This window comes from Vibrio sp. A1-1 (assembly GCF_021728175.1).
Taxonomy (GTDB): Bacteria; Pseudomonadota; Gammaproteobacteria; order Enterobacterales; family Vibrionaceae; genus Vibrio; species Vibrio diabolicus.
On record NZ_JAKKCL010000006.1, the window covers coordinates 115,343 to 173,013 of the forward strand.

54 protein-coding genes are annotated in these 57,671 nt (G+C 45.2%); 27 read left to right on the top strand and 27 right to left on the bottom strand.

Going from position 1 to position 57,671, the window contains the following annotated elements; all coding sequences use genetic code 11:
* The first annotated feature begins 24 nt into the window (after nt 1-24).
* Nucleotides 25-1,080 carry a porin gene (locus L3V30_RS11105; RefSeq protein ID WP_237308925.1) on the top strand — a complete coding sequence of 352 codons (1,056 nt, stop codon included), beginning with the start codon at nt 25-27 and terminating at the stop codon, nt 1,078-1,080.
* Between the two features lie 89 nt (nt 1,081-1,169).
* Here L3V30_RS11105 and L3V30_RS11110 read toward each other — a convergent pair whose 3' ends face one another.
* Complete coding sequence (locus L3V30_RS11110) at nt 1,170-1,835, bottom strand: peptidase E (RefSeq protein WP_021484205.1); 666 nt, start codon at nt 1,833-1,835, stop codon at nt 1,170-1,172.
* 37 nt (nt 1,836-1,872) lie between these two features.
* Nucleotides 1,873-2,784: a LysR family transcriptional regulator gene (locus tag L3V30_RS11115; RefSeq protein ID WP_015313728.1), complete on the bottom strand. Its 912-nt coding sequence runs from the start codon at nt 2,782-2,784 to the stop codon at nt 1,873-1,875.
* A gap of 88 nt (nt 2,785-2,872) precedes the next feature.
* On the opposite strand from L3V30_RS11115, the gene catC reads away from it, so the two are divergent.
* Complete coding sequence (catC, locus tag L3V30_RS11120) at nt 2,873-3,532, top strand: type C chloramphenicol O-acetyltransferase (protein WP_047009711.1); 660 nt, start codon at nt 2,873-2,875, stop codon at nt 3,530-3,532.
* Between the two features lie 56 nt (nt 3,533-3,588).
* Here the strand turns inward: catC and L3V30_RS11125 are convergent, their stop codons facing one another.
* The 4 genes from L3V30_RS11125 to L3V30_RS11140 all read right to left on the bottom strand — a co-directional run bounded on the left by L3V30_RS11125 (nt 3,589) and on the right by L3V30_RS11140 (nt 9,851).
* Nucleotides 3,589-5,268: a FapA family protein gene (locus L3V30_RS11125; RefSeq protein WP_237308926.1), complete on the bottom strand. Its 1,680-nt coding sequence runs from the start codon at nt 5,266-5,268 to the stop codon at nt 3,589-3,591.
* A 251-nt stretch (nt 5,269-5,519) separates the two neighbouring features.
* Nucleotides 5,520-7,547: a GNAT family N-acetyltransferase gene (locus L3V30_RS11130; RefSeq protein ID WP_237308927.1), complete on the bottom strand. Its 2,028-nt coding sequence runs from the start codon at nt 7,545-7,547 to the stop codon at nt 5,520-5,522.
* Nucleotides 7,548-7,651: 104 nt separating this feature from the next.
* The gene (locus tag L3V30_RS11135) at nt 7,652-8,626 is read right to left on the bottom strand and encodes a ParB/RepB/Spo0J family partition protein (RefSeq protein WP_104973210.1); all 975 of its coding nucleotides are present in this window, start codon (nt 8,624-8,626) and stop codon (nt 7,652-7,654) included.
* A gap of 7 nt (nt 8,627-8,633) precedes the next feature.
* Nucleotides 8,634-9,851, bottom strand: a complete 1,218-nt coding sequence (locus tag L3V30_RS11140; protein ID WP_005374503.1) for an AAA family ATPase — start codon at nt 9,849-9,851, stop codon at nt 8,634-8,636.
* Between the two features lie 1,239 nt (nt 9,852-11,090).
* On the opposite strand from L3V30_RS11140, the gene L3V30_RS11145 reads away from it, so the two are divergent.
* A complete protein-coding gene (locus L3V30_RS11145) occupies nt 11,091-13,061 on the top strand; it encodes a replication initiator protein RctB domain-containing protein (protein WP_005392102.1) in 1,971 nt (656 codons plus the stop codon).
* A gap of 288 nt (nt 13,062-13,349) precedes the next feature.
* Here the strand turns inward: L3V30_RS11145 and L3V30_RS11150 are convergent, their stop codons facing one another.
* From L3V30_RS11150 to L3V30_RS11160, 3 genes are read right to left on the bottom strand one after another with little or no spacing between them, the layout of a single operon-like run.
* On the bottom strand, nt 13,350-13,817 hold the full coding sequence (locus tag L3V30_RS11150; RefSeq protein ID WP_006740904.1) for a hypothetical protein: 468 nt from the start codon (nt 13,815-13,817) through the stop codon (nt 13,350-13,352).
* Entirely contained in the window at nt 13,817-14,749 is a 933-nt protein-coding gene (locus L3V30_RS11155; protein WP_006740905.1) for an ATP-binding cassette domain-containing protein, read from the bottom strand. The genes L3V30_RS11150 and L3V30_RS11155 overlap by 1 nt, the downstream gene beginning before the upstream one ends.
* Nucleotides 14,750-14,751: 2 nt before the next feature.
* The gene (locus L3V30_RS11160; RefSeq protein WP_006740906.1) at nt 14,752-15,618 is read right to left on the bottom strand and encodes an ABC transporter ATP-binding protein; all 867 of its coding nucleotides are present in this window, start codon (nt 15,616-15,618) and stop codon (nt 14,752-14,754) included.
* A 361-nt stretch (nt 15,619-15,979) separates the two neighbouring features.
* Between L3V30_RS11160 and L3V30_RS11165 the strand changes: the two genes are divergently transcribed.
* Together L3V30_RS11165 and ribA are read left to right on the top strand one after the other, a co-directional pair.
* Complete coding sequence (locus L3V30_RS11165; RefSeq protein WP_005392088.1) at nt 15,980-16,177, top strand: hypothetical protein; 198 nt, start codon at nt 15,980-15,982, stop codon at nt 16,175-16,177.
* 281 nt (nt 16,178-16,458) lie between these two features.
* Nucleotides 16,459-17,520: a GTP cyclohydrolase II gene (gene ribA, locus L3V30_RS11170; protein WP_006740907.1), complete on the top strand. Its 1,062-nt coding sequence runs from the start codon at nt 16,459-16,461 to the stop codon at nt 17,518-17,520.
* A gap of 71 nt (nt 17,521-17,591) precedes the next feature.
* On the opposite strand, the gene L3V30_RS11175 is transcribed toward ribA, so the two are convergent.
* On the bottom strand, nt 17,592-18,347 hold the full coding sequence (locus tag L3V30_RS11175; protein ID WP_006740908.1) for an ABC transporter substrate-binding protein: 756 nt from the start codon (nt 18,345-18,347) through the stop codon (nt 17,592-17,594).
* Between the two features lie 68 nt (nt 18,348-18,415).
* Here L3V30_RS11175 and L3V30_RS11180 point away from each other — a divergent pair, with 68 nt between their 5' ends.
* The 3 genes from L3V30_RS11180 to L3V30_RS11190 all read left to right on the top strand — a co-directional run bounded on the left by L3V30_RS11180 (nt 18,416) and on the right by L3V30_RS11190 (nt 21,473).
* Nucleotides 18,416-20,311: an ATP-binding protein gene (locus L3V30_RS11180; RefSeq protein WP_237308928.1), complete on the top strand. Its 1,896-nt coding sequence runs from the start codon at nt 18,416-18,418 to the stop codon at nt 20,309-20,311.
* 100 nt (nt 20,312-20,411) lie between these two features.
* Nucleotides 20,412-20,621, top strand: coding sequence for a DUF3283 family protein (locus L3V30_RS11185; protein WP_176292162.1), 210 nt, complete (start codon nt 20,412-20,414; stop codon nt 20,619-20,621).
* Between the two features lie 135 nt (nt 20,622-20,756).
* On the top strand, nt 20,757-21,473 hold the full coding sequence (locus L3V30_RS11190; protein ID WP_005392082.1) for a YebC/PmpR family DNA-binding transcriptional regulator: 717 nt from the start codon (nt 20,757-20,759) through the stop codon (nt 21,471-21,473).
* A 73-nt stretch (nt 21,474-21,546) separates the two neighbouring features.
* Here the strand turns inward: L3V30_RS11190 and rodA are convergent, their stop codons facing one another.
* A complete protein-coding gene (rodA, locus tag L3V30_RS11195) occupies nt 21,547-22,629 on the bottom strand; it encodes a rod shape-determining protein RodA (protein WP_237308929.1) in 1,083 nt (360 codons plus the stop codon).
* A 407-nt stretch (nt 22,630-23,036) separates the two neighbouring features.
* Between rodA and L3V30_RS11200 the strand changes: the two genes are divergently transcribed.
* From L3V30_RS11200 to L3V30_RS11235, 8 genes are all read left to right on the top strand, one after another.
* Nucleotides 23,037-23,705, top strand: a complete 669-nt coding sequence (locus L3V30_RS11200) for a hypothetical protein (protein WP_237308930.1) — start codon at nt 23,037-23,039, stop codon at nt 23,703-23,705.
* A gap of 9 nt (nt 23,706-23,714) precedes the next feature.
* On the top strand, nt 23,715-24,413 hold the full coding sequence (locus tag L3V30_RS11205; protein ID WP_237308931.1) for an ABC transporter ATP-binding protein: 699 nt from the start codon (nt 23,715-23,717) through the stop codon (nt 24,411-24,413).
* Nucleotides 24,401-25,669 (top strand): ABC transporter permease, encoded by a 1,269-nt coding sequence (locus L3V30_RS11210; protein WP_237308932.1) that lies wholly within the window; start codon nt 24,401-24,403, stop codon nt 25,667-25,669. Before L3V30_RS11205 ends, L3V30_RS11210 begins: the two co-directional genes overlap by 13 nt.
* The gene (locus L3V30_RS11215; protein WP_237308933.1) at nt 25,662-26,447 is read left to right on the top strand and encodes an outer membrane lipoprotein-sorting protein; all 786 of its coding nucleotides are present in this window, start codon (nt 25,662-25,664) and stop codon (nt 26,445-26,447) included. Before L3V30_RS11210 ends, L3V30_RS11215 begins: the two co-directional genes overlap by 8 nt.
* A gap of 45 nt (nt 26,448-26,492) precedes the next feature.
* Nucleotides 26,493-27,839, top strand: a complete 1,347-nt coding sequence (locus L3V30_RS11220; RefSeq protein WP_237308934.1) for a hypothetical protein — start codon at nt 26,493-26,495, stop codon at nt 27,837-27,839.
* A complete protein-coding gene (locus L3V30_RS11225; RefSeq protein WP_237308935.1) occupies nt 27,840-28,862 on the top strand; it encodes a sensor histidine kinase in 1,023 nt (340 codons plus the stop codon).
* A 15-nt stretch (nt 28,863-28,877) separates the two neighbouring features.
* Complete coding sequence (locus tag L3V30_RS11230; RefSeq protein WP_237308936.1) at nt 28,878-29,669, top strand: LytTR family DNA-binding domain-containing protein; 792 nt, start codon at nt 28,878-28,880, stop codon at nt 29,667-29,669.
* Between the two features lie 68 nt (nt 29,670-29,737).
* On the top strand, nt 29,738-30,388 hold the full coding sequence (locus L3V30_RS11235; RefSeq protein WP_237308937.1) for a DUF2268 domain-containing putative Zn-dependent protease: 651 nt from the start codon (nt 29,738-29,740) through the stop codon (nt 30,386-30,388).
* Nucleotides 30,389-30,504: 116 nt separating this feature from the next.
* On the opposite strand, the gene L3V30_RS11240 is transcribed toward L3V30_RS11235, so the two are convergent.
* The 4 genes from L3V30_RS11240 to L3V30_RS11255 form a co-directional block, all read right to left on the bottom strand.
* Nucleotides 30,505-30,999 carry a peptidylprolyl isomerase gene (locus tag L3V30_RS11240; protein WP_237308938.1) on the bottom strand — a complete coding sequence of 165 codons (495 nt, stop codon included), beginning with the start codon at nt 30,997-30,999 and terminating at the stop codon, nt 30,505-30,507.
* A gap of 122 nt (nt 31,000-31,121) precedes the next feature.
* Entirely contained in the window at nt 31,122-32,783 is a 1,662-nt protein-coding gene (locus tag L3V30_RS11245) for a methyl-accepting chemotaxis protein (RefSeq protein ID WP_005392065.1), read from the bottom strand.
* Between the two features lie 180 nt (nt 32,784-32,963).
* Nucleotides 32,964-33,350: a DUF393 domain-containing protein gene (locus L3V30_RS11250; RefSeq protein WP_047009728.1), complete on the bottom strand. Its 387-nt coding sequence runs from the start codon at nt 33,348-33,350 to the stop codon at nt 32,964-32,966.
* Between the two features lie 27 nt (nt 33,351-33,377).
* Nucleotides 33,378-34,172, bottom strand: coding sequence for a DUF4344 domain-containing metallopeptidase (locus L3V30_RS11255; RefSeq protein WP_237308939.1), 795 nt, complete (start codon nt 34,170-34,172; stop codon nt 33,378-33,380).
* A gap of 865 nt (nt 34,173-35,037) precedes the next feature.
* Between L3V30_RS11255 and gltS (L3V30_RS11260) the strand changes: the two genes are divergently transcribed.
* Nucleotides 35,038-36,273: a sodium/glutamate symporter gene (gltS, locus tag L3V30_RS11260; protein WP_006740921.1), complete on the top strand. Its 1,236-nt coding sequence runs from the start codon at nt 35,038-35,040 to the stop codon at nt 36,271-36,273.
* A 101-nt stretch (nt 36,274-36,374) separates the two neighbouring features.
* Here gltS (L3V30_RS11260) and L3V30_RS11265 read toward each other — a convergent pair whose 3' ends face one another.
* From L3V30_RS11265 to L3V30_RS11275, 3 genes are read right to left on the bottom strand one after another with little or no spacing between them, the layout of a single operon-like run.
* Nucleotides 36,375-37,205: a hypothetical protein gene (locus tag L3V30_RS11265; protein WP_145472476.1), complete on the bottom strand. Its 831-nt coding sequence runs from the start codon at nt 37,203-37,205 to the stop codon at nt 36,375-36,377.
* Complete coding sequence (locus tag L3V30_RS11270) at nt 37,205-38,062, bottom strand: ABC transporter ATP-binding protein (RefSeq protein ID WP_237308940.1); 858 nt, start codon at nt 38,060-38,062, stop codon at nt 37,205-37,207. The genes L3V30_RS11265 and L3V30_RS11270 overlap by 1 nt, the downstream gene beginning before the upstream one ends.
* Entirely contained in the window at nt 38,059-38,430 is a 372-nt protein-coding gene (locus tag L3V30_RS11275) for a GntR family transcriptional regulator (protein WP_085344466.1), read from the bottom strand. The genes L3V30_RS11270 and L3V30_RS11275 overlap by 4 nt, the downstream gene beginning before the upstream one ends.
* Before the next feature lie 415 nt (nt 38,431-38,845).
* On the opposite strand from L3V30_RS11275, the gene gltS (L3V30_RS11280) reads away from it, so the two are divergent.
* Complete coding sequence (gene gltS, locus L3V30_RS11280) at nt 38,846-40,072, top strand: sodium/glutamate symporter (RefSeq protein ID WP_237308941.1); 1,227 nt, start codon at nt 38,846-38,848, stop codon at nt 40,070-40,072.
* Nucleotides 40,073-40,229: 157 nt separating this feature from the next.
* A complete protein-coding gene (locus L3V30_RS11285; RefSeq protein ID WP_139059720.1) occupies nt 40,230-41,096 on the top strand; it encodes a glycerol kinase in 867 nt (288 codons plus the stop codon).
* A 91-nt stretch (nt 41,097-41,187) separates the two neighbouring features.
* Here the strand turns inward: L3V30_RS11285 and nagB are convergent, their stop codons facing one another.
* Complete coding sequence (gene nagB, locus L3V30_RS11290; RefSeq protein ID WP_006740926.1) at nt 41,188-41,988, bottom strand: glucosamine-6-phosphate deaminase; 801 nt, start codon at nt 41,986-41,988, stop codon at nt 41,188-41,190.
* A 374-nt stretch (nt 41,989-42,362) separates the two neighbouring features.
* On the opposite strand from nagB, the gene L3V30_RS11295 reads away from it, so the two are divergent.
* Complete coding sequence (locus tag L3V30_RS11295) at nt 42,363-42,614, top strand: DUF3081 domain-containing protein (protein WP_005392042.1); 252 nt, start codon at nt 42,363-42,365, stop codon at nt 42,612-42,614.
* A gap of 154 nt (nt 42,615-42,768) precedes the next feature.
* Here L3V30_RS11295 and L3V30_RS11300 read toward each other — a convergent pair whose 3' ends face one another.
* Nucleotides 42,769-43,122 (bottom strand): DUF413 domain-containing protein, encoded by a 354-nt coding sequence (locus tag L3V30_RS11300; protein ID WP_005392041.1) that lies wholly within the window; start codon nt 43,120-43,122, stop codon nt 42,769-42,771.
* A 148-nt stretch (nt 43,123-43,270) separates the two neighbouring features.
* Here L3V30_RS11300 and L3V30_RS11305 point away from each other — a divergent pair, with 148 nt between their 5' ends.
* Nucleotides 43,271-44,164: a LysR family transcriptional regulator gene (locus tag L3V30_RS11305; protein WP_046875618.1), complete on the top strand. Its 894-nt coding sequence runs from the start codon at nt 43,271-43,273 to the stop codon at nt 44,162-44,164.
* Between the two features lie 81 nt (nt 44,165-44,245).
* On the opposite strand, the gene L3V30_RS11310 is transcribed toward L3V30_RS11305, so the two are convergent.
* The 3 genes from L3V30_RS11310 to L3V30_RS11320 form a co-directional block, all read right to left on the bottom strand.
* A complete protein-coding gene (locus L3V30_RS11310) occupies nt 44,246-44,941 on the bottom strand; it encodes a pirin family protein (RefSeq protein ID WP_237308942.1) in 696 nt (231 codons plus the stop codon).
* A gap of 9 nt (nt 44,942-44,950) precedes the next feature.
* A complete protein-coding gene (locus L3V30_RS11315) occupies nt 44,951-45,394 on the bottom strand; it encodes a DoxX family protein (RefSeq protein WP_005374434.1) in 444 nt (147 codons plus the stop codon).
* Between the two features lie 326 nt (nt 45,395-45,720).
* Nucleotides 45,721-45,924, bottom strand: a complete 204-nt coding sequence (locus L3V30_RS11320) for a hypothetical protein (protein WP_017633816.1) — start codon at nt 45,922-45,924, stop codon at nt 45,721-45,723.
* 194 nt (nt 45,925-46,118) lie between these two features.
* On the opposite strand from L3V30_RS11320, the gene L3V30_RS11325 reads away from it, so the two are divergent.
* The 3 genes from L3V30_RS11325 (at nt 46,119) to L3V30_RS11335 (ending at nt 48,884) form a co-directional block, all read left to right on the top strand.
* Nucleotides 46,119-47,486: an AlkA N-terminal domain-containing protein gene (locus L3V30_RS11325; protein WP_237308943.1), complete on the top strand. Its 1,368-nt coding sequence runs from the start codon at nt 46,119-46,121 to the stop codon at nt 47,484-47,486.
* Nucleotides 47,483-47,965 (top strand): methylated-DNA--[protein]-cysteine S-methyltransferase, encoded by a 483-nt coding sequence (locus tag L3V30_RS11330; RefSeq protein ID WP_237308944.1) that lies wholly within the window; start codon nt 47,483-47,485, stop codon nt 47,963-47,965. Before L3V30_RS11325 ends, L3V30_RS11330 begins: the two co-directional genes overlap by 4 nt.
* 100 nt (nt 47,966-48,065) lie before the next feature.
* Complete coding sequence (locus tag L3V30_RS11335) at nt 48,066-48,884, top strand: hypothetical protein (protein WP_237308945.1); 819 nt, start codon at nt 48,066-48,068, stop codon at nt 48,882-48,884.
* Between the two features lie 79 nt (nt 48,885-48,963).
* On the opposite strand, the gene L3V30_RS11340 is transcribed toward L3V30_RS11335, so the two are convergent.
* Complete coding sequence (locus L3V30_RS11340) at nt 48,964-49,572, bottom strand: YitT family protein (RefSeq protein ID WP_006740933.1); 609 nt, start codon at nt 49,570-49,572, stop codon at nt 48,964-48,966.
* Nucleotides 49,573-49,773: 201 nt separating this feature from the next.
* Between L3V30_RS11340 and L3V30_RS11345 the strand changes: the two genes are divergently transcribed.
* Nucleotides 49,774-50,169, top strand: coding sequence for a GFA family protein (locus L3V30_RS11345; protein WP_237308946.1), 396 nt, complete (start codon nt 49,774-49,776; stop codon nt 50,167-50,169).
* 35 nt (nt 50,170-50,204) lie between these two features.
* On the opposite strand, the gene nhaD is transcribed toward L3V30_RS11345, so the two are convergent.
* On the bottom strand, nt 50,205-51,635 hold the full coding sequence (gene nhaD, locus L3V30_RS11350; protein WP_237308947.1) for a sodium:proton antiporter NhaD: 1,431 nt from the start codon (nt 51,633-51,635) through the stop codon (nt 50,205-50,207).
* A gap of 420 nt (nt 51,636-52,055) precedes the next feature.
* Nucleotides 52,056-53,081: an acyltransferase family protein gene (locus L3V30_RS11355; RefSeq protein WP_237308948.1), complete on the bottom strand. Its 1,026-nt coding sequence runs from the start codon at nt 53,079-53,081 to the stop codon at nt 52,056-52,058.
* A gap of 252 nt (nt 53,082-53,333) precedes the next feature.
* Between L3V30_RS11355 and L3V30_RS11360 the strand changes: the two genes are divergently transcribed.
* Together L3V30_RS11360 and L3V30_RS11365 are read left to right on the top strand one after the other, a co-directional pair.
* Nucleotides 53,334-53,924 (top strand): TetR/AcrR family transcriptional regulator, encoded by a 591-nt coding sequence (locus tag L3V30_RS11360; RefSeq protein WP_176319900.1) that lies wholly within the window; start codon nt 53,334-53,336, stop codon nt 53,922-53,924.
* 130 nt (nt 53,925-54,054) lie between these two features.
* Nucleotides 54,055-54,912 (top strand): alpha/beta hydrolase, encoded by an 858-nt coding sequence (locus tag L3V30_RS11365; RefSeq protein WP_006740936.1) that lies wholly within the window; start codon nt 54,055-54,057, stop codon nt 54,910-54,912.
* Nucleotides 54,913-55,086: 174 nt separating this feature from the next.
* On the opposite strand, the gene L3V30_RS11370 is transcribed toward L3V30_RS11365, so the two are convergent.
* Nucleotides 55,087-57,633 carry a glycosyl hydrolase family 18 protein gene (locus tag L3V30_RS11370; RefSeq protein ID WP_237308949.1) on the bottom strand — a complete coding sequence of 849 codons (2,547 nt, stop codon included), beginning with the start codon at nt 57,631-57,633 and terminating at the stop codon, nt 55,087-55,089.
* Nucleotides 57,634-57,671 lie beyond the last annotated feature (38 nt).

Sequence of the window (57,671 nt, forward strand, 5' to 3'; positions counted from 1 at the left end):
AATAGAAATGAAAGGTCGTTAATCATGAAAAAGCACATTTTGACTCTACTTCTCCCAACATTGATGGCATCAAACGCAATGGCAGCACAGCTGTATCAAGCGGAAGATGGGTCAGTTTTAAATATTTACTCTCGTCTTGGTTTCAATGTCACCAGTAAAAATGATGAGCACGGCGATGCAAATGGCGAGTTTGATGGCCGTATTGGTTTAAACGGTTCACAAACCATCAACGAGTACGCGTCGATCATCGGCCAAGCGCAATACCAAGTGGGTGCCGCTGAATACGCAAACCAAGTAAACAACAAACCGTCTCTGACTGCACGTTATGTATGGGCGGGTATTGATGCGAAAGATTATGGTCGCATTACTGGTGGTCGCGTGGCATCTGGATTGATTATGTTTACCGACATTGGTGATGTGTTCGCCTCTTCCGATGTTTCTATGGCGCGCCAAGCGAATAAAGTCGACAAAACCGCGACGCAAGTTTTCCGTCAAGATGGCACGCTGCAATACCAAAACAGCCTAGGTAATTTCGATTTTTCTGTCGCGTACATTTTAGGAAACAACACTTCTGAACTCGACTATGGTTACAACACTGCACTGCGTTATACGCTAGATATGGGGAATTTGGGTACCTTGGCACCAGTGGTGGCGCTGCAGAAAAATAAAGGTGATGCTCGTGAAAGCAACGACACCGATTACACCTTCTGGGGCGCAGGTACACGTTACTACGTAGGAGATTTGATGTTGGGTGCGTTGTACTCGGAAGACGAACTAGAGGGCTATTACTCGCAAACCAGTACCGACAAAGTGATGGAACTAACGGCGGTTTACAGTGTAAATGACAAATGGGTACTGCGTGCTGGTTATCGTTCTTTGGAAAACAGTGATGGTGACGAGCTAGAGCTGAAAGATACAACGCTAGAAGTGCAATACAAACTGACGCCTCGTTCTTCTATCTACACAAACTACGTTGATCGTAACGGCTCGCGTGGCTACAGCAATGGACAAGAAGTCTCGTTTGGCGGTGCGCACGCAGACGAAAGCTACTACCACTTAGGTCTGCGTTACGAGCTGTAAGCACGATACTTAATATAAGTTAGCTGAATCCATGAGCTTCTTCTATGTCCGGTCAGCAGTTATTGCCTTTAATGCTGATTTGAAGAAGCTCACCCTCGCAATATGTTTTCTTCGTTACCTGTTTTGACCAACACACCGGCATCAGGAAAGCTGGTGACTGTAGCTAACAATTTTCCATCGACAAAGTGCAATGCCGCATAATCGTGAATACCATAACAAGTGATGCTCGGTTGAGAACGAGCAAAGGCTTGGAAAACCTCAAACTTCTCACCAACATGGGAAAAATGCGCCGCAGCCAAACCGTCAATTAATCCAAGACAACGCATAACTTGGTATGCTTCGGGATCACTGTCTGTCACCGCAAACTCAAACCAACAAATTGCACCAGCGCTCATGCCACAAATGATGATGCCTTGTTCATAACACTGCTTGAGTATTCTATCGATTCCCCATTCGCGCCAAATGGCCAACATCGAACGCGTATTACCGCCACCGACGTAAATGATGTCTTGTTCAAATAGCGTTTCTTTCCAACCAGCATCAAACTTAAACAGCGGAAAATGGGTTACGTTTTCACTAAGCTTCGCATTGTAAAAACGTTCAATAACTTCATCAGCGTCTCCCGTGGCTGTCGGTAGAAAACAAATGTTTGGATTCTCCTTACCAGACAAAGACAAAATGTATTGATCGAGCGGGCTCGGATTCTCTCCCATCATCCACCCACCACCACCAATCGCAATACAGTGTTTTCGCATTCCTTTGCTTCCTCAATTGTTGCTAAGTTTGTTGTCGCTATTCGCCGACAGAATATATGTTCCTAAAGTGATCAATGAACGCTCGCGTTCTTCTTGGTAAGTGCTCACGTTTTGGGTAAAGCAGATAAAGCGGCAAAATCGCATCCGTTTGCCATTCTGGCAGCAAACTCACGAGTTGTTCTTTTTGTGCAGGGTCGAGTTTAGCCAGTGCAAATTCATCTAACATGGCTACACCACAGCCAGTCAAAGTAGCATCCAACATGGACTGGACAAGATTAAAACTCAGCGTACTTTCTAACTCAATGCTGCACTGCTGTTGAGTTTGCTTATGCGTAAACGTCCACTTGTCTAACACCAAGTCACGACTTTTATAAAGGATGTGCTCCAAGTCGCCAAGCTCCTCTGGCGTACTTACATTTGGTTTATCAGCTAAATACGAACGATGAGCGATCGGTTTACAGTGTAAAGTGCGGAGCTGATGGCCGACGTATCCCTCTGGGGGAGTATCGGTAAAGTAGAATGCGATATCAAACCCAGCCTCAATCAAGTCGAGAGGTGTCTCTGTGAAGATCACTTCGACGCTCACTTGTGGATGTTGCAATCGAAACTCGATCAATGTTTGGCTGAGTAACGCGGCTCCGAAAGAAGCAGACGCCGCTATTCTCAATTTTCCCGATACGATCTCGTTTGCCATGACTTGCTCATTGATCTGCTCAGCGCCTTCGAGCAGTTGCTTTACCTGCTGATAAAACCGCAAACCATCGTAGGTCAAATTAAACTGGCGCGTAGTTCGCTGAATAAGCTGCACCGACAATATGTCTTCAAGCTGTTTAAGTTGCCGACTTACATGCGCATTCGAACAATTCAGGCGCTTTGCTGCGCCAGCAATACTTCGCTCCTCGCACAAAGCGACGTAAAGTGGTACGTAGCTGAGCCATTTTATTTCCATACAGTAATTCTGAATCTCTAAAATCAAACTACTGGAAATAATAGAAAGCCTCTAAACTCTGTACAACCTAAATTTGAAAGGATGAGTTATGAGTGTTTTCGACACGTGGTTAAAAGGTCAAGTCATTAAAGATCACATCACTAATCCCAATATCATCGTTGGCGATTACAGCTATTACTCGGGCTTCTATCATCAAAAAAGCTTCGAAGAGCAAGCAGTACGCTACTTGTTGGGTGACCCCGTCACACTTCAAGAATGGCAAAGTAGAGAACCCGATAGCATCGACAAATTAATCATTGGCAAGTTTTGTTCCATCGCTTCTGGAGCCACCTTTATGATGGCAGGAAATCAAGGTCATCGCATTGACTGGATTTCGACCTTCCCCTTCTCTCCTGAAGAATTTGGAGAAGGCGTACAAGACGGTTTCGAGCGTGCCGGAGACACTGTGGTGGGGAACGATGTTTGGATTGGCAGCGAGGCGATGATCATGCCCGGAGTAAACATCGGCGATGGAGCCGTCATCGGAGCACGCACCGTAGTGACGAAAGACGTCCAACCTTATTCGGTGGTGGTTGGAAACAACCAAGTCGTACGTCAACGATTCGGCGATAAAGAGATTGAAACTCTACTCAATATCCAATGGTGGAACTGGCCAATAGAACACATTAAACAAGCAATGAAAGTAATGTGTAGCAGCCAAGTCGGTGCGCTTGCGGACTACTATCAAGAGCACATTGTCGATTTGTAGATAAACAAAAGCCCACACATCTTGTTGCGACGTGTGGGCTCAGTGAATAAGAAAGCTTAAACCGCAGCGACGTCCTCATCTTCCAAGTTCGCCGAGACTTTAATTTCGTATTGATTGAAACGGAACGAACAACCGCCATGAGTGCGCTTTGTCGTTACTTGTTCGTCGCCAAACTGCACCGTCACGCGAGTGAAGACACGCTCTTTGGCTTCGACAATATTTTCTTCTAACGCGACTTCAAAGTCATGTTCCGTTTGTTCTAGCTTTTGCTTTATCGCTTCAAGCTGCTCGTTGTTTTGTGTTTTCATCACATCAATCTGAGCTTGTTCTTCGTCGGTACGTTCGGCTTTAGGACGTTTCTTAAATTCGAGCTCTTTACGAATCACATCCATCGTTCCTTCTTGAGCGCGTTTGTATTGATCTTTGAGCTCTGCTAATCGCTCCTTAAATGCAGAATAGCGCGCGAACGCTTCTACCTTAGTGGCGGTGTCGCCTTCTACGCCCAATTGTAAGCACACCACTTTGTCACCGACTTTTGCATCTCCGCCGCTGAGCGTACCGTTCCTACCGTTCGCATCCAGCACCGTCAGATTGCGCCCACAAACAATATCGTTATTCATGCTGTGCACCGCCAACTCAATATCTTCGCCAGCTTGCAAATCACAATATTGGGCGTAGCTTGCGCGAATCGAGCCTTTGGCTTTGACGTGACAACTCTTTGGCTGGCCATCACTCACGGTGTGGCCAATGATCCCTTTACCAACTTGAATGTCGTCTTGCGCTTGTACGTCAGCCGATTCAATGAAGCCGCCTACAGTAATAGAACCCGTCGCTTTAACAATCATGCCGGATTCAATGTTGCCACCGATAATCACATTCCCTTTGAATTTCACGTGACCTGTATTCACGCCAACGCTATTGAGACAGAGTGCGTTATCAACTTCAATGGTTTTGTCTTTAATTAGAGGCGTACCGGATACCGATGCAATCAATAGGTTTGGGTCGTGCTTGCTTATCTCGGTGCCCTTGCCTGGCTTCATTGGGCTGTCTTTTCCAGCTTGTGGAGGAATCACTCGCCCTTGAACAGTAAAACCTGGCGTACCTTTGGTCGCAGGCGTGTGGCGCATCACCTCATCGCCTACGTCAACCGCGATAGTTTCACCGAGGTTACGTAAATCAATTTTGTCGCTAGCAGATTGGCCGTCTTTGGGTTTGAGGATGCGTTTGGTGATGTCTTTAACGAGAGGAGTAAAAAGAGCGTCTTTGCCTTTGATAGGTTGCTTACCAACCGCTACAGGTTGAGAAAAAGTTTCGCCTGGTTTGAGCTGAGTGCTGACAACCAACACTTTCTTCAAAGCCAGTTTGTTGATGCCTTTCGAAACTCGCGCTTGAGCAAGGGCTTGAACAATCTCGGGGCCACGTAAACCTCGGCCTCCGTACGCGCCGACAACGTTCATACTGGCGAGCATGTCATTATTCGATAATTCAACCTCAACTTGCGCGTTGCGTTTTTCCGCAATGACGATGCCTTCGTAGGCCTCGGCTTTACGTTCTTTGGCGCAGTTAATGAATCTCACGACTTCCCCCTCAACAACAAACATCTTTTCAGCGTTCATTGCGACGAGCTGCTCGTTTAATTCATTTTGATTTAGCTCACCACCGAGGTCCACTTCTCCCGGAAGACGGGCTATCACCTTGGTCTTATCTTCAGATAACTCAAGACACAGCTTCCACATACCCTTACCACTTTGCTTCCCATCAACACTTTCAGTCTACCCAAATCCGTTTTCTGAACAAACCTCGCATTTCTTATTATAGGGCTCACGTCACTAAAGAAAGTAATCCATCAATAACGGTTAAACAGATATTAAGAGAGCATTTCGATTTAACCTAAAGCTCAATCAAAATACACACTGAAATAAAAAGGAGCTGGATTTACAGTGTAAAATCAGCTCCTAATAATTTCATTTACAGTGTAAATCTCACCTTATTGTTTACAGTGTAAATCGTTCCAAATGTGCTTTACTTCGTCCCTTAGCTGCTGCTCAACTTGCTTTCTTCCAGGTAGCCCAAATTGCTGAGCACATTCAGTCCAACTACGGTTAAGAAAAAGCTTACTGATCATCAAGTCGGAAGCGGAGTTCAAACCTAAGTTAAGTAACCACTGCTGAAGCCAAGCAGACACGGACTCATAACTGTTACCACCATCAGCATAGCATTCAATTAGTAATAACTTAGCGGGATGAAGTGGACTCATTCCCAAAGGTTGCGGTAATAGAGCTCGAAAAATTGAGGCTTCTAATTTTGGATAGACGTCAGCCACATTGTTAGACAACATTTCTTCAAATAGCGCCTGAGATTCATCGACCCAAGCCGTCTGTTTGGAATCACAAGCTTTGACCATCAAGACTGAATAACAACCGCTAGCAGCATCGCGCATTGATCCTAAGCGAATTGCACGGAAGTTCGATTGTCGCCAGAAATGGACCAACTCTTCCGTCGCACCGAAACTCGTGGATAAGTAAGCAATGTGCTTAGCCGCCATTTGATCAAGTTGCTGCAGCATTTTTTGACCGATGCCTCTTCCTTGCAATTCCGGATGAACAGCAATTCTCATGACTCGCAGCGTCGATAGATTCGCGACATTCGGAAATCCTAGGTGGTTTGCAATCGTAACTGGGGCTAAGTGTCCTTTAGGACGACGCTTACCAAGCTGAATTTCTTCAACCAATTCGGCGTCAAGCCCACCCTCTTCGACCGCTAATATTACCCCCACAACCGCATTATCTTGCTTAGCAAAATAGAGCTGACTGTTGTCGTCTTGCAAAAGGTGAATCAAATCATTCGGCGAGGTCTGATAATGAGCATTAACCAAAAGAGCAAAGCACTCGCGCAGCAAACTAGGCTGCGATATCAAATCGTTCTTATCGGCTTTAGAAAGGGGAATTGAGTCGACCTGGTTAAGTTGATGGTACGTTAACTCCGCATCCAACAAAAACGCGTCATAGAGCCATGATTCGAGCGCATCATTCATGCTCCAGCGGATGGGCTGTGTCATGTGCCATGTTTTCATTCCCGAACGCTGTTTCTGAAGCCAATCAACAAATTTAATCGTAAAGCCCCGGCCACAACCTTCATAACCGTGAATAGTCGTAGAAAAAACGAGTCGATGATAATGTTCGGTAATGCTTTTGAGCATAGGAACTGGAATTGCAGCCGCTTCATCGACAAGTAACAAATCACATTCAGGTCGGCTCGATAGAAGTTCGTCAGGAGCAATGAATTGAATGGCTCCCTGCCCTGATTCTAATCTGTCCTTCCTAATACGCTGCGCATTAGGAAGTAACCGCAAAGCATGTTGGTAAACAGGCTCAACAGCTTTTATAGATGGTGCCGTAATTAAGATTCTAAGTGGCTTCTGCTGTAATAAGTTCGCACACGCAATGCCGAGGGCACTTGTTTTTCCACGCCCACGATCAGCGGTCAAAATTAATGGTCGCTTTCGATGTCCTGTCACCACCTTTTCAATTAGAGAAATGGCATGTTCTTGTTCCGTGTAGTGGCTTTCTTTTTCTGCTTGCTTGATGTCTGGAGCCGTTGGCAATGGTTTGTCTTGCTCGATAACAACGAGCTTCTCCCATTGTTTGTGCATCCATTGCTGAGCAAAATTCGTAGGTTGTCGAGGCTCAGTAATGATAATAAGAAGACCACCGCCAACCAATGAGCCAAGCGCGGCGGTAAAGCTATTTGCGTCAAAGCCATTTCGAGCATCAAACAATAGAACGTCACACTCTCTGCCTAGCAACATGTGCCCTTGTTTAGGCGAAACACTGTATGCGTTTTCCAAACCAAAATCGCCGACACAAAACCAACGTTGATACATCTGTGTTTTATGGAACTCTGACACCAACGCATCTTGCCAAGAAGACTCGCCTTGAATGACGATGCCGAATCTTTGGAAAGATTGGTGAGCTTGTTGTTGAAGTGATGAAAGGAAATCAGATTGTGTCTGCATTTTGTCTATCCAACGTTGAACTGACGCAATGGTATCACATCTTTAATTTGACGCTTCTCAGATATAAAAAACCGCCCGGAGGCGGTTGATTCAATCATCTTTTGTTATTGCAGCTTGTTTTGCACAAAGGCAAGAATCTCTTCCATCAAGCTGTCGTCAACTTTCTTCAAGTTCAACGCCAGACTGCTACCTTTTCGGCTGTAGCTTGCTCGACCTTTTACTAAGTCGACTTTTTCGGTCTTCTTGCCAGGTTTTGCTGGTGCAAGCTCAGCAATCCAGTTTTCGATGCTTTCCGTGACTTCTTTTGTCAGACGAGCAACGCCTTGAGCTGTGCTTCGCTGCCATAAAAAGCCTTCGCTAGAGCGACACTTATCTAACAGCTCTTGCTGCTGCTCTGGCGTCAACGTTGAAAACTGTTTGTGCAGTTTCACAATAGTTGGACGACCAAGATCGCCGACATTGGGATACGCTTGAAGCAGTTCTAACGGTAATGCCGCCGCTTTTAAAGCGCCACTTACTAACGCTTCACTGCACTGGAACATTTTCGCCAATGCTTTCTGATCTTCAGCTTCACCGCTATCTAGTTTAGCCTGCATCTCTTTACCTTTTTCGTACAAAGAGAGCGGCTTGTGAGCATTTGCCACATCAGACAAAAACTTTGCATGGTCAGTATTGATGTTGTCAGCAACATAAACCAAAAAATCTTGTTCAGCGAGGATACAAGACATGCGACGACGGCTACCGTCTAGCACTTCAATTTTGCCATCGTCAGTGCGACGACCCACAGCAGGATATTGTTGGCCACGCTCTTTGAGCGTGACTAAAACATCAGATAAAGCATGTTCGTTTAAGAACGATTGCTCACGAGCGTTATCAACAAATACTGTTGTTTCTGTCGCAACTTTATTTGCAGGAATACGCACAAGTTCAAACTGAACAATATTTTCACCTGCAACTGCTAGTTCAATCGTTTGAGCTTTTTCTTTTGCCGCAGTTTGCGCCTCTTGCGGAGTCACAACACGACGCTTATTCGTTTTGCCAAATAATTTCGCGTTTAATTCAGACGTTTTCAAAGCCATTTACTTATTACCCCTGATTCAATGACGGCCAATTAGAGTGCAGCACACGCTCTAATTCCAGTGCGCTTTTATGAACAGCGTCTTGCGCGGTAGCTAGAGTCTTCTTACCGCCTTCAAAATCGCTTACTGTCAGATCAAATACTGTGCTGTAGGTATCGGCACAGGTTTCAAACGCACGGCTACGAGGGATAGTAGCCATCATAACTTGGTCACCTAGAAGATAGTTCATTTCAGTTAAAACAGAAACTTGCTTCTTATTGTCGTCCTCAAACATGGTTGGCATCAAGCGAACAAACTCAAGACCATTCCAGTCTTCCGGAAACATTTCATATACCGTAGGCAAATGCTGGAAGAAGTTTACTGTTGAAGCCCAGTCCAGACGCTTAGCCGCACAAGGGATTAACAACGCATTTGATGCATACATCGCATTCCATACTAGTGGGTCAACATGTGGGCCGGTATCAATCATGATGATATCGAAGTCATCAGCAATTTTATCAATCAGTTGCTCTTTTAGCAGACGAACGATATCGAGTGATGGATCTTCAGATAGCGTTTGCCATGCTTCAGCATTAAACATTGCGTCTTCTGGAAACGCTGAAATCGACTTTAAGTTCGGGTATTGCGTTGGCAGCAATACGTTTTTACGCAAAAATTCACTGTCAATTTCTACACCATCAGGCACGTTACCCAACATAATGTCTACAGCAGAATAGATATTGTCATGCTCTGCCATGCTGATTTGTGGGTTGAGGAATAAACGTAGCGAGCCTTGTGGGTCTAAGTCGATTAAACAAATACGGTAGCGTTTATCCAAATTTAGCGCTAAACATGCCGCTAAATGGACCGCTGTCATTGATTTACCTGTACCACCCTTCTGGTTCTGCACGTTAATAATCCAAGGTTTGTTACCTGAATTCTTCTTACGCTCATGAAATTTAGGCACTTCAGCCGCATCCATAAGCATATGTGCTTCTTCTAACGTAATTGAATAATGATTCGCGTTATTTTTAGTAAATTGATGGCCAGCCGCTTCCATCTTACCAATCGCGTCATCGAGCTTACGACGAGTTAAACCTGAACGGGTTTCCATCATCGCCTTAGACATTGGTGGGAAATAGTTATCGCTTCGCTCTTCTAAAACAATTTCAATACGGTCAGCTTGAACCTGCTGAGTCAGCTCCGCCAACTCAAGAAGGTTTTCAATCGTTTTTTCTCTTTTCATGCCAAATTCCGTTGGAAGGATTTATGCTTGCAATTGTACAGCAGTAAAGACCAAAAACAACAAAAAGGTGCACGAACATTTTGAATAACCATCACATAAAAAAACACTCAAATCGACGCTTTTATGATTTATGGTAAAAAACATAACTATTTTTAATTAAATAATCTTCGAATAAATGGACACCTTAAACTTAAAAATAAAAGTGTTACAGCGTCACCCATTTACAATGTAAATCAATTTTCTACCGGAACGATTATATTCTTAAGCTAAATTACGGATTATGTTAGGCCAACCTAATTTAAACAAAAAATAGAAAGCAATCTTTCAACATGAACGCTAATAACAACCTTGATCATGTATCCGAGCCAAAAAGGGCAGTTCAAGTGATGTTCCTATGGAAGTATGATCAAGGTATGCTTATGATCATGCTTCCATGATAAAACACAAATACGAAAGCATGATCATGGAAAAATAGAGTAGACGAGGGTGTAAACACGCGGATTAAATAAGATCCATCAATCGGAAATATGATCAAGCTATAGAATCTCTCGGAAGCATGAGTTTTTGTCTCTAATTTACGGTTGAATGCAGTCAGAATGGGGGATGGAGAAGAAATTAGTGGATAGAGAAGCCGGAACAATGAAATTGTTCAAGTTACTATGATAAATCTTACTCTCATGATCATGCTTCCTAAGAATAGTCCGAAACTAGGTTTTACTGCGGAATAAGAGCTACTTGGATGCATTTTCATCATATGAGTAATTTATCATCAATACTGTCTCCAGAACGATAGCTATCTCGCTCTTGATCATCGATCCGAGTATCAATAACATCGACAATGCTCAATAAAATTCTCATTAAGATCATTATTAAACACAGCATCTGTGGATAACCTGTAAAAACATCATGATCATCGTTTCAAGACTCTTTTGATCATCTTTTCATAAACTTAATGATCATGCTTACGAGCAAATGTGATCATGCTTTCAGGCTATTGTTGATCATAGTTTCAGAATTAACATGATCATAGTTCCGACATGCATAAAAATAATCACTTTATAGAACATGCACTTAGCGGCAAAACGATAGCCAGATCATTAGATCATATAATCAATTAAGATCAGATTAATCAAAAAGATCAGTTATTTAAAAAACAATCTTTTTTCTTTATTTATGATCTGTTTTTCTTTATTCTTCGGAACCATAGCACAACTACGGCTAGTGTGATCTGGATCTAAAATGACGGCTGATGAAAAAATTCTGATTAAAGCACCTAGAAGCCATAAGGATGGCCATCTTTTTGAGGTACATGAATCCTCTGCAGATTGGGTAGAGCAGTACCAACATTTCAAAGGGGTGACCAAAAGTATCTTAGAGTTGCTTAATCTGATCTCATTGCGAGGTTTCAGCAGCAAAGATGGATTGGTTTCAACCACAGAGATTGTGGAAGCGACGGACGGACAACTCACTCGTGCAGCTCTGCAACAACGCTTACGTGCAGCAGTAAACATTGGTTTGTTTACTCAAACTCCAGTGCGGTTTGAAGAAGGACTTGCTGGTAAGACGATGTTACATAAGTTTGTTAATCCTAATCAGCTTATTTCAGTGTTGGGTGCAACAAGTCTTGTTACAGACAAAGTACGCCAAAACGAAAAGCAAAAACGTTCAAAAGCATTGGCTCAAACCCAAGTCAACAAGCGTTTGTTGAATGAACATGGGTTGAATACCCCTCCAACGATGAAAGATGAAGCCGATCAATTTGTCGTGTCTCCAACGAATTGGGCTGGGATCATTGACCAAGCACTTGCACCACCAAGAACTCGAAAAAGTTATCAGAAATCCATGGTGTCGATCTCTGGTACCAAAGCGGTTATTGAAACGCGATCATCCAAAAATATCATGACCGTGGATGATCTGATGACCTTGTTTGCTCTGTTCACATTGACCGTGCAATACCATGATCATCACAAAGATCAGTATCAACTCGACGCAGCACACGTGCCGAACAAGACGCCGTTATACATTACTGATATTTTGTCGCTTCGAGGCAAAAAAGACAGTGGTCCAGCACGTGATTCTATTCGCGACAGCATTGATCGTATTGAGTTTACCGATTTCCAGCTGCATGAACTTACTGGTCGTTGGCTAAGTGAAAATATGCCAGAAGGATTCAAAAGTGATCGTTTTCGTTTTCTTGCTCGAACCATCACTGCGTCTGAAGAAGCGCCTGTTGAGGGAAGCGATGGTGAAATTCGTATCAAACCAAACTTGTACATTTTGGTTTGGGAGCCTTCGTTTTATGAAGAACTATTAACGCGTGATTATTTCTTCTTGTTCCCACCAGAGATCTTGAAGCAGCATACTTTGGTATTCCAACTGTATTCTTTCTTCCGTAGCCGCATGGTGCGTCGTCATACTGACTGCATGCTGCTGAGTGAATTAAACCAGAAGCTGGCACGTAACATCGAATGGCGACGATTCTCGATGGATTTGATCCGAGAGCTGAAGCGTTTATCGGATGGTAAGGGAACGGATGAGCTGTTTGTCGTGAATTTGTGGGGTTATCACCTGACGATCGAAACTATGATCGAGAATGACAAAGTGATGGACTACCAGATCGATATAAAATGCGATGTAGAAGAAGTCTTACGTTATTCACGTGCGCGAACAACCAACGCAGGAAAGCGTAACATGGCGCCTACGCTGCCAAACCCACTTCGTAATGAGATGGTTACCCGACAACAGCTTGAAGAGCTCTCAGGCATCATAGACGGCGAATTTGAGCCTATCCAACGCAAAGCGCCATCTCCAAGAGGGAATTTAGGCCGCCGCGTGAAGCAAAGAAAACACCTGGTAGAGATCAATGCAGACGAGATCACCATTACTTTATCTAAATATACCTCACCAGAGGCCCTAGAACGCAGTATAACGGCTTTATCTGCGATGACAGGGCACTCGTATGCCTCAATCAAAGAAGAGTGCTCTGATTACATAGAGAAGCTTGATTGGCTAAGGGTAGGGGATGAGCCAATTCCTTATGAGACATTAAGCAAAACCGTCGAGCTGTTTAACACTCAAAATGATATCAAGCATCTTACCATTGAGCGCTTGATTGCTGGATTAGCGGTACGTCGGAAGGTGTGCCGTCAAATCTTCGATGGCCACATGGATGAAATGGTATTCCGCGCTCTGGATGAAATGGCGATTTAAAAGCGTTGCTTGATACACATCAAGCAATAGGCGTGGCGTATTGATTTGAAATGTAACAATGTCTTTCGATGATAAAAAACAGACTTAACTCTAACAAATCACTGACATTAGGAGCCAAGCCTGAGACTACTATTTATCACGAATAGACAACCTTTTGTCCTTTCTGATGATTAATAGATTGGCTCATATTGTTACATTCATTCTGAATAGACTTCGCGAGTTTCTCCTCAGGAAACTCGCTTTTTTTACCTCAAATTCCTCAAAGTAAGCCTTGATCATTTTTCCAGATTAATGAGATAAACCTTGATCATGCTTCTTGACTTCATTCCAGTGTAAAGAACGCATCAAAGCAACATGCGACTCGATCAAGTTATGTGCTTGTTGTTGCCACTCATTTTGATCACATTGCTGATTACAAAACTCTAACGCTAAAACGGTAAGGTGCTGAAGTCGCTTTAAACACCAATCTTTGATCAGAATATCGGTCGATACCTGACATGCCGCTTGCTCGAGCTTTGCGCTCGTGTAAAGCAAGGTTTGATACGCTTTTTGAGGATCTTGGTACCTAGCATGTTGAAACACACGTAAACAACCGTCTAGCCAGCAAGCAATCGCTTTGCTTTGAACTTCGTTCAGTTCTGGGCCAAACACGCCATCGGGCGCTTGATATAAGATCGCTTCCAGGTTTTCAACTTGATCATGCTTCCGATGTTCATACCACATGGCGATCTGATCTTGCCAAGTCCTCAATTCCATTACGCAGCCTCAGTCCATTGTTTTACATAGTGATTGGGTCCTATTTGATCAAATTCGTCGACAATGATACTGCTACGACTACGAATTTCATCGGCATCTATCGAATAGTTTGGTTCACTTTTCACTAAGTTACCAAAAGGAAGATCTGGATCGGGAACGGCTGAAATCAATAGTTTGGTGTACGGGTGCTGCGGATTCTTCAGTATTGAGTGTGTATCACCCCATTCAACGATTTGCCCTTTGTACATCACAGCTGTTTCTTCCGCGATGTAGTGTGCGGTCGCCAAATCATGAGTAATGTACAAAAAGCCGATTCCTAGCTCTTGCTTCATGCGCTGCATTAGATTCAGTACCCCGAGGCGAATGGAGACATCCAGCATCGATGTTGGCTCATCCGCAAGAATGATTTGCGAACCGACGGCGAGAGCACGTGCTAAGTTTACTCGCTGACGTTGTCCACCACTAAGCTCGTGAGGAAACTTATTTAATGTCTCTTCAGGTAGTTCCACCAAATTTAAAAGCGCTTCCAAACGGGCAGGAATGTCACGTTCGCTTTTGATTTGCTTATGAATCTTTAAAGGGCGTGTGAGATGATGGCGAATGGTATGAGTTGGATTGAGTGAGCCAAACGGATCTTGAAACACCATTTGTACTTTACTGCGATACTCTTGGAGCGCTGAGCGTGACGTAATCTCATTGATATTAGTGCCATTGAAAAGGATCTCGCCTTCTGTTGCCGGATAGACTTTAGTGATCAAGCGAGCACACGTACTTTTACCGCAGCCTGATTCTCCAACCAAAGCCAGCGTTTTTCCTGCATACAGATCAAAGCTCACGCCTTGGAGCGCACGGAAGGTTTCCTCTTTCGCTAAACCACCGCCTACTCTGAACTCTTTAATCACGTTTTTCATTTGGATGATAGGCTGATTCATGATTACGCTCCTGGTTGCTCTGGTTGCTCTGGTTGCTCTGGTTGTTTGTGGACATCGTGGATGTTTGGGAAAGAAGCCCATAGCTTTTGTGTGTAGGGATGTTGAGGATTATTGCGAATTTCGTATGCCTGATTGACTTCGACGATTTCTCCATGCCGCATGATGGCAATGCGATCACACAATTGGCTCATCAGCGCCAAGTCGTGCGTAATAAAGAGTACTGAGAAGCCAAATTCATCTCTAAGCTGATAGATTTGTTGTAAAATCTCTCTTTGTACCACCACATCTAAAGCGGTTGTGGGCTCATCCATAATGATCAGCTTAGGGTTCAAAGACAAAGCAATAGCAATCACCAAGCGCTGACGCATTCCACCTGAAAATTGGTGAGGGTATTCCGTTAACCGTTCTCGTGGAATATTGACCAAGTCCAATAGTTTTTCTGCTCGATCTTTCGCTTGAGCGTTGGTGAGTCCTTGGTGATGACGCAATACATCTGCGAATTGCTCTTGGATCGTTAAGACAGGGTTGAGTGAGTTCATCGCGCTTTGAAACACCATGGCGATTTCACTCCACCTCAGAGCGGTTAGCTCAGAATCTGAGAGGCTAAGAATGTCTTTGCCATCAAACAATATTTTACCGCCAGAAATGAACGCTGGCGGCTTATGGAGACGATTGATCGAGAATGCGATCGTGCTTTTGCCACATCCCGATTCACCAGCAAGCCCAAATACTTCCCCTTTGCCGATATCGAAGCTGACGGATTTTACCGCATTGAAATCACCATTATCGGTGATGTAATCGACGCATAAATCTCGGATCTGGATGACCGGATTATTGTGGTATGCATGATTTAAGTTAATACCATCCATATAAACACCTTACCAATGTAAAAGATAATTATTATCATTATCAGGTGTAATGGTTTTTAGAAAGTGGCAAGCGGCGAATCAGTGAAGTGACTCGAAAGTTAGGCGAAATAAAAAGTGGTATCCGGCGTTGTTAATGAGGTCAAGGAAGACGAGAATTGAGAGCTGGATCAGCTCACTTTTCTTAGGGGGAATTACTCAAATCTAATCGTAAATTTGCCCCTTGGCAAAACTTAAATGATGGATCTATTAAGGAGTTAACGAAAGGGCGGGAGGGGTCACATTTCCCTACAGTTTTTCTTACCACCTCGTTCCTGTTTTGCTATAGATTACGCATCGAAAACATGGTGTGTTCGGAGGAAATATGTCCATTAATTCTATCGACCATGACGAGATGACCAACATCGCTCACAAATGGGAATTACCTGATGAAGAAGCCGTTGTGAAGCCTGAGAAAACAGTGAAATCAGCAGAAGCCAGAAGACGCATTGAAGCGCTACGTGAAATCCGTGAAAGTGGATTGACCATTGAAGAAGCAAGGGAGCTTGGCTTGATACACTGATTGCTCTAGTTTGGTATAGCAATCCATAGGGTAGTCGTCGGGCTGCCCTTTTTATTTTTCGCTCCATTTTAGCCATAGCGTCTCACTACAACATCTCACATCTCTTTATTTTTCTTATCCAAACGTTCTAATTCACCTCTCTTTCACCTAAAAAGTTCTAGATCCAAACTCATTTTCATCTGTGTAGAAGTTTGACAATCTTACCTAGCGTTACTAAAAGATATATCAATAGCGATATGCTTTTTGTTGATTATCGCGACCACAAAGCAAGGAGCGCGAGTATGGTTGACCAAATCCTTTTTTATGAGCCCGATGAGCCCCACGGTTTTCTTTCCAATTTTTGCCATGCCCCAGTCAATATATCCTCCCAAACTTGGCCCACCAGCGAACATTATTATCAAGCCCAAAAGTTCCTCGATGCGCAGTTACAAAGCAAAATTCAACACGCGAGCACTCCCGATGAAGCATTCGCCTTAAGCCGAAAATACGAACATTTCGTCAGAAGTGACTGGGAGGATATGAAGTTGGCCGTTATGGCTTTCATCGTTAGAGAAAAGTTTCTGCAAAATCCACCTTTAGCGCAGCAGTTAATGAGAACGGGTAACGCTTGTCTCACAGAGCATTCTCACAAAGATGCCTTTTGGGGGGATGGGGGAGACGGTAAAGGAGAAAATCATTTAGGAGAAATTCTGATGAACGTTCGGGCTGAGCTGAGACATGTCGAGCCCTACAATCTCGTGAAGTTCATCGATAAAGCCAAATTGCCTACCCAATGGGGCACATTTATGATGTATGGCTTCGTTGAAACTGCCACGAACAAAGAGCATCTTGCCCTCGTGTATGGAGAGCCTGCAAACAGCGCAGCACCGCTTATTCGGTTGCATTCGGAGTGTCTTACTGGCGATGCCTTGTTTAGTACGCGTTGCGACTGTGGTTTTCAGCTCAACAGGGCGCTACAAAATATTGTCGAAGAGGGATGTGGTGTACTGCTTTATTTGCGTCAAGAAGGACGTGGTATTGGCTTGATTAATAAAATTCGAGCTTATCACCTCCAGGACGATGGCGCCGATACTGTAGAAGCCAATGAACGTTTGGGCTTTGCTGCCGATATGCGTGATTACGCGTTCTGTAAAGGGATGTTAGAGCATTTGGGCATTGATGCGGTGCGACTAATGACGAACAACCCACGTAAGCTGGCTGCGTTAAAAGCGGTTGATATCAACGTCATTGAGCGTGTGCCCTTGCAGGAAGGTAATAATCCAAGCAATCAACACTACTTGCAAACTAAGGCGAGTAAATTAGGGCACATGTTTGATCCTAAGTTTGTCAATCACACCAAGTAAAGCATCATCTATGTCTCAATAGATGAAAACGCCAACGATAGAATCGTTGGCGTTTTCATTCGTTAGGTCATTTATTGATACCTTTGAATGATCTCATCAATTTCACCCGATGTTTTTAACTCAGCCAAACGTGTATTGATGTAGTCCTGAGTTTCTGGCTGCATTTGGGGCGAAAAGGCCAAATAGATCGAGTAGTCAGGGATAACTGAGTCGAAAGATTGGATCTGAAAATCTTCTAGCGACAAATTGAGGCGTTTTAAGTTGTACATAACACGTGATTCCATTTCGACGAAGGCTGTATCTCCTGGTGTTCGGGTTATCACTCTATATGCGGCATCATAATCTTTAACGCGTATTTCATTCACACTACCATCCTCAAAGAATGGGATTAAATTAGGATAATCAAAACCGAGTAGTAATACGATAGATCGGCCATGCATGGTGTCCATATTCTTGAACTCTAACGGTTTCTCACTACTAGAGACCAATACATGTTTTACAGTGTAAATGGGCTCTTCAGACAAGTTTTCTGATTGCACCTTGCCCCAATTTGGGCTGCCGTAAGTTAGCCAGTTTGGTTCGCCACCTTCTTCTAATATGGAGATCATTCGTTTAAACGGATAAGTATGATAATTCACCTGATAATCCGATTCAGCGAAAATGGCACTGACGATGTCAGTCACAATCCCGGAATGCATTTGCCCCTGTTGTTCTATTTGAAATGGCCTTGCTTGGTCGGCGATAACGTAATAGTTCACTTCAGCGGCAGTAGCATAAGTTCCTATCGCAATAAAACTAAAAGCCAATCTAAGTAGAAGTCTTTTCATCGTATCCTCGATTATTATTTGCGCGTGGCTATATTTAGAGTAGCGCAAGTTTATCGGAGCGATTTCATATGGATGAAAAAGAGCGATCTCAACGTCGATTTAGTATCGGCAACCAACTTATGTTGGCGGTGTTAACGTTGAGTTTAATCTTTACTGTCATCATTTCCGCTGTGAGTTTATATCGAGTTTTTAACGAAGATTTAGCCCATTTGCACGTCGAGCTAAAGCAGGTCGAATCCAGTTACTTATCGAGCTTTTCTGCCAGCTTATGGGTGGAGGATAGGGAGCTGTTACTCACTCAAGCAGAGGGCGCAATGCGCATGCCCTCTGTGGATTATTTACGTATCGCTAATGAAGATGAAGTTATCGTCGAACTGGGCACCGCACTTTCTGAGGATGTCGTAGAAAGAAGTTGGCCGATGCAATATCGTGTTGGTGATAAAACCTATGATCTGGCGACATTGACTGTTCAGGCGGATCTGAGCTCGATTTATGAAGATCTTTGGCAGCAATTTTTTTTCTTGCTCACGACAGAAGCAATCAAGATCCTATTGCTCATAATTGGCGTGCTTTGGGTCGCCTTCCGCCTCTTGGTCAATCCTCTCCAACTGCTTTCCGGCGCCGTGAGCGATTTTAGTGGCGGGAAGGTCCCAAGCAAAGTTACGCTCCCAAAGCGTTGGTGTTTTGATGAAGTGAGCGTGTTGGCGGAGAAATACAACCGAAGCGTTGAGAAAGTCCGTGAACATCAGACTGAGCTTGAAGAAGAAAGAGATAGAGCGGAAGTCGCCAACCGCAAAAAAAGTGAATTTCTTGCCACTATGAGCCATGAAATTCGAACACCGATGAATGGCATTATTGGTGTCGCTTCATTACTGGGTGACACCAAACTCGATCCTCAGCAAAAAGAGTTTGTAGAGATCATCGATAGTTCTTCTCACTCTTTAATGACGATCATCGACGATATTCTCGACTTTTCTAAAGTCGAAGCAGGTAAAGTCGAATTAGAAAATGCGAGTTATGATCTGCGCCGTATTTTGGATGATGTGATCAGCTTACATACCGTCAAAGCCAAGCAGAAGAATCTGCAATTGCTTAGCGATATTGATCCTCACTTGCCAGCGGAAGTGCAAGGTGATGTTGCACGCTTAAAACAGGTATTGAACAATTTGTTGAGCAACGCGATCAAATTTACTGATCGTGGTCATGTGAAGCTTCTTGTTGAGTTAACACGTCAAGAGCATGATGTCGCCATGATTCGATTTCGCGTCGTTGATTCTGGCATTGGTATTGCGAAAGAGAACCAACAAGCGATCTTCGAACGTTTCCAACAAGCCGATGGCAGCACAACCAGAAAGTACGGTGGTACCGGCCTTGGTTTGGCGATTGGTGCTCAGTTGGTGAACTTAATGGGAGGAGAAATCCAGCTGACAAGTGAGTTGGGGCTTGGTAGTTGTTTTGAGTTTTCGATTCCAGTTGTAGTAAAAGCACGGTCTACCTACTCGGAACGACCTAATGTTTTGACGTTTCCAAAAGTTGAAGATAATGAAACCAGCCTCCAGCATGACAATCAACCTTGGGTATTGATTGTTGAAGATACCATCGTAAACCAGAAAGTCGTGCGTATTATGTTGGAAAAGCTCGGCGTTCGAGTGAGCGTCGCAAATCATGGTGAAGAAGCGCTTCAGCTATGTGAGAAGCAAGCTTTTGACTTGGTGTTTATGGATTGCCAAATGCCAGTGATGGATGGTTTCATTACTACTGAGCGTATTCGACAAATGGGAGAGTGGGGGAAACACGTTCCCATTATTGCGTTGAGTGCCAATGTTATTAAGGAAGATCAACAACATTGCTTTGACGTCGGTATGAATGAGTTTGTCGCCAAACCTGTGACCAAAGATCGGTTGCATCAAATATTCGAGCAGTTTTTACCAAAAGCACTGAAAATCAGTGCGGGTCCCAAATAGTTAACTTGAAATTGATCAAGTTAAGTGCGTTTCTATTCTGCAATTGTAACTCTGTATGCTATAGTGCGCGGCTAGTATTTAAAGTACCTTGAGGCTGTAAATGTCGTTCAATCTATCCCTATTGCCGCCTGATGAAAAAAACAAAATCGAACTGGATAAACAAGCGTCGTTTTTGGTTTGGAAGCTCAGAGAGGCCAAATCTGGTCCTGAAGCAATAGATGAACAGTTGTCCAAGATTAACGATGCTGATGAAAAAGCGTTTTTTCAGCAATCGGTCGAAAAGTACAAACGAGTAATGGGTGTCGCTTAACGCGAATCGTGACAACGGTATAAAACTATGTGGCGAATGAGGTAACCTCCCCATTCCTTTGCTAAGCGAAATTGAAAAGGTTTCGCTTTTTGCTAAAATCCTTCGCATTAAATTTGAATTTAGAGAGACATCCCGATGGGAAGAAGTTTTGAAGTGCGCAAAGCCTCTATGGCGAAAACTGCAGGCGCGAAAATTAAAGTTTATTCCAAATACGGTAAAGAAATTTACATGTGCGCGAAAAACGGCGGTAGTGACCCAGACATGAACTTGTCTCTTCGCCACCTGATCGCGAAAGCGAAAAAAGATCAGGTACCAGCGCACGTTATCGACAAAGCACTAGACAAAGCGAGTGGCGGCGGTGGTGAAGATTACCAACCAGCACGCTACGAAGGCTTCGGCCCTGGCGGTACTAGTGTTATCGTTGACTGTCTGACCGATAACGGCAACCGTACTTTCCAAGATGTACGCCAATGCTTTGTTAAAGTGGGTGCGAAAATTGGTGTTGAGGGCTCAGTTTCTCACATGTTCGATCACCAAGCGGTATTCCAGTTCAAAGGCGACGATGATGAAATCATCCTAGAAACGCTAATGATGGAAGATGTAGACGTAACTGACGTTGAGCTAGAAGACGGTGTGATCACTGTATTCGCTCCTCATACAGAGTTCTTCAAGACGAAAACAGCACTAAATGGTGCGTTCCCAGATCTAACGATCGATGTGGAAGAAATCACTTTCGTTCCTCAAACTCACACGCCAGTAGCGGGTGAAGATGCTGAGAAGTTCCAGAAATTCCTAGATCTTCTAGATGACTGTGACGACGTTCAGCAGGTTTACCACAACGCAGAGCTATAATTTCTTAGCTTCCACCATTGTAAAAAGGCTTCCCGAGGGAAGCCTTTTTTGATCACACTCTTTGCTAGCAGCATTATGCGTTGCGATATTTGGAATAACACAGTGACATGATCACACCAAAGCAGATGCCTTGCGTCAGCATGGCCGTGCCGCCGTAACTAAAGAACGGCAAAGGGCTTCCCATTACTGGCAACAAGCCGCTCACCATGCCTGTATTGATAAAAGCATACAGGAAAAAGCTCATCGCTAATGCACCACTCACAAGCCGACTAAAAAAGTGGTCAGACTGACATGCAAGCAACATGGCGCGCGCGGTAATAAACAAGTACAGTGCGAGTAAGACTAAACTACCAACAAAACCCCACTCCTCGGCATAAGTCGAAAAAATAAAGTCCGTATGACTTTCTGGAATAAAGCCAAGTGTTCCTTGCGTAGCATTCATCCAACCTTTGCCTTTCATTCCGCCGGAGCCTATCGCAATTAAAGATTGGATGATTTGGTAGCCCGAACCTAACGGATCCGACTCCGGGTGCAAGAACTGAGTAACGCGGCTTTTTTGATACGTCTCCATGACGAAGAACCACAAAATTGGCGCCAACGTTAATATACTCGCGACAAAGCCACCGATTATTTTCCAGCTCATGCCAGCTAAAAATAAAACGAATAAGGCGTAAATGACGGTAAAAACTGCACCGTCCAAATCCGGTTGTAGCGCGATTAACCCAGCAGGAATCATTGTGATGAGTAAGCAGAATGCGATTTTCCTACTATCTGGTCTGCCACCTTCAATATGTAGCATCCACGCGATCATGATTGGAATCGAGAGTTTGATTAGCTCCGAGGGTTGAAAGCGAAAAAAGCCAATATCGAGCCAACGTTGAGAACCATTAGTGCTATCGCCAAACAAAGCGACAGCAAGTAGCAGCGCAACCGCAATAATGTAGAGATATGGAGCTGAGCGTTGATAGCTAGCGGCGGGAATCGATGACATGACCAATATACAAACCAAGGTCAGTCCGCAGCGTGCTAAATGCTTGAAGAGCATGGCCTCATTAAAGCCACTGGCACTCCAAAGTGTTAGTGTACTCAATAGCATGATCGGAATGATCGCCATCAGCAGTGGCAAATCGACCCTGGGGAAAAAACGCTTATTCATTTTCTACGACCTAATAACGCACCCAGTTCGAGCGCGAAAACAACCAGAACTCGAGAGTTCGAACTATTCCGATGCTAAGAATCCTATTTGGAAATAACAGACACCATGCAAAGGTGTGTATGAGAGGAGCGTCGATGTCGTCTGTTATGGGTAAGCTGCTTGGAAAGCTGTGGAATGGATAAATACACTAGACGCAGGTTTTAAGCCAGTATTTTTATTCCTATTGTGGTGAAAGATGGACGCTTACAAACAAGCAGGGATATATGCTCTCTTTAAGAAGGGAATGTCATCCATCGCAGCAAACAACCGTTCATTCTAAATAACTGCCATTGGTCGCATGCAAAAGCAGCGTGCGATCTTCTCCATTAATCTGAAACCATCAAATCACGTTCAACTAAGGACAGTACATGATGGTTTCTCAATCTCGCTCAATCAAAACTCTTAAACTGGCAAGTACGTTTATCGCCGCATTTGCACTCAGCAGCAATTTGGCTCTGGCTAACCCAAGCGAGCGCACACTCAGTCAGTTCAACCAAGCAGCGCAGGGTGATTCTGGTTTGGTTGATACCGTTTACGGCGAACTATCCAAACAACTGGAAGAGCAGGGCGCAACGCCGGTGACCTTGGTGTATTTAGGCAGTGCTGAGACGTTGCAAGGTCGTGAGGCGTTTATGCCTTGGAACAAGATGAAGTTCACCGAGCGCGGTCTTGCCACTATCCAGAAAGGTTTGGATTTAATGGCGAATCAGCCTATACCACTGCAAGAACAACAACGCTTACAAGGCTTGCCGGAATACCAACTAGCCACCGCCATGGCAGCCACCACCTTTACTGCTCTGCCGGACATGTTCAATCACTTTGAGCGTGGTTACGAGCTGTACCTTTCTCTGCTTGATGAACCGAGTTTTAGTCAGCAACCTTTTGCGGCAACGTCTTGGATTTATCGCTACGCCATTGAAGCAGCACTACGAGCTGAAGATGTTCAACAAGCCAAAACATGGTTAGCGCAAATGGAGCAGTTGGGCGACAGCAATCTAGAAACGCAAACCGCGAAAGCGCTGCTAGCGAAGTATTAGGGAGGCGTCATGATCGTTTTTAATCAACTTAGTCGCGATTACGCTCTTGGCAGCCAAACGGTGCGTGCATTGCGAGACGTGTCTGATGAAGTGTTTGCCGGCGAAATGGTGGCATTATGCGGACCGTCTGGCTCAGGCAAAAGCACCTTACTTAACGTGCTTGGCATGCTGGATACTCAATACCAAGGTCAGGTGACATTTGCCGGTAGCCCATACCCAACCGGACAAATGCAAGCTGCGAAAATGCGCCGTGAAAAGCTTGGCTTTGTGTTCCAGAAATTCAACCTTGTACCCGTGATGACGGCGTTAGAGAACGTGGCTTATCCGCTGCATCTCAACGGCTTTTCAAAAGCAGAACAAACCGAGCTCGCCACACAAATGTTAGAACACGTTGGCTTGGGCGAGTTTATTCATCACATGCCCGACAACTTATCGGGCGGTCAGCAACAACGCGTGGCAATTGCGCGCGCCTTAGTACACAAACCAGCGTTGGTGATTGCTGATGAGCCAACCGCAAGCCTTGATAGCCAAACTGCCAACAAGGTCATCGACATTATGAAAGGGCTCGGACACGAGCTTGGCACCACTTTTATCGTCGCCACACACGACCCTCGTATGGCATCTCGCTGCGATCGAACCATTGAGTTAGTGGATGGCAAAATTACCCAAACGCACGCAAGTGTAGAGGAGATTTCATGGGCAAGCTAATTCCTGTTTCGGTTCGCCTTGCTTGGTTGAACCTGCAACGCAATCGCCGTCGCAGTTTGTTGTCGATGCTGATCATCGCCATTGCCGTGTTTGCCTTAACCAGTGCGGGTGGTTTTGGTCTGTACACCTACGACAGTTTGAAAGAATCGACAGCGCGTGACACGGGGCATCTGACGTTAACCACGCCGGGTTATTTCGCCAAAGAAGAAGAGATGCCACTGAGTAACGGTTTAACTCATGCAGACGACATTACCAAGCAATTGATTGGGCTGAATGAAGTACGAGGCGTGCAGCCACGAGTTGAGTTCAGCGGTTTGATTTCCAACGGTAACAAATCATCGATCTTTATCGGCATTGGCGTGAACGAGCGCGAATTCGATATGAAAGGACCGTTTTTGGATGTGCGTGAAGGGCAGACGCTATCCAACATTCATGCATCGCGTTATGACCCAGCAGAGCCAGAAGTGATGCTCGGCGTTGATTTGGCGAACAACCTAAGCGTGCACGTTGGCGATTGGATCACCTTGCTGGCGACTACAACCGACGGCGCATTGAACGCGTATGACTTCAAAGTGCGTGGCATCTATTCAACCGACGTACCAGAGCTTGATAAACGCCAGCTTTACGTGCACATCAACAGCGCGCAATCGCTGCTCGGTTCAGACAAAGTCAGTGCGTTATCGGTCTTCCTGTTCGATACCAGTTTAACGAGCCAAGTCGAGCAACAAGTGGCTTCGGTTCTGAGTAAGCAAAAGCAGAACTTTGGTGACCAAGATATTGAGATTACGCCTTGGCAAGAACGTGCATTCTTCTATCTCAAAGTGAAAGATTTGTACGACCGTATCTTCGGCATCATGGGTGCAGTAATGGCGCTGGTGGTCTTTGTTGCGCTGTTCAACACCATGACTATGTCGGTGACTGAGCGTACTCGTGAAATTGGCACCTTGTCGGCTCTTGGTAGCTACCCTCGCGAAATCATTGCTGGGTTCTTGCGCGAAGCAGGGTTACTTGCGGTGATTGGTAGTTTAATCGGCGCTTTGTTTACTGCGTTAGTTACCGTCTTACTGATGGTCGTGGATGTGCAAATGCCGCCACCGCCAGGACGCACAGAAGGTTACCCATTAACGATTTACTTCTCTTGGGAGCTGGTGGCCGTCGCAGGATTCGCAGTATTGATGATTTGTTTGGTTGCGGCGTTTTTCTCGGCGCGCAAAGGGGTGAACAAGCCAATTACGGAGGCACTGATTTATGTTTAATTTCAAATCACTATTACCAATTGCATTGCTGACGGCAAGCGGCGTTGTAAGCATGAATGTCAGTGCGAATGAAACAGCGTTAGATGCACAGCAAGTTGCGCAATTGATTGAAAAAGCCGACAGCTACCGCTTGCAAGATGACTCCTCCAAAGTGGTGTCACTGGTGCGCTTATATCAAGACAAAGAGTTAGATAAAACCCGCCTTTACCACGTGTACACACGTCCAAATCGTGAATCGTTGGTGGTGTTCAAATCAGCAGTCGAAGCTGGGCAAAAGATGCTGATGATGGGCGACAACTACTGGCTGCAAATGCCTAAGAGCCGCCGTCCGATTCGCATTACGCCGATGCAAAAGCTGCTTGGGGAAGCGTCTATCGGCGACATCTCAACCCTGACGTGGAGCCAAGATTATCAAGGTGAATGGAAAGCGACAGAAACCGTTTCGGTGAACGGAGAAAGTGTCGCGGCTTATCATCTTGCTCTAACCGCGAAGACCAAAGGGGCGAGCTATCAGAAGATCGACTTGTGGTTGTCTGAGCAAGATGCGTTTCCTATCAAAGCCGATCTTTACTTGCGCTCTGGCAAACTCGCCAAGCAAGCGCAATACGGACGTGCAACCGACAACGGTGAAGACTACGTCAGTGAGATGACCTTGCTTGATAGCATTCAGCCGAGCAAAAAGACCGTTATCGAGTATCAAGAGATCGTGCCTTGGCAGCTGGATAACAAGTTCTACAACCCAAGCTATTTGCCTAAAGCCAACACGACTCAGCTTTAGTCTGAGCTTCGTAAATAGAACCATGAAAACGAGCAAGGAAGTCACATGAAATCGCGCCAGCCTAACCTTAACAAAAGCACCAGTTTGTTGATTTCTGCCTCATTGTGTGTGGGCGCGGCAGCCCCAGTTTTTGCCAATGACGAACTGAGTTTTGAGTGGGATTGGGCTGTCAGTTATGAAACTGCCAAGCAGCGTGACAGCGCATTTATACAGGCGCAGGGCAGTTCTCGTGATTCACTTAATGCACTGTTGGATGTGCAGGTGAATTATCAGAACTTCAGTGGCTTGTTTGCTCTGTATAGCCAAGGTTTGTACCTCAATCAACAAGGGGAGAGTGACTGGTGGAGTGAAGCAGATAATCAACTGTTGATTCGAGAGCTGGCTTGGCTAGGGGAGTGGCAAGTCGGTGATACCACCCTTGATGTGAGTTTAGGTAAGTTGCGCGTGGATTGGGGCGTGGGTTATGGCTACCGACCTTTGGATCTGTTTAAGCCTTATCGACAAAACCCTGTTGGCTTGGTCGCAGAAGAGGGTGCGGGCGTGTTTTCACTTTCACACTATGATATGGCAGGCGAGTGGACTGTCATTGCGACGGATTCAAGCTGGGGACAACAAGACCAAAGTGCACTTGATCAAGCTGCAGAGCAGCAAGGTGTTGGTCTCCGCCGTTATGCGCTGGTGGGTGACACCGAGTATCAACTTATTGGTTATTACGATGATGTGCGCCGAGGTTTACTTGGCGCCAGTGCCATTGCGGTGTGGGATGAATCCATCGCCATGCACGGTTCCATGCTGTGGCAAAAGCAAAGTGTCGGCTATCAGTTTCAGCAAGATGACCTTTACCAACCCGTTTCAGTTGAGGAGCAGGGCAGCGCATTCCAAGCCTTAGTTGGATTGAACTGGGCAAACCAAGCCGGACATAACGTGATTGCTGAGTATTGGTACGACAGCCGTGCATGGTCGAAAAGCGAATGGCAACAAGCAATAGAGCGTGGCGAATTACTCTCTCGGATCCCTGATCCTAACAACTCTCTGTTGGCTAGCAGTGCTCTACTTGCGACAAGCTACGCCCAAGGGTTTCAGCATGCCAATATCGTTCAGCATAACGTAATGCTGCACTGGAGTTGGGATGTAGAAGCATGGGCTGCATGGAACGGCAAAGCGGATATGGGCTGGCTAAGTGATGTAACCCCTACGTTGGATGTGATGCTGTCGCCACAAGATGGCGGTGTGATTGTCACGCAGTGGCTTAATTACCAATGGATTGATACCGGCGATCAAAGTGTAGAAGTGGAAGTTGCCGCACGCTTTTTAACCGGAGACGACCAATCTGCTTACGCACAAATCAATGATAAGCATATGATTGTATTTAACATCAAAGGGAAATTCTAAATGTATTCAGCTAAGTTAATGGTAGAAAGTGGATGGCTACGCAGTTTGGTTGTCACGACTTTATTCTGTTTGTTTATCTCGGTAATGACATTGTCTGTTTGGGGGGGGCCTTACTATGTACATGTATTGGTGAGCTTTGGTTTTGGTTACTCCGCCTTGTTCTTCTCTTGGTTAGTCGACAAGTTGTTTCCTAGCATCCCTCGTAGACTAGAAATTGCTTTGTCACTGACCGCCTGTTTGTTGTTTGGCGTCATTAATGCGCAGTTTTGGCTCGGTGAATACTTCGGCATTTCGGGCATGCTGCCAGTGTTGCTGATGGGCTTGTTATTCAGCGGCATGTGTTACTTTTATTTCCACTCACGAGAGAAAGAAGCGCTTGCTCAGCGTGAATTAGAGAGTATCAAGCGTGAAAAGGCAGAGCAGGAACGTGCACTGTTGCTAAGTCAGCTTAAGCAGATGCAAAGCCAGATTGAACCGCATTTCCTATTTAATACCTTGGCAAATATCAGCGCGTTGATGTCCCAGGATGTTGATAAGGCCAAGCAGATGTTGGATCAACTTACCGCACTATTACGTGCGACGCTAAAAATCTCACGAGAAGAGCACACCACGATTGAGAATGAAATTGCCTTAATTGAAGCCTACTTGAGTATTCAGAAGATACGTCTGGATGGACGTCTAAGCTACAAAATTGAAGTAGAAGACGGTTTAGGAACAACAGAACTGCCACCGATGATGTTGCAACCTTTGGTGGAGAATGCCATTGTTCACGGTATTGAGCCAAAGCGAGAAGGCGGCGAAGTCAGTTTACTCATCAAGCGCGAACAACAGAACTTGCAGATTGAAGTCAGAGACAATGGTGTTGGCTTAAATCATGTTAGTGGGCACATGGGTTCAGGTGTGGGTTTGAGTAATCTCAAGCAGCGAGTTGAAGCTTTGTTCGCAGGGCAAGGAGAGATTTCTATCAGTGAGTCTGCTCAGGGTGGTGTTTGTGTTCGCTTGACCTGGCCAATGGAATCGTAAGCAAGGAAGAAAGGAATGAATACAGGGTTTACTGCCATTATTGCTGATGATGAACCGCTATTGAGGCGTCATCTTGATAAAAGCCTAGCTGATGTGTGGCCAGAGCTAGAGGTAATAGCCAAAGTCGCGGATGGTGAACAAGCGTTGCAGGCCATTGAGCACAACCAACCTGACATTGCGTTTCTCGATATTCGTATGCCAGTGTTGGATGGCATGACATTAGCGCAAAAACTCAATCAACTCGCCAATCCACCTTTGATTGTGTTTGTCACCGCGTACGATGATTACGCCATCAAAGCCTTTGAACAAAATGCCGCCGATTATTTGCTCAAGCCTATCTCGGATGAGCGCCTCCTGACGACGTGTGAAAGAGTGAAAGTACGCCTTGCTAAGCGAGAGCAAGAAAGCAGTAATGTGCAGATGAGCAGCCTGTTAGAACAGTTGCAGCAATTATCCGCGCCACAAACGCCGCAATATCTTCAGTGGATCAAAGCGACGCAAGGGGAAGACATTCATTTGATCGCCACGTCTGATGTGTTGTATTTCAAAGCGGAAGAAAAATACGTTTCTGTGTATGCCCAACAAGGACAAGGCAAAGTGCAGGAGTATTTGATTCGTACATCGTTGAAAGAGTTGATAGGGCAGCTTAACCCAGAACAGTTCTGGCAAGTGCACCGTTCAAGCGTGGTGCAAGTGTGTAAAATTAGCAAAGTAAACAAAGATTTTGCTGGCAGAATGTTTGTTCACGTTGGAGAAACTAAGCTCCCTGTGAGCCGTGCATCTCAAAGTTTGTTCAAAGGGATGTAATTGCTAGAACTGCTCACTCTTTACACTGTAAACTCGCTACTCTTAACCTAAATTATCAAGGAAGATAAATGAGTTATCGCGTCACCCTGTTAAATGCGACGGGAGAGTTGTCTCCAATCGCTGAGTATTTGCATCAGAAACTTGATGACCTGAGCTCACAGCTTTCTAGTTACTTTGATTTAAGTAACAACGATTTAAGTAACGTCGACCTGACCATTAGCCCGTTTGATCGCAATGACGTACCGCAGACGGGGATTGGTGGCTATTGCTTAAGCGCCCATCGTGTAGAGATTCTTCTTGATACTCAACGTGCAGATATTAAAAACGTGATTGATAAAGAACTAGCTGCGGTGCTAGCGCATGAGTTGCATCACCTGTTCCGTATGCGAGCGGGAGAGAATGGCGTTGCGCTTGGTGATGTGCTGATTATGGAAGGGTTAGCTTGTCATTTCGAACGCAAGGTAAATGGTGGCGTCACTCCGAGCTTGTTTGAGAATATCAAAGATCAAGATTGGCGTCCTTTCTATGCTGAGATGAAAGACAAGTTGACCAGCTTAGATTACAACTTCGACGCTTACTTTCTTGGCAGTGATGAAAGTCGCTGGCCGAAATACATGGGGTATTGGGTTGGGTACAACCTTGTCGCTGAATATCTGGTGGACTTTCAAGGCTCTGAGCTTGATTTAGTCGGAGCAAAAGCCGAGCTTTTCTATCAATAACTCCGGCACAAGCCAAACTCATAGGCTGAGTCATAAAACAAAAAGCGCCTAAGTCATCAGACATTAGGCGCTTTCTTCGTTTTATAGCGACGATTTCTCCGAAGAGGCAAATGGGCTTATTCGCTGGTTGTCACTTTCTCAATAATGATTGGATCGCATGGTACATCATCGTGACCAAGCTTAGAGGTCGTTTTCACTTTCGCGATGCGATTTACGACATCCATACCCGCAGTCACTTTGCCAAACACCGCGTAGCCCCAGCCCAAGTTGGTGGTTGCGGTGTGGTCTAGGAAATCGTTGTCTTCCAAGTTAATGAAGAACTGTGCCGTTGCAGAGTGCGGTGCATCGGTACGCGCCATTGCGATAGTGCCAACAAGGTTCTTTAGACCACGGTTTGCTTCGTTCGCAATCGGGGCGCGCGTTGGCTTTTCTGCCATGTCTTCGGTGTGACCGCCACCTTGGATCATAAAACCATCGATAACGCGGTGGAAAATGGTGCCGTTGTAGAAGCCATCTTCACAGTATTTTTTGAAGTTCTTTGAGCTAACTGGCGCTCGTTCTAGATTCAATTCAATTTCGATGTCACCGAAATTGGTGGTCATGATAATCATCTGGTTTTGCCCTTATGGGTGCTTAGTTGGCGGCATTATAGCTAAGTCGCTTGAGGATAGCAGAAATAAAAACAGCGACGTTAAGGCGTCGCTGTTTCTACTATTAAGTATGGTTAAGGAAGTTAAACCGTGAAGCGTCCCACCAAGTCGTAAAGCTCGTTGGCTTTGTGATTGAGGTTTTGGCTGCCCGAGCGATTTTGATTGGCAAGGTGCGCCGATTGACTACTTTGCTGAGAAATGACTTCGATGCGTTGTGAAATCTCTTGTCCAACTTGGCTTTGCTCTTCGGTCGCGGTAGCGATCAGCGTGTTCATGTCCATGATATTCGCAATCGCTGCTTGAATATCTTGCAGCGCAACCGATGCAGCACGTGCTTCTTCTACTGTCGCTTCGCCACGTGCTTGGCTAGATTCCATCGCTTTTACTGCGGCATCCGATCCTGCTTTAAGTTGATCGATCATCTTGTGAATGTCACCTGTGCTGTCCTGAGTGCGGCTTGCAAGTTTACGTACTTCATCCGCGACAACTGCGAATCCGCGTCCTTGGTCGCCCGCTCGTGCCGCTTCAATGGCGGCATTTAGCGCAAGCAAGTTGGTTTGTTCAGCAATATCTTGGATGACTTCAAGTGAGGATGAGATGTTCTGCACGTCACTCTCTAGACGTGAAATTACAGTGCTTGCTTCAGAGACCTCATTCGCTAGCGCTTCAACGGAATTAGCGGCGGAGTCTACGATGTGTTTCGCTTGTTGTGCGTTGTCATCGGCGTTTTTAGCGGAATCGGCGGCTTGGTTTGCATTGCCAGAGATCTCGTGAGCGGTGGCCGTCATTTCTGTCATTGCAGTCGCGACTTGTTCCGTTTCCTCACGTTGACCAGAAGCCAATTCATCCACTTGTGAGGCGCGTTGAGACATGTTGTTAGTTTCTGATACTACCTCTTGTCCGACATGGCTGACGCTCTTAATAATTCCTTGCAAGCTCTCAACGAAGATATTGAAGTTATGCGCGAGCTGCTTAAATTCTGGCACGCTAGATTCTTCCATACGTGCGGTTAAGTCGGCGTCACCTTGCGCGAAAGATTGGATTGAGCTGTCAAACTGTTCGATAGGGCGCATAATGCTACGGTTGACGAGTACGGCAAAAATGGCCACGACAACGGCAATAGAGACACAAAACATAGCAATAGCGGCTAAGGTATTGTTTAGCTCATCGTTTGCTGTGTTTTCCATCTCTGTAATGATCGCATCGATGTCATCAGTATAAAAACCTGTGCCAATCATAATATCCCACTTGGGAATGAACATGGAGTAGCTGAGTTTAGGTAATGCTTCGGTTTGCCCTAACTTAGGGAAGTAGTAGGTTGTGAAGTCACCCGTTTTGGCGTTTTTCAACAGGTCTTGGATCAGGTAGTTGCCTTTTTTGTCTTGCAGGTTATAGAAGTTTTCTCCAACCCCTTTATTGTTTTTTCCGACAACAACACGCACGCCTTTTGAGTCGTACGCAAAAATATAACCTGATTGGCCGAACTCTAGCTCTTTGAGCACTGGAATGGCTTCTTGCAATGAGGCATTACGATCCAATAACGGTTTGAGTGCGGAATGAGCCATCTGCACATAGTTTTTCAGTTCCGCTTTCTTCATCGCCATCATCGTCGTGTGCGTATGATTGATTTGTTGTTGGTTGTAGGTACTGGTTTGGAGGTAGGTAAACCACATCATACCCAAAGCAATCGTTAACACGGGAATGATGGAAAGAATATAAAGTCGCTTTCTTATCGTTAGATTCATAGGTACTTCCTTACGTCTCGGCGCAGTGTTACAAACTGGTAAACTTCAATAGCTTTACCAAATAAAAGAGTTAATAATTATTTTTGTTCTGATTGCAGATTAACCGAGTTGGCGGGTGAGAAGTACAGGAAGTTGGTGATCGTGGACGAGAGAGGCTCACATTTTTAAGCAGGATCACAATTAGCGAGAGCATTGGCCCGAGTTGCAGCGGGAGTTACCAGTAAGCCAGTATGAGACACGATACCTATTGTTGGCAAAGCGCAGGTAAAGCCAGTCTGCAATTGGCTTGAGTAATGGCCAACGTAGTGGTGCATATAGCCAACCTCGTCCGACCAACTGCCATGCTCGGTGAGTCACATCAAGACCAAGTATCAGTTCATTGTTGTCATTCAGCGCATGCAAAATCGTGTTGGCTTTTTGCGCGTCTATCTGTGGGTAATCAGAAAAGTCATCGCTGTAGATATCGACGATTTTTATCGCTTGTTTTACATCTCGTCGCTTAAGTGCGTGCATTTCTTTGGCGCACAGTGGGCAAGTTCCGTCATAAAATATGGTGAGTTTTGTCATTGCGATCGTCTTATTATTTGATTTGTCTTACTGAGTTCTACGTGGCGATTTTTCTTTTGGTTCATTATGTTGCAGGTAGTGGTTCCAATTCGCGCGTATGTTCTCGTAGTTGTATTGGCAAAAGTCTTTGCGATCTCGTAGGTAGTCTTTTTCAACTTCATCGAGAAGCGACTTGTACTGTTCCGGATCACTGCCGTACACCAAACATAAGGTAGAGAAGTAGCGTTGCAAATCAAAACTGTGCTCATCAATGTACTCACCGAAGTCGTAGTAGTCCGGTCTGTCATCGGACTCAAATGCGAACATGTCGGCGGCGCTAATGGCCATCTCTGCGCCATCTTCTAGGAAGTCAATCATTAAGATCGTGGCAAAATTATCGACGGCATCTTCTTCTTTTCCGAGAACAGGGATGTTTTGATCTTCGATGTAAGCATGCCCTGCTTCATGCAGCAAGGTGTGTAATAACGTATCTAACGCCCCTGTTTTTGGGGATTTTCCAAGGCGTTCTTCATACTGGTTATTGGAGAAGTAATTGAGTGATTCCAAATAAAAAGTGTAAGGAATGTGTATCGTGTGCGTGTCGGGATCGTACATTGGGCCATCTTCTCCGCCGTAAATCAGTGTGAGTGGTTTGCGAAATGGAAAGTGGATCTGAGATAGCTCAACAAAAATTGGGTTTACATCGCTGTTTTGGATAGATTGCTGGGCGATGTTTTCATGGGTTGTTTCCACGGGAGAATATTCAATACGGATATTTTCCGCTGCAGTGGCAGATGAGATGGCACAGAGTAATAGCACAGGGAAAAGCGAATGAATTTTCATGTAGGGCTCTTGTTATTTGAATAACTTACATAAAAATTATACATGTTTTTGTGTGATGCATAATTGGGATTGTTTTTATCACCCAGAATCGGGTAGTTAGCCTCGAAAGACCACCATGACAACACCGTACATTTTGGTTGCTAGGCCCTCCAGAAAGCCTATCAAAACACGTTTTATTCAGGAGATGATAGATAAGTGATTGGCTTTTAAGGTTTATTTTTTGGTGAGGCTAAGTTGAATTCGCTTCGCTCTTTTGTCTGTAAAAATGCTATTCAGCAGTTAATCATTATGGAGCTAAACCATGGGATTGGTGAATGTCACTGAATTGAAGAAAATTATCAGCAATATGTTATAATCCGGCTCCGTTGTGACGAAAACGTTTGTTGCAGCTTGAGAGTTTCCTTGGATTCGGCTCGTTTATACACCATGAGCCAGAGTTAAAAAACTACGACAGGAACAAGCAAACCCAATTGTTTTGAACGCGATCTCGGCGTTTAGAGGTTACAACGGGAAGGAACTTTGTTTGATAGTAATTGACACATTCTGTTTAAGTAAGGGAGCCCAATGTGGTTCAGAAAGTGTCACCCAGAATTTACTCACAACACTATACCCCAAGCAGTAACGCACAGGTATTGCGAGGGGGCATTTGAAGGAGCTATATCGGCTCCTTTCACATTTAAGGGCTTGCTAACAGCGGAAAACTGACACATCGCTAAAGGAGCGTCCCTTAAACTAGCCTAAGGCGCATCTACACCAACTTTTGAGTATTTTCGAAACAGTAAAGCGAGAACATTTGCTATTGAATGAAGGTTAAATTAACACTCGATCATTACGGAGGATGAAGAGAACAATAATAAGAGGCGATATGAATCATTTAATATCTGTAGGTGCACTGGAGTCCTTCTTGGTCGCAATCAGTGTGCTTTTCCTGGGGCATTTTATTAATGCTAAGCTACCGATTTTAAAGAAGTTCAACATACCTGAGCCGATTGTAGGTGGCCTTATTGTGGCCTGCATGATTACTGCTCTTCATTTCAACGGCATCGACTTGGAGTTCGATTTGCCGTTACAAAATACGTTTATGTTAATGTTTTTTGCGACGGTTGGTTTGGCCGCAAATTACACTCAGTTGATGAAAGGAGGTGCGAAGGTTTTTATCTTCTTAGCTGTCGCATCGTTTTACATCATCATACAAAACGGCGTTGGCGTTTCACTCGCGGCGGCGCTCGGTTTAGATCCTTTGATGGGGTTAATTGCTGGCTCGATTACTCTGTCTGGTGGCCATGGTACAGGTGCTGCGTGGTCACAAACCTTCCAAGACGTGTATGGATTGGATAACGTTTTGGAAATAGCGATGGCATCAGCCACTTTTGGTTTGATCATCGGCGGTATCATTGGTAGCCCAGTGGCACAGCGCCTCGTAGAAAAAAACAGCATTGAATCGGAGTATGGTCGTGGTGGTCGAGATGCCAAAACTCACGAAAAATTCCCTGAGTTGGTGACCTACAACGAATACGAAGAAGATAAAGTAACGGCGAAAAAAGTGGTGGAGAAACTCTTCTTCCTACTGATCTGTGTTACGGGGGCCAAGTATGTTGAGCAATGGGTTAGCACGTATGAAATCTCATGGTTGATGATTCCAGACTTTGTATATGCGCTGTTCATTGGTGTGATCATCACGAACTTCTTAGAGGTGACCAAGCTTCGTAAGTTAGATGCAGAAACCGTCGATATGCTCGGTACTGTTTCTTTGTCATTGTTCTTGGCGATGGCATTAATGAGTTTGAAGTTATGGAATATCTTTGACTTAGCGATTCCATTTTTGGTCATTTTGGCTGTGCAGTCTGTGGTCTTAGCTATCTTCACTTACTACGTTACGTTCAAAGTGATGGGACGCAACTATGACGCTGCGGTTATTGCGGGTGGTCACTGTGGTTTTGGCTTGGGGGCAACCCCAACAGCCGTGATGAACATGGGCTCTATCGTTAACCGATTTGGCCCGTCGCCGCAGGCATTTATGGTGGTGCCAATTGTGGGCGCTTTCTTTATCGACATCGTTAACTTAATCATTTTACAAGGTTACATTTCATTCCTTGGTTAAATTTAAGTTCATGATCTCCTAAGGTCGAAATAAAAACGGTCACAACACAGGTTGTGACCGTTTTTTTATGGCTCGATTTTGGCCGTTTATCGAACGACGGATTATTGAATGGTTCGGCTGAACTTGAGACTAGCTGTCCAACCAAGAACGCCGATGAAAGCGTAAATGCCAACGTTTAACCAACCCGCTTGAGGAATTGCATTCAATGGGCTTGGTGCAACAATGGCGTGCAGTGGAAGGTAAAGCACTTCGGAGAAGAACTGATCTAGGCCGTAATAGCCAAATAGTGCGATTGGCATCCAGCGCAGCGCATAAATGGCGATAAACAAAATGACCAGTGGTGAATTCACTTTCTGAGAAATAGCCATTGCGGTTAATGCCAGCGGTAACAGTAGAATACCGGCGAACAACATTCTGATTAAAAACTCTCCCCAATGCAGCAGCACGTAACCTAACGAGGCTTGGCGGTACAATAAAGCCAATTGGTGATCGGTAGAGATGTTCAGCAACCACAACATCAAATCTGCTGCGAGCACAAGCGCCGAGCAAACGAGCGGAATCACCAATAAGCCAAACCCTAGCTTCACTAAGTGAGTTTTTATATCGCTGACCGGCATACTACGCCAAAACATAATACTACCCTCTGCGCGCTCTTTGCGCAGTGTTCTCGGGAAGTATTGAACGGCTAACAAGATAGACAGCAGTCCCGCCCCGCCGGTAATCAACATGTTTACATCGTCACCAAGCTCTTTGTGAATGTCACTAACATCACCACCAAAGCTCATTTGAAAAAACATATTGTGTTGTAGAGTGTCGTTACTCATTAAACTGACAAAGAGGATAAGTCCACATGCCAACACAAACAGTGGAATACGTAAAACAAGAGGGTTTTCTAACCACTCTTTTTGCAACATCGCGACAACTGAACGCATTACGCTGCCTCCTTCTGCAATGCTAAAAATAGATCCGCTAACTTCACCCCATGGATGGCCCCCATTGTTTCTGCTTGTTGGGCATACTGGGCAGTGAGTAACCATTTCGTTGAACCGAGGCCTTTTTGTGACGAGAGTGGGTTCATCGCTTCAATTTGTGTGCGGTATTCGTCGCTGGCCTCAAGGATGAAGTAGTCTTCACTGATACTGTCCATCGAGGTTTGCAGAACGGGGCGGCCATGCTTAAGAATCAGCACATCTGTCAGCAAGTGCTCGATCTCTGATACTTCATGACTGGCGATGATCAACACGCGCTCGCCGTCGTGAAACCATTCCAATAAGTGACGATAAAACGTATCACGATACACGAGATCTAACCCGAGTGTCGGTTCATCCAATATGAGGATTTGGGTGTTAGTCGCGATTACAATCGCGAGGTGCAATTGCACCTTCATCCCTTTGGATAAAGATTTGATACGCGCACGAGGTTTGATGTCCGTTTGACGAAGTAGCGTATCTGCTTGGGCGCGATTGAACCCTGGATGCACGCCCTCGGTATAGTTAAGCAGTTGAGCGACAGTCATCCAATCTGGTAGAACATTTACATCCGAGATATAGGATAAGCTCCGCATTATTTTGTCGCGTTGCATAATGGGTTCAAATCCGTTGATACGAACAGTGCCTTGATATTCATGTGCGCCGAGTAGGGCATTAATAAGCGTTGATTTACCTGCGCCATTATGGCCGAGTAAGCCAAGTACTTGTCCTGCATGTAGGTCGAAACTCACTTCATGCAGTACTTCTCCTTGTTGCTGATATTGCTTGGAGACGTTGTTTACACTGACTAATGCGCTCATTGGTCACCTTTCAAGTGTGGTTTTAGTTGTTGAATGAATTCGTCGAGTGACATATCCAGACGCTGTATTGTGCCGGCTATCTGCGGAATTTGTTGTTGAAGAAAACGTGCCTTCTCGTCTGCGAGCAATTTGAGCTTTGCCCCTGAAGCGACAAACATACCTTGACCGCGTTTTTTCTCTACTAACCCCTCATCAACAAGCAATTGATAGCCTTTCATGACGGTGAGGTGGTTAATTTTCATATCCGCAGAGATGCTACGAACTGAGGGTAGAGCATCGCCTTCTTGCCAGATACCTTGCAGTATTTGTTGAGTGATCTGGTCAGCCAACTGTCGAAAAATCGGTTGGCGATCATGCCAATTGGTCATGAGTGAATCTCTTGGCTGAAATGGTGTTATATATAGGTATAACACCTAGTGTGCCGGAGAGAAAGTAATAATTTAAAATTAAGCGTATGTTCCAGCCTTCGCTTTCCCTAAATATCTACCTATGTGATAGCTATTTTGAAGACTTTATTGTGAACATAAATTAGACACTTCTCATAAGTTGAGAAGTGTTATTTTTCTAATCCAATCAAGGTATTTACCACCAGCTTGGTATTGGCATTCTCATATAATGATAATCAGTGGGATTTTGGGTACATCCATTTCTTACTTGATGAGAATTTGTGGCAAATACACCCTAGAAAACAAAAGGTTCGAGAGGCAATCTGATTGACTTAGGCACCTATCTCACGTTGAGCGCTTGCTCAATGAATGAGAAAGAGGAGAGTAAAGAGGTCTCATGAATCAGGTAATATCTATCGGCCCACAAGAGTCGTTTCTCGTCGCAATTTGCGTGTTATTTTTAGGGCAGTTCATTAACACCAAATTACCAACCTTAGAGAAATTCAATATCCCAGAGCCAATTGTTGGTGGTCTAGTTGTGGCTTGCGTGATCACGACGATGCACTTAAATGGTGTGGATGTATCATTTGATTTACCACTGCAAAACACCTTTATGCTGATGTTTTTTGCGACGGTTGGCTTAGCCGCGAATTACACCCAACTGATTAAAGGCGGTGCGAAGGTTTTCATCTTCCTTGTTGTGGCATCGGTCTACATTCTTATCCAAAATGCGGTCGGCGTATCCTTAGCAACCGCATTGGGGTTAGATCCACTCATGGGGTTGATCGCCGGCTCTATTACGCTTTCTGGCGGACATGGAACTGGTGCGGCGTGGTCGCAAACTTTTCAAGAAATGTATGGTTTGCACAATGTCCTAGAAGTGGCGATGGCTTCTGCTACGTTTGGCTTGGTCATGGGCGGGATTATTGGCAGTCCTGTCGCGCAAAAGTTACTCAACAAGCACAACTTAGAATCGGAATACGGACGCACCAACCAAAGTCATCAGAGTTTCCCTGAATTGGTGACCTATAACGAACATGAAGAAGATCGTGTCACGGCGAAAAGAGTTGTAGAAAGCTTATCCATTATTTTGCTTTGCGTGACAGGCGCGAGCTATCTGGAGAGTTGGGTGAGCAGTTTTGGCATCAAGTGGTTGATGATCCCAGATTTTGTTTATGCGCTGTTTATTGGTGTTGTCATCACCAACATCATGGAAGTGACCAAGGTGCGCAAGGTTGATTTAGAAACCGTTGATATTCTTGGTACGGTTTCGCTATCGCTGTTCCTTGCCATGGCTCTGATGAGCTTGAAATTGTGGAATATCTTTGATCTTGCGATCCCATTCCTTATTATTCTTGCTATTCAGTCTGCCGTACTCGCGGTGTTCACTTATTACGTAACATTCCGCATGATGGGCAGTAATTACGATGCCGCGGTGATCGCCAGTGGACATTGTGGTTTCGGTTTAGGTGCCACACCGACTGCGGTCATGAATATGGGCTCTATCGTGAGTCGTTATGGTCCATCACCACAAGCATTTATGGTAGTACCAATTGTCGGTGCATTCTTCATCGACATTGTGAACTTAGTGATTTTGCAAGGCTGCATTGCTTTTATTAAATAGCCCCTGCTTCTTTCAACTTAACATAACAAAGCCAGTCCCTTGAGATTGGCTTTGTTATTTGTAACACGAAATCTTGTTTCTCTGACTTCAAGCCGTGAAATCAATACGTTACTATGATGACATAGTGTTCAGTTTTACAGCAGCATGAGGTACCCACATGTCTGAAAAAATATCGACGTCGGCATTAGCTAAAATGCGCAAGGTTGAAGCCAAGCTGTTGTTTGCCGATCTCAAACGTGCTGGCTACATTGTTCGCCAAGACGAAAAATGGATTCTGACGGAAGAAGGCGCCAAGTTTGGCGGCGAGTATGTGGATCACCCTAAATTTGGCCAGTTCATCGTCTGGCCGACCAATTTACATATTGAGCTGACTTCCAGTTCAGGGAAAACATTAAGCGCCACGCAGCTGGGTGAAAAGCTGAAACTGAATGCGAAGCGCATGAACCAACTGTTGAGTGAGTTGGGGTGGATCGCCAAATCTGAAGAAGGTTGGAGTGTCACTGAAGCTGGTATACGCGCTGGTGGCCAGCAAAGAACCGATAAAGAGACACAAAATACCTTTGTCGTATGGCACGATGTGGTGCTGCGTAATAAGCGTCTTAAGCAGTCTGTCATTGAATTTTTAGGGCAAGATGCGGAGTCACACTCCACGGATAAATCGTACTCAAGCTTTCGCCAAAAGTTTGAAGCCAAACACCGAACATTAGATGGGCATTACGTGCGCTCTAAGGGGGAGTTGCTCATCGACAACTGGCTGTACTTGGCTGGTGTGGTGCACGCTTATGAGCGTCAACTGCCGATTGACCAAGATGTCACCAGTGATTTTTATTTGCCAGGCGGTAAAGTCTATTTACAGTTTTGGGGAAGTGATACTGGGGAGATGGCTGAGGCTGACCGTGAGACCATTCGTACTGTTTATGAGCAGCATCATTTCAACCTTATCGAAGTCGAACCGAGTGAACTAGACAAGTTAGATGAAGTGCTGCCTAAGCGTCTTCGTCAGTTTGGTATTAAAGCTTATTAACGACTTAAGCCCGCTGTTCAGATAAGAAAAAACCCGTGATTGATCACGGGTTTCGTATTTTTAGCGTGCATCTAGGCTGTCATCCTATGGATTAAAAACCTTTGATGTTTTCCGCTTCTAGCTCCGAGAAGTACTTCACTGTCTTCACTTTCAGTTCTTGTTGAGCTGGCTCGTCACATACGATTACTGCTTTAGGGTGAAGTTGAAGTGCAGAAACCGTCCATAGGTGGTTTACACAACCTTCTACTGCTGCTTCAAGTGCTTGAGCTTTGTTATGACCTGTTACCAGAATCATCACTTCTTCTGCGTCTAGCAGTGTACCCACACCGATAGTCAGTGCGTATTTAGGCACTTGGTTGATATCGCCGTCAAAGAAGCGAGAGTTCGCAATGCGAGTGTCTTCAGTCAGTGTCTTGATGCGAGTACGAGAAGACAGAGATGACGCTGGCTCGTTGAACGCGATGTGACCGTCGTTACCCACGCCGCCCATGAACAAGTTGATCTTGCCGTAAGACTTAATTTTGTCTTCGTAACGCTTACATTCTGCGTCGTGATCGTCAGTGTTACCGTTCAGTAGGTTGATGTTTTCTTCTTGGATATCAATGTGATTAAAGAAGTTGTTGTACATGAACGAGCGGTAAGACTCTGGGTGATCCGCAGGGATGCCAATGTACTCATCCATGTTGAAAGTCACGACGTTTTTGAAGCTCACTTCGCCGGCTTGGTAAAGCTCGATTAAGGCTTTGTAGGTTGCTAGAGGAGTGCCACCAGTTGGTAGACCCAGAACGAATGGACGCTCAGCAGTAGGTTTAAAGTCGTTGATACGCTTAGCGATATGCGCAGCTGCCCACTTACCTACTTGTGCTGCTCGAGTTAACGGGATAAGTCTCATTTTGTGCCCCTAGTTATTGGAATTTACGATGTACCGAAACATTAATTCGCATTATAAAATAAGTAATGACGAACTGCTATTGTTTTAGGTCAAAATTTTGCTTTTTCTTTAACCAGTGTTGATTTTATCGACAGTTTTTATATCTAAATTCTTTTATAAGCCGATTTTTTACAAAGAAATTGCATTATGAAACTGACGAATTGATAGATAAAATTTATGATCTAAATTAAGTTCTGTCTTCGCACTTAACCTTGTTTTTTAACAACCTACAGAGTGTGAAACCGCACACGAACTTCAAATATTATGGGATGGACATGGCACGACGCTCATTCCTTAACCATAATTGAAATGTGTAAACCAGTGAGGAATTCGGTATGAAAAATGAGTTAGATCCGAGCAAAGTACTACAGGCTTACGAATGTGTGATGAACAACGGTACACCAACCGAATTTGGCAAAATGTATGAAGGTGTAGAAGCGTTTTCCGATTACGACGGGTACAACGTTTTCTTACGAGGGAATGGTGTTGAGCTAAAGGTTGGCTTCCACAATACCTATCAATTGGAGTACGACCAAGAGCACTTGAAAGAGAGCTTTTTGAAAAAGATCGCGATGCTTGCAAAGTAGACTGGCAGCACTAAATACTAAAAAAGCCCTTGGGAGAACGCGCCCTTGGGCTTTAGGAGAAGAAATGAGCTTGTTTTGCTCGCTCAGTCAAACCAAACGAGCTTTCGCCTATTACCTACTGCTAGAAAAAGGCGAGAATTAGTTTATTTGGTTATTAATCGTCTTCGACCAAACTCTCTTCAATGTAATCTTCTGTCGCGTCAGGCTTATTACGACCATTTAGCGTGTGGAAGCGCTTGCGACCACGAGCAAGTTGGGTGTACTTTAGCCACGTACGCTCAAGTTTTGTTTTTGCTTTGCCTGGGTTTTCTAGCACCTTGATGAAGTGTTTCTCTTCGCTATTTTCAGGTGTTAATTCGCCTGACTCTAAGCCAAGCATAGTATCCCCATAAATTGTTAGGATTTCCTCTTCCGAGAGAGTAAAATCGCCAGACTTTGCAAAGCCGCGTGGGAATTTTACGTTGTCGTAAAAACGTTTTTTGCCATGACGGAATTCAGTGTCAGACATGTCAACAGCCTCTGTAACCGTTATTGATGAATGTAGTGAACTACGGCGAAAATTAGGCGTAAAGCTAACAAAAGAAAAACAAAACTTTTTTGTCGTCATGATTTTAATTAGTTGTTAATCTGGTTTTATATTAACCAGGAGATGGTTTATGGATGTAAAAGTCTTTCGAACATTTTTAGAGCTGGCAAGGGTTCGTCACTTCGGACGCGCCGCTGAGAATCTTTATATTACCCAAGCTGCAGTGAGCGCACGTATCAAACAATTGGAAAGTTACTTCGATACGCAATTGTTTATTCGTGATCGAAATAACATAAAGTTGACCTCTGCAGGTGAGCGCTTAATCAGTTATGCAGAGGTGATGGTCACCACATTGCAACAAGCGAAGCTAGAGTTATCGCTTGAAGATGGCAAAGCGCTGCAATTAACGTTAGGCGGTACGCCAAATATTTGGGACGCTTACTTGCAGAACTGTTTAAGTGTCGTCACAGATTCATTTGGTGGTTATGGTTTTATGGCAGAAGTGATGGGGCGGGAAATGCTCAGTCGCAGCTTGCTAGAGCGCACGTTAGATATGGCATTTGCGTTCGACCAAATCAAAGCTGATGAGCTTAACTGCAAAAAAGTGGCTGATGTTGTTCTCGTTCTGGTATCGACTGAGAAAGACTCTTTAGACACCGTTTTTGAAAACAAATACGTGTATGTGGATTGGGGAACGCGCTTCTCATCAGAACATTCTGAACGTCACCCTAAGATCCCGGCTCCGTATCTGCGCACGTCAACAGCGCGTATAGCATTGGACTTTATTTTAGAGAAGGGCGGTGCCGCTTACTTACCCATCTCTCTGGTAGAGCCATTTATCGCCAACGGGCAGCTTCACAAGGTGTCTGGCGTAGAAGATTGGTGTCGCCCTATCTATTTGAGCTATCGTAAAGCTAGCTCGTCGGTAGACGCGATTAAGCAAGTGGAAGAAATTGTCAAAGAGATTGATCCACTGACGGCTTACAGTTTTCAGCAAATTGGTTCCGGTATTTCCGACGAATAGCGTTGAGTGAAAAGTCAGAGAAATTAAAAAGCCGCCTTGGAAGATCCAGGCGGCTTTCTTTTTATCACGATGAATCGATAGTTATGGCAAGTCAAATAGCAGGGCGGTTGTGCTCTCGTTCGATGTATTGCGTAAAACAACCTTACTTTGCTGTTCGATCTTCGCGCCGTCGCCTGCCGTCAAGGTAGTATTGTCGATGCTAAGGCTCCCCGTTACTTGGTGAACGAATAGGCTTCTACCCGATTCTATCTCAAAGTTAAGTTCGCTATTTGGTTCAAGAATTAACTGATGTAATGTGGCATCTTGCTTAATAAGTAGCGTACCGTTTTCTCCTGTTGGAGTCGCGATAGTTGTTAATCCAGGCGTGCGACCAAAATCTTTTTGCTGATAACCTGGTTTGGTTCCAAATGTATTTGGCTGAATCCAAATTTGTAGAAAGCGCAGCGTGTCACGGTTCGACGCATTGTACTCACTGTGGTAAATCCCTTTCCCTGCCGACATGAGTTGGAATTCCCCGGCAGGTAATGTTTTCACGTTACCTTCGCTGTCTTTGTGCGCGATAACTCCTTCCAGCACATAGCTGATGATCTCCATATCACGATGGCCATGTGTATCAAAACCTGCGCCAGGTTGGACTACATCGTCATTGATGACTCTCAGCTCAGAAAAGCCCATATGTTGTGGATCGTAATAGCTACCGAAAGAAAACGTATGTTTGCTATCAAGCCAGCCAAAGTTTGCTCGACCTCGGTCTGCTGCATGTCTTACCGTAATCATGGGGTCTCCTTAAGAGAGCTTTTTGTTCAAGAAGTTATCTAGCGCGGCCTTACCTGCGCCAGAAAACGCCAGTGAAACACTTGCTGCCAGTAAAGCTAAGCCAAACTCGTAACCGTTGTTTGCCATGAACAAACCGTTTTCAAAGTGGACGGAGAATATCGCTACCACCATCGTGAACGCTAAAGCAACGGCTGCCGGGCGAGTTAGCAGGCCAAGCAAGATGAACAAGCCGCCAAAGAACTCTGCGCTGCCCGCAAGTAACGCCATGAGCACGCCAGGACCTAAACCGATAGATGCCATCCACTGACCTGTGCCTTCTAGCCCGTAGCCACCAAACCAGCCAAACAGCTTTTGTGCGCCGTGCGCCATAAAGATAATGCCGATTGGAACGCGAAGTGATAGTGCGCTGTAACCTGCGTTTGATGTGGTAATTTTCTGTAATAGTGCTTTCATGATTCTGTCCTCTGACTCTTTTCAATGAGTGGGAAGCGTGTGCTCCCGTGCTGTTGAGAACAGTTTAGGTGGCGGTGAGAATAAAAATAACGGGAGTATTTTGATAAACTCGTTCTAAAAAATTGAATAACGGTTTTTTGTTATTTTTAATCAGTTGCTTGAGTGTTTTTTATGAGTTTTTTTATGCCAGTTTTGTCGTGTTTTAAATCAGGTTCCATCATTATTTTCGATAAACATTTTTGCTGTTAAACAAAAAAAGAGCACAGGTTGCTGTGCTCTATTGCTTTCGCTATTAACAAGGGAGAAAGGTGTGTTAAAGAAAACCGTCAGAGGTTCATTAAGCTCTCTAGTGACTCCTCTACATTGTTGTAGTGATAGGTTCGAATATTACGTCCATCCGTGGCATTAATTTGAATTTCTGAGATCTCGTTATCTGAGTCTCGTTCGATAATTCCAATTGAATGATCTACGGATTTACTGGTAATAACCTTTTGGTTTCTTAGTACAATTACGCAAGTGTGTAAGTCCATGCCAATTCCCTTTAGCCGACGTTGTTGTGATGTTCTGAATCTAACTTTAGTGTACAAAAGCGCTAATGCCAATAAATCTCAATATTGAGTTCCGAAAATGGCTAATTGTAGGCGCTTAAGCAAGCTACAATAACATTATATTGAACGATGCCTATGAACAATAAATGACAAAAGGCATGAGCAAGGAAAGCACTATGTTTATTCACCCCCATACCTCACTGACTTTCGAGCAGTGTCATAAGGCGCGAGTCGCGCGAGACAGCCGTTTTGATGGGCGATTTTATGTGGCTGTGAAAACAACGGGGATCTTTTGTCGCCCAATTTGTCCGGCTAATTTACCTAAAGAAGAAAATGTAGAGTACTTCACCGATAAAGCGCAAGCTCTCCAAGCGGGGTACCGTCCTTGTTTGCGCTGTCGACCTGATAGCGCGCCGGGTTCTTGGGCATGGAAAGGCGTAGAAACGACCTTTCAACGAGCGATTTCGTTAATTGATCGAGGGGAGTTGCATCACCACTCGGTGTCTGAGCTAGCAGAGCGTGTTGGGATTTCGGATCGTTACTTACGCATGTTGTTTGAGCAGTATCTAGGCATGTCACCCAAGCAGTATGCGCAATATCAACAATTAATGTTCGCCAAACAGTTGCTTCATTCCAGTTCTATGTCGGTCACCGAAGTGGGGTTTGCGTCTGGTTTTAACAGTACACGCCGCTTTAACGATGCTTTCCAAAAGTTTCTCAAATTGACGCCTTCTCAAGTCCGTCGCAAAGAGTTTGACGGTATGGGTAGCAATCGAATTGCCTTGCCTTATCGAGGTGAATTGAATTGGCAGCACATGCTGAACTTCTACCGTTTACGAGCGATTGAGGGGGTTGAGCTGGTGAGTGATGAGAGTTATCAGCGCAACGTTTGTCTGGATACCAGTAAAGCATGGTTTAAAGCGACCAAAGGTGAAGGGTACCTAGAGCTAGCGTTTGAAATTGAAAATGTAACGAAGCTGCAAAACTTGGTGTCTGACATTCGTCGCATGTTCGATCTTGACGCCGATATTTGTACTGTTGAGCAGCATTTGGATTATGTTGCACCGGGGCTTGTGTCGAGTAAAGGTATTCGGATTCCTGGTGTATGGAATGCATGGGAGGCTGGAGTTCGAGCGATTTTAGGCCAACAAGTGTCGGTTAAAGCGGCGATTGGTCAACTTAACTTATTGGTGACCACACTTAGTGGAGAGTCAGAAAAACGCTTTTTCCCGACACCAGATGCGATAGCTAATACCGACGTGAGCTTTTTGCGCATGCCGCAAAGCCGTAAAGAGACGCTAGTGAGCTTCGCCCAGTTCATGCAGGACAACTCAGAAGCCGACCCCCAGAAGTGGCTAGCCTTGAAAGGCATTGGACCTTGGACAGTCAGTTATGCTCAACTGCGAGGGCAATCTCAACCCGATTGCTTTTTAGATAAAGACTTAGTGGTGAAAAAGGCGATGCAGCGTTACCCATCACTGAATACGCACACTGCGGCCCCTTGGGGAAGCTACGCGACGTTTCACTTATGGAATCAATCATGAAAACATTTTATACCGAAATGCCGAGCCTATTAGGAACGGTGACCATCCAATCTAACGCTGAGGGCTTGCTTGGCATTTGGTTTGAAACATGCACCACTAAGCCGAGTGAACTGGGAGCGCGAGACGATCAACACCCAGTTTTGCGCCAAGCTGTTACCCAGTTGAATGAATATTTTTGTGGCCTACGTAATGAATTTGAGCTGCCTTTGGCGGCTACAGGCACGGATTTTCAAAATCAAGTTTGGCAGGCACTAACGACCATTCCATACGGCGAGACGTGGAGCTATCAAGATCTCGCCAACGCGATTGGCAACCCTAAAGCTGTGCGCGCTGTTGGGTTGGCAAACGGAAAAAATCCTATTTCTATCGTGGTGCCTTGTCATCGCGTTATTGGCAAAAGCGGTAAATTGACAGGGTATGCTGGTGGAGTAGAGCGCAAGCAACGTTTACTTGCGTTGGAGCAAGGTACACCGCTTTAAGTGAGGCGATTCTCATATTGTGACTAAGCGTGCTACACAGGGGAAACGATAGTGTAGAGTTTCATATTCGTTATACGAATAGAAAAAGGATAATAAGGACATGCCTTTCAAAACGGATTTTGATGCATTCATGAGTGAGTGTTGGCAGCATCACGAAACACAGCCCGAACAAACTTATGCTCAATTGGAAACGGCTCTGAGTGAGGTGGAAAACGTTAACCACATCGAGCGAATATTCGCATTGATGCTGCACACCGCGATTGGGCACCTCCAGCGTCCAGAACCGTTTCTTGCTTGTTTAGAGCGCTTTGATGAACGCAAGGTTGCCGAGAGTTCGGCATTGCAACGCAATATTGCCGTTGCGCGCTACTTCGTAGATGGCACTGTCAATATGGAATTATTGGAAGAGCAAGACCAACGCCGAGTTTACGCTCTGATTTCGAATGAACTTTCTGTGCTTGCTCAGCTTGAACTGGCGAGCCAATGGCTGGAGAAAGCCGCGCTAGGTATGACACCACAAGATGCTGAAGGGCCGCTAGCGCGCTCTATCGCAATCACAGCAAACAACTTGGCGTGTCAGTATGAAGCGCTGGCTGAGCGCACGGATGTGGAAAAATCGAGGATGCTAGAAGCGGCCAAGCTCGCGTTGGATTACTGGAAAGTGGCGGGTGGTTGGATGCAAGAAGAACGTGCAGAGTATCGCTTAGCGATGAGTTTACTCAAAGCGGGGGAAGCCGGACAAGCCAAGCAGCATGCCGAGCGTTGCGAAGCCATTTGTCAGCAAAATAGTGGTGACGTGTTTGAGCTGTTCCATGCGCATGATTTGCTGATGCAAGTGCACTTCCATCTTAGCCAGAAATATAAAGCTCAAGTGGATGTGGGGATGCAGCAATACTGTACAACGAGTTCGTTGACATGATCTCAACGTTGAATAACAAAGCCCCGAGCGAATGGCTCGGGGCTCATATTTTGTAAGTTCACTCATTACACGAGGTTGATTATGCTATTTGCGCTTTTGCCTGATATCGTCCTGGTTTATGGTTCATCGCCAAAATCAAGTTTGTCGCCACGGCACCTAGGACGGATAGAGCGATAAGGTGCACATCCACAATAAACAGCGACATCACTACGATGGCACAATCGAGCGCCATCTGAACTTTACCAGCTCGAATCCCAAAACGTTCCTGAAGGTACAACGCTAGAATGTTAAAACCGCCTAAACTCATCTTGTGACGGAAAATCACCAACATACCGATTCCAATTAACCCACCACCTAGAAGTGCTGCATAGAAAGGTTCGATTCGTGAAATTTCAATCACATGGTGCAGATGATCGACCGCAAAAGAAACAATCGAGACCGCAATGAAGGTATTAATGGTGAAGCGCCATCCCATGCGCATTACAGACAAAATATAAAAAGGGAGGTTGAGAGCGAAAAATATCTGACCAAAGCTGAAGTCACTCACTTTGGTAAGGAAGATCGCCAAACCAGCCGTACCGCCGGTGAGCAATCCTACTTTGCTGAAAAATATTACCCCAAGCGACACTAACGCACTGCCGAGCGTCAGAGCCAAGAGGTTCTCTCTTAGGCTATGATCTTTATCCATAAAATTTTTTCCTTGGTTTAAAAACCGCGCCGGAGACAACACGTCCATCCAACGCGATAAACAGTTGCCAAAATAGCAACTAACAAATCGGCCAATAAAATGTCGCGAAAAGTGATGAATGTCGAGTTTTTGGACAAGATTGTGCTGATGCTAGCCTGTTTAACATAATGTACACAGGTAGAAAAACAACAAGGAAAAGTTATGATTAAGACAGTCGGCACTACCCAAATCAACGCATTACATCGACTGAGTTGTCACTGCGGAAAAGTTGAGCTGGAACTTGCATTACCTAATGGTATTGAGAAGCCGAGACGATGTGATTGCTCCATGTGTCGACGTCGCGGCGCGATTGTGGCATCTGTGCCTCTGAATGGTATTCGTATCGTGCAAGGCGCAGACGTTTTGAAGCTGTATCAATTTAACACTCGCACAGCGAAGCACTTTTTCTGTGGCGAATGCGGTATTTATACGCACCATCAGCGTCGCTCTGACCCGAGTGAGTACGGCTACAATGTCGGCTGTTTAGAGGGCGTCAACCCATATGAATTGGGAACTATCAAAGTGATGGATGGCGTTAACCACCCATCAGACCGTTAGGCCGCATAGCAAGTGAAGAACATGAGTTGCGGTGCTTAGGTAAATAAACCGCTATTCATCCACAAATGCACTGCAATACTGGCGGCATAACCCAAGGCGATGACGGGAGCCCATTTTAGGTGGCCAAAGAAGGTATATTGACCACGCGCGGCTCCCATTAATGCGACACCTGCCGCAGAGCCAATTGAAAGCAAGCTGCCCCCCACACCCGCAGTCAATGTGACAAGTAACCAGTTCCCCATCGACATGCTTGGTTCCATGGTCAGTACAGCAAACATAACCGGAATGTTATCGACGATGGCAGATAGAACACCAACCATCACGTTGGCCCAGACAGGGTTCCATTGGTTGTACATGACGTTTGAAACCAGTTCGAGATAGCCAAGTAAGCTCAAACCGCCGACACACATCACTACGCCGTAGAAGAACAGCAAGGTATCCCATTCTGCGCGAGATACACGGTGGAACACGTCAAACGGAACGACTGAACCTAAGCGTTTTAATGCGTGATCGTCGCCATTGGCAATTGCCATGGCCGCTTTTTTTGCCAAAGAATGTTTGAGTGTTTGGCGTAAGAAATAACCGAAAAATTGTAGGTAAGCCAAGCCCATCATCATGCCCATAACGGGTGGGAAGTGCAGTAAAGCGTGGAAAGAGACTGCGGTGGCAATCGTCAGAATGAATAGTGCGACAATACGTCTCGCGCCGCGTTTCAGTTCTACGTGTTGGTGAATCGTATTCGGTTTGGTGTTTGGAACAAAGAGTGACATCAAAAACGCAGGAACCAAATAGTTCACCAGTGACGGGACGAATAACGGGATGAATTCAGCAAAGCTGACATGCCCGGCTTGCCACACCATCAGGGTCGTAATGTCACCAAATGGGCTGAATGCGCCGCCAGCGTTGGCAGCGATAACAATGTTGATACAGGCAAGATTCACGAATCTAGGATTATCACCAGAGACTTTCATCACCACAGCGCACATCAAGAGGGCTGTGGTTAAGTTATCGGCAATCGGTGAAATAATAAAGGCGAGAAACCCCGTCAGCCAAAACAGCTTTTTGAAGCCAAAGCCTTTGCCGACCATCCACGCCTGTAAGGCATCGAAGAGTTTGCGCTCTTCCATAGCATTGATGTAAGTCATCGCTACTAACAAAAACAGCAGCAGTTCCGCGTATTCCAACAAGTTGTGCTCTAGTGCGGATTTGGCGATTTCTGGCTGATTGTGTTGAGCAAAGGTGTAGCCAATTAGAATCCAAATTAACCCTGCAGCGAGCAGCACAGGCTTGGATTTTCTCATTTTCAGATACTCTTCCAACATAACCAGTATGTAAGCAATCGAAAAGATAATGAGAGCCGCGTAACCGACACCAGAATTAACAAGGTTCAGTTCATTGGTGGGGGCAGCAAAGGTGGTGCTAGAGAACAACAAACAGCAGAAAGCTACAATTGGATAGATTGGCATAGACATTTCTCCTTTGTCTGGTTGGAGAAATATTAGCCACAAATTAATGAGTTAGTTGTGAGAGAGCTCGAATTAACAGTAGGAGTTAGGAAATGATAGTGTGCGCCACTATTTTCTGAGTGACGCAATGCTTGCTGCGCCAAATAAAACCACAGCGGCATACAAACCGTAAGTTAACCAATGGCTAATCTCTAAAAAAGGAACGAGTCCTTGACCTGCCCACATACAGCCTCCGTTTAATGAGCAATGTTGTAATAGTCGAGCCAATTTAAAGGAAATGAACAATGTTTTTTGTGAGTGACGGCAAATTATGAAGGATTAGAAAGTCAAAAATTGGTCAGTGAGAGAGAAATCTCATTTTTAACTGGCTAGCTCTAACCCTTTTGAGCTAGAGCTAGCTATATCGAGCGCTGAATGGATTTAGCGCAGCAGCCATTTTCTCAACGGCGAAGCCTCAATTGCTTTCACAAGTATTATGGTTGCGACAATCGTTGCAGGATAAATAAATGCGTCTTTCGCGAGGTGTTGCAACCCGATAAATCCAGCGACATTCATCATAATAATTATCACAAGCAGATGGCTAACATAAATGCCTAACACGCTAGGAGATAGTTTGAATACCCAAGGCATATCGCCAAAATGTGGGTGGACTAACAGCCACATGAAGACACCCAGGGCCCAGATAACAGTACCAAACAGGAAGTCGTGAGAATTAAAAGCGACCTCGTGTTGCATTAGCCAATAAGCTTCACCAAAATGCAGCGCCATACCAAGAAGAATGCATCGAATCGTATTGTTTCGCGACCATCGCCACTGTTCTTCTCGTGCTAGATAACCCAGTGTTACCAGCAAAGTACTGAAAAACGGCCCATTACGAGTAAAGAAAGGCGCTGGCAGATCGGTAATGGTCGAATAACTGCCAGCAAACACGCCGTATATGTATAGCAATACGGCGGTTGGCAGTACCAATTGAGCCATATTGATATGCACGAGGAAGGCAATTAAGGCAACGGCAATAACCAGAGCTGGAATAAACCACAGGTGAACGAGCCCGCCTTCGACGAGTGAATTGAGCGGGGTCGACATTAAGTAGCCCCAGTAGCCCTGCCTTTCGGCGAGATACCCCGCCTCAGCGACAGTTTGCCACTGGAATGGCATCAATAAACTGATCACGCTCCAAATGAGCCAAACCTTCATCAGTGGTTTGGCGTAGTTTTTTAGTGTTTCGATAGGTGCGCGGCTTAGCTTGGGCTGGATAAGATAACCAGAAATGAGAAAAAACAGTGGCACAGCAAAACGAGCCAATTGGTTGAGTATATAGCCAACCCACGGTATTCCATCCCATTGCCAGTATGTCAGGGACATCTGGCAGTGCAATCCTATAATTGCAAACATCGCAATAATACGCGCAAACTCTAAGCTGGCTATTTTTTGTTTCTTTGCCATTACATTACTTACCTAAATAAAAAAAACTTAGGTGAAAGTAGCAGGTTGTGGCTGAATTAATGCGTGAAAAAGTCAACAGACTCGCGCTTACACTGAAGCTGTGTTTAAATTTAAGACTTACTTCAAACTTCTTAATTATTAACCCATTAACCAACTCAATACGTGATTAGCGAGTCGAAAATGACACTAATGTATGGTTAGACCAGTTAACTCTAGATTGCAAAAAAGAACGATCGTGCTAAAAATAAGATTATGCAAAAAGGAAAAGTGACAAAAGAGTTTATTCTGCAACGGGCTTTTGAGATCGCCAGCGAAGACGGATTAGAAAGTCTTACGATTGGTGAGTTAGCCAAGCAATGCGGTATGTCGAAAAGTGGTCTGTTTGCCCACTTCAATTCGAAGTTGAATTTACAACTATCGGTATTGGAGCACGCCAATAAAGTGTTCGCTGCTCGGGTTATTGAGCCTGTTCGTGAAGCAGGGGATGGCAATATCGAACGTAAAATTCGAGGGTTGCTCGACTCTTGGATGACTTGGAACCACGCATTTCAAGGAAGTTGTATGTTTCTAGACGCTTGGAATGACACGGCAGATAAAGATTGCCCACTTCAGGCCGGACTGCGTAAATCCATAGACACTTGGCTGAGCTATTTGGAGATCCAAATAGCGAAAGGCAAAGAGAAGCAAGAATTTGCAGCAGACTTAGATACACGCCAAGCAACGTTTGATTTATACGGCCTTTATTTGAGTGCGCATGTTTTTTACTCAATTAAAGGTGAGGAAGAAAGCTTGCGCCTGTTTTGGCAAGGGATCGACAACTTATTTTCTCGCTGGAAAGGCTGATACCAGTTATTCGCTTTCCAGATTTGTAGACATAAAATCATAAAGAGCGGCTGAGTTCGCTCTTTCTTATCAGTATAAAAAGCACGACCGTTCTATTTTTTGTGCGAAGCTGATAGTTAAGGACATAATCATGAGTGAAAAAATTTACTTTAATACATCGCAACGTTTCAGTATTAAGCGCAGTTTGGTGAACATCAGTACGCGTTTACACCATACGCTGGCCCCTTCCCATGCAAAGAATACCGCGCGTAAGTTGCTCCTGACACCTGCTCGCACAGCACCTAAAAACACCGAACCTCAAGGACTTGCCAAGGGTGAAATTAAAGGGCATGCAGGCATTATCAAAACCTACACTTTGGGCTCTGGACCTATTTGGGTGTTAACTCATGGTTGGTCTGGCACCGCAAGTCAGTTTTATCCGTTGATGGAACATATTGCGTCGAAAGGTTTCACCGCTTTGGCATACGATCATCCTGCACATGGTGAGAGTGAAGGGCAGTATGGGCACATTCCGGGTTTTGTCAAAGGGTTAGAAGATGTGTTAGATACGGTAGACGATATTGTTGGTCTAGTTGGGCACAGCATGGGCACCGCTTCTGCTCTTGAGTGCAGACATAGCAAATTAGAAAACAAGCCTTTACTGCTTATTGCACCGGTATTGAATTACGTAGAGAACCTATTCGGTAGCATTGCGCGTTCAGGTTATTCGATGAAGCTTTTTAATGCTGTGGTTTCAGAAGTTGAAGATCAATTTGGTTACCCATTACAGTCAATTGATCCGCTGAAGCGTTTGGCAGAGCGCTCGTCTCCAGCCATCATTGTTCACGATGAGCAGGATAAGTTCACTAAGTACAGTATCTCTGCACAAGCCGCTGAAGAGATTGAAAATGTTGAGTTAGTGACAACGCAAGGTCAAGGCCATGGCCGAGTGATGAAGTGTGGACAAGTCTTCAGTAGTTTTGACCGTTTACTCGATCGTGCTTGGTAATCTTCATGCTTGCTAATTGGCTCGGTCCGTTTTGGGCTAATTCGATTTGAAATCAATACCTAGGATTGTTTTTCGTCTATGGTATCGCTTTTCTCGTTATGAGATAAAAACAAAAAAGGACAGCCGAAGCTGTCCTTTGATCGTTAACTTTACAGAAAATCTGCAAGGTCGGGCTTAGTTACAGTTAGCTACGCCAACTTCTTTCCAAACGCCCCATTCGCCAGATTGGCTAGGATCGTCACCCTGAGTCCACCATTTCGCTTCCCAAGTTTTACCTGCATGAGTGACTTGGTTGCCGCCTGTGTACACTGCGCTTGCATCCCATGCGTTGTCACAGGTACCAGGGTTTGGATCGGTTGTATGCTGTGCAACAACAACAGTTGCGCTTGCCGTTGAAGACGCTTTGCCATCGCTCACACTTACGGTAAAGCTTAGGCTAGTGTCTTGCGGGTATTCAGCAGCAGTGAAAGTTACTTTAGAACCTTCAACCGTTGCGTTCAAACCTTGAGGCAGCGTCCAGTTGAAAGTAAGAGTATCGTTGTCTGCATCGCTAGAGGCTGACGCATCTACAACCACAACGTCACCAGCGTTTGCTGTTGCTGGAGCAACAACTTGCGCTACTGGCGCATTGTTCGCTGGGTCAACCACACCTGCTGGCTTCACAGTTACTACAACAAGGTCAGATGCCGTTGCACCTTCGTTGTCAGTCACTGTCAGCTTGAAAGTTAATTGCTCCTCAACAGTAACCTCTGCTGCATCAAAGCTTGCTTTCTCTGTGTCTGCGCCTGCTAGTACCACTGCTGTACCAGATACTTGTTCCCACGCGTAACTCGCGATAGTACCGTCAGAGTCTTTCGATAGGCTACCATCTAGAACCACACTTGCTGGGCCAGTTACAGATTGATCTGCGCCAGCAGCTGCGGTTGGTTTACGGTTTGGTTGAGGAACTACACCGCCAGCCATACCTTCGTGCATTGCGTTGAGAATGTCGCCGTTATCCGCGTCGATTTCCCAAGAGAATAGACCCGCTAGACCTAGAGACTTAGCGTAGCTACCTTTTGCTAGCACTGAGCGATGGTCATCAAATGTGATCAACTCACCCGTTGTGCGGTTCCACACCCATGGTGCTTCTGCTTGGGCATCGTAGCCGTACTCGAAGCCGTTGATGCCAGTGTTGTTGGCACCTAGCATAAATGACTTAATGCCTTTGTAGTCGATTACGCCATCTTCCCAAACACCTTGCGCTGTGCTGCCCTTCAGTTTACCTGTTGCAGTACCTGTCATTGGGTCATTTGGATCGGTTAGCGTATCTGGAGTTACGCCTTCCCAGCCACGACCGTACATTGCTGTACCAAGTACTAGCTTGTTCGCAGGAACGCCTTGAGCAAGAAGAAGCTGGATGCCGTTATCTGCTGTGTAAGCAGGACCTTTGTACGGTTCGCCGTTCTCATCAACGCCACTACCGTCACACTGACCAGGGCGCATGAATGAACCACAGTAAAGCGCAGTTTGGTGACCAGGAACGTTGTTCCAACCGCCATAGAAGTCGTAAGTCATCGCGAAGATGTAGTCCATGTATTGAACCGCATCTGCATAGTCTACGTCTTCAATCTTGTCGTAACCGACACCGATAGCTGACGTTAGCTCGTAAGTACGGCCTGTCTCAGCTTCTAATTCATCAAGCATTACGCGCAATTCACGCATCAGTGCGATGTAAGCAGGGCCATCGTTTACAGGGTCGCCCTTATCCGCGGCTGCACCGCCGCCACCTGGGAATTCCCAGTCGATATCAACACCGTCATAGAATTTCCAAGTTTTCAGGAACTTCTTAACCGATGCGACGAATGTGTCTCGGTTTTTCTTGTCCACGAAATCGAAGAATGGGTCAGACAGCGTCCAGCCACCGATAGATGGGATGATTTTTAGATCAGGGTTACGTTGTTTCAATGCCATTAGCATTGCGTAGTTACCCTTGATAGGTGTGCTGTATTCATGACCAGCTTGTGGGAAGCTCTTCTGATAAGCGGCCCAAGGGTCGTGGATCACGACTTCGTAGTCAGGCACGCCTGTACAAGCGGTTTGTAGTGCATTGAAACTGTTGCCGCCAACAGACTTCACAGACTCATTTGGGCCACAAATTGGGATAAAACCGTAAAGGATGTGAGTCAAGTTGTCGACTGGCATGTTATCGACCGTGTAGTCACGACCATAGATGCCCCACTCAACAAAATACGTACCCATCACGACGCTTGGATCGGTATTGTACGTTTTGTTGTTTGGATCAACGTTCATCGTCAGTGGCTTCAAGTGAGAACCATCGGTATCTGCAATCGTGATTTCAGCTGGTGCGCTTTTCGCACAACCTGTCGCATCACATGCCTCGATTTCCATTTGGTATAGGCCGCCCTGACCATATTCAAATGTCGCTGTTGTTTGGCTACCAGTGATTGGGCCGGTTGCTACTTTTGCACCATCAAAATAGACGTTGTAAGTATTACCTGGCGTGCCACTCCACTGGTTAAACTTAACAGTGATCTTCGCTTGCTCATGGTATTTCACCATGTCGTAGTAGCCTGACGTGGTTTCCATCGCGAGTTCAATTTTAGAAAACTGAAGGTTGTTGGAACCGTACATATCGATACTTGGTGCGGTTGGAGCCGCAACTGCAGCACCTGATAGTGCTAAAGCAACGCCAGCTGCACATAGGTTAAATCGAATCATAACTTCTCTCTCAATCCTTGGATTCATGTTCTACCTAG

Coding starts and splice junctions, on each gene's coding strand:
- L3V30_RS11105 (WP_237308925.1), top strand. CDS start 25: ATGAAAAAGCACATTTTGACTCTACTTCTCCCAACATTGATGGCATCA.
- L3V30_RS11110 (WP_021484205.1), bottom strand. CDS start 1,835: ATGCGAAAACACTGTATTGCGATTGGTGGTGGTGGGTGGATGATGGGA.
- L3V30_RS11115 (WP_015313728.1), bottom strand. CDS start 2,784: ATGGAAATAAAATGGCTCAGCTACGTACCACTTTACGTCGCTTTGTGC.
- catC (WP_047009711.1), top strand. CDS start 2,873: ATGAGTGTTTTCGACACGTGGTTAAAAGGTCAAGTCATTAAAGATCAC.
- L3V30_RS11125 (WP_237308926.1), bottom strand. CDS start 5,268: ATGTGGAAGCTGTGTCTTGAGTTATCTGAAGATAAGACCAAGGTGATA.
- L3V30_RS11130 (WP_237308927.1), bottom strand. CDS start 7,547: ATGCAGACACAATCTGATTTCCTTTCATCACTTCAACAACAAGCTCAC.
- L3V30_RS11135 (WP_104973210.1), bottom strand. CDS start 8,626: ATGGCTTTGAAAACGTCTGAATTAAACGCGAAATTATTTGGCAAAACG.
- L3V30_RS11140 (WP_005374503.1), bottom strand. CDS start 9,851: ATGAAAAGAGAAAAAACGATTGAAAACCTTCTTGAGTTGGCGGAGCTG.
- L3V30_RS11145 (WP_005392102.1), top strand. CDS start 11,091: ATGACGGCTGATGAAAAAATTCTGATTAAAGCACCTAGAAGCCATAAG.
- L3V30_RS11150 (WP_006740904.1), bottom strand. CDS start 13,817: ATGGAATTGAGGACTTGGCAAGATCAGATCGCCATGTGGTATGAACAT.
- L3V30_RS11155 (WP_006740905.1), bottom strand. CDS start 14,749: ATGAATCAGCCTATCATCCAAATGAAAAACGTGATTAAAGAGTTCAGA.
- L3V30_RS11160 (WP_006740906.1), bottom strand. CDS start 15,618: ATGGATGGTATTAACTTAAATCATGCATACCACAATAATCCGGTCATC.
- L3V30_RS11165 (WP_005392088.1), top strand. CDS start 15,980: ATGTCCATTAATTCTATCGACCATGACGAGATGACCAACATCGCTCAC.
- ribA (WP_006740907.1), top strand. CDS start 16,459: ATGGTTGACCAAATCCTTTTTTATGAGCCCGATGAGCCCCACGGTTTT.
- L3V30_RS11175 (WP_006740908.1), bottom strand. CDS start 18,347: ATGAAAAGACTTCTACTTAGATTGGCTTTTAGTTTTATTGCGATAGGA.
- L3V30_RS11180 (WP_237308928.1), top strand. CDS start 18,416: ATGGATGAAAAAGAGCGATCTCAACGTCGATTTAGTATCGGCAACCAA.
- L3V30_RS11185 (WP_176292162.1), top strand. CDS start 20,412: ATGTCGTTCAATCTATCCCTATTGCCGCCTGATGAAAAAAACAAAATC.
- L3V30_RS11190 (WP_005392082.1), top strand. CDS start 20,757: ATGGGAAGAAGTTTTGAAGTGCGCAAAGCCTCTATGGCGAAAACTGCA.
- rodA (WP_237308929.1), bottom strand. CDS start 22,629: ATGAATAAGCGTTTTTTCCCCAGGGTCGATTTGCCACTGCTGATGGCG.
- L3V30_RS11200 (WP_237308930.1), top strand. CDS start 23,037: ATGATGGTTTCTCAATCTCGCTCAATCAAAACTCTTAAACTGGCAAGT.
- L3V30_RS11205 (WP_237308931.1), top strand. CDS start 23,715: ATGATCGTTTTTAATCAACTTAGTCGCGATTACGCTCTTGGCAGCCAA.
- L3V30_RS11210 (WP_237308932.1), top strand. CDS start 24,401: ATGGGCAAGCTAATTCCTGTTTCGGTTCGCCTTGCTTGGTTGAACCTG.
- L3V30_RS11215 (WP_237308933.1), top strand. CDS start 25,662: ATGTTTAATTTCAAATCACTATTACCAATTGCATTGCTGACGGCAAGC.
- L3V30_RS11220 (WP_237308934.1), top strand. CDS start 26,493: ATGAAATCGCGCCAGCCTAACCTTAACAAAAGCACCAGTTTGTTGATT.
- L3V30_RS11225 (WP_237308935.1), top strand. CDS start 27,840: ATGTATTCAGCTAAGTTAATGGTAGAAAGTGGATGGCTACGCAGTTTG.
- L3V30_RS11230 (WP_237308936.1), top strand. CDS start 28,878: ATGAATACAGGGTTTACTGCCATTATTGCTGATGATGAACCGCTATTG.
- L3V30_RS11235 (WP_237308937.1), top strand. CDS start 29,738: ATGAGTTATCGCGTCACCCTGTTAAATGCGACGGGAGAGTTGTCTCCA.
- L3V30_RS11240 (WP_237308938.1), bottom strand. CDS start 30,999: ATGATTATCATGACCACCAATTTCGGTGACATCGAAATTGAATTGAAT.
- L3V30_RS11245 (WP_005392065.1), bottom strand. CDS start 32,783: ATGAATCTAACGATAAGAAAGCGACTTTATATTCTTTCCATCATTCCC.
- L3V30_RS11250 (WP_047009728.1), bottom strand. CDS start 33,350: ATGACAAAACTCACCATATTTTATGACGGAACTTGCCCACTGTGCGCC.
- L3V30_RS11255 (WP_237308939.1), bottom strand. CDS start 34,172: ATGAAAATTCATTCGCTTTTCCCTGTGCTATTACTCTGTGCCATCTCA.
- gltS (WP_006740921.1), top strand. CDS start 35,038: ATGAATCATTTAATATCTGTAGGTGCACTGGAGTCCTTCTTGGTCGCA.
- L3V30_RS11265 (WP_145472476.1), bottom strand. CDS start 37,205: ATGCGTTCAGTTGTCGCGATGTTGCAAAAAGAGTGGTTAGAAAACCCT.
- L3V30_RS11270 (WP_237308940.1), bottom strand. CDS start 38,062: ATGAGCGCATTAGTCAGTGTAAACAACGTCTCCAAGCAATATCAGCAA.
- L3V30_RS11275 (WP_085344466.1), bottom strand. CDS start 38,430: ATGACCAATTGGCATGATCGCCAACCGATTTTTCGACAGTTGGCTGAC.
- gltS (WP_237308941.1), top strand. CDS start 38,846: ATGAATCAGGTAATATCTATCGGCCCACAAGAGTCGTTTCTCGTCGCA.
- L3V30_RS11285 (WP_139059720.1), top strand. CDS start 40,230: ATGTCTGAAAAAATATCGACGTCGGCATTAGCTAAAATGCGCAAGGTT.
- nagB (WP_006740926.1), bottom strand. CDS start 41,988: ATGAGACTTATCCCGTTAACTCGAGCAGCACAAGTAGGTAAGTGGGCA.
- L3V30_RS11295 (WP_005392042.1), top strand. CDS start 42,363: ATGAAAAATGAGTTAGATCCGAGCAAAGTACTACAGGCTTACGAATGT.
- L3V30_RS11300 (WP_005392041.1), bottom strand. CDS start 43,122: ATGTCTGACACTGAATTCCGTCATGGCAAAAAACGTTTTTACGACAAC.
- L3V30_RS11305 (WP_046875618.1), top strand. CDS start 43,271: ATGGATGTAAAAGTCTTTCGAACATTTTTAGAGCTGGCAAGGGTTCGT.
- L3V30_RS11310 (WP_237308942.1), bottom strand. CDS start 44,941: ATGATTACGGTAAGACATGCAGCAGACCGAGGTCGAGCAAACTTTGGC.
- L3V30_RS11315 (WP_005374434.1), bottom strand. CDS start 45,394: ATGAAAGCACTATTACAGAAAATTACCACATCAAACGCAGGTTACAGC.
- L3V30_RS11320 (WP_017633816.1), bottom strand. CDS start 45,924: ATGGACTTACACACTTGCGTAATTGTACTAAGAAACCAAAAGGTTATT.
- L3V30_RS11325 (WP_237308943.1), top strand. CDS start 46,119: ATGTTTATTCACCCCCATACCTCACTGACTTTCGAGCAGTGTCATAAG.
- L3V30_RS11330 (WP_237308944.1), top strand. CDS start 47,483: ATGAAAACATTTTATACCGAAATGCCGAGCCTATTAGGAACGGTGACC.
- L3V30_RS11335 (WP_237308945.1), top strand. CDS start 48,066: ATGCCTTTCAAAACGGATTTTGATGCATTCATGAGTGAGTGTTGGCAG.
- L3V30_RS11340 (WP_006740933.1), bottom strand. CDS start 49,572: ATGGATAAAGATCATAGCCTAAGAGAGAACCTCTTGGCTCTGACGCTC.
- L3V30_RS11345 (WP_237308946.1), top strand. CDS start 49,774: ATGATTAAGACAGTCGGCACTACCCAAATCAACGCATTACATCGACTG.
- nhaD (WP_237308947.1), bottom strand. CDS start 51,635: ATGCCAATCTATCCAATTGTAGCTTTCTGCTGTTTGTTGTTCTCTAGC.
- L3V30_RS11355 (WP_237308948.1), bottom strand. CDS start 53,081: ATGGCAAAGAAACAAAAAATAGCCAGCTTAGAGTTTGCGCGTATTATT.
- L3V30_RS11360 (WP_176319900.1), top strand. CDS start 53,334: ATGCAAAAAGGAAAAGTGACAAAAGAGTTTATTCTGCAACGGGCTTTT.
- L3V30_RS11365 (WP_006740936.1), top strand. CDS start 54,055: ATGAGTGAAAAAATTTACTTTAATACATCGCAACGTTTCAGTATTAAG.
- L3V30_RS11370 (WP_237308949.1), bottom strand. CDS start 57,633: ATGATTCGATTTAACCTATGTGCAGCTGGCGTTGCTTTAGCACTATCA.